Here is a 57671-nt window from a genome sequence, read left to right on the forward strand (position 1 = left end):
AGCCGTGGAAGACTACCACGTTGATAGGCCGGGTGTGGAAGTGCGGCAACGCATGTAGCTTACCGGTACTAATAGCTCGATCGACTTGATCACTCCCATTTACAATATCCATCGAACGAAGTTCGATGTTGAATAGCGCTCACGCCAGTTTGGCTTCGCCAAACGGCTGCGCGGGCGCGGCCTCCGGCCGGCATGCGGTCGCATGCTTATTGTTTATCAGCGCTCTATAAATGCGTTGAATTATCTGCACGAAAGACAACAGCTTCTCATATTTGTGTTCTTCGCCGACCTGGTGGTTATGGCGGAGCGGCTGCACCCGATCCCATTCCGAACTCGGCCGTGAAACGCTCCAGCGCCAATGGTACTTTGTCTTAAGACACGGGAGAGTAGGTCGCTGCCAGGTCTGCTAAGCACACAAATATCAATCATCTTCTCAAAACCATACAAAACAGACCATTCAACGCGGCAACCGCGAAAAATACCGAATATATGACTAAGTGAGAGTGGCTCGGAGCAGCCCGTTCGGTCTAAAATCGATAATCAATCGATTTTTAAACGACCTCACCTCATCAGGCCCATTCCTTGAAAAAAGGGGCCTGACTTCGCTCCCGGGCCGCAATGGTTCGCACTTAATAACGCGGGGTGGAGCAGCCCGGTAGCTCGTCAGGCTCATAACCTGAAGGCCGCAGGTTCAAATCCTGCCCCCGCAACCAGTCCATATTAATCAACAAAATCAGCCCCTTAAGGGGCTTTTTTGTTGCCCGGAATTCACCCCCAAAATCACCACCGTGGAAGCACACTGGAAGCACCGAGAATATGGCCACAGCGTAAAAACTGCGGGAATGCTTCGATTAACTGCGCCGGAGCTTCAATAGGCTTTTGTGTTGGATGTCCGACGGTAGGACACCTCGCTTCAAGAACGTCGTGCTCTGTGTATTCTTGGCTTTGAGGTCGCTTTTGTCCGCGTCGTCGCGCTTTTTCGGTTTTGTCACTGTTTTAATGTTTCGAGGGTTCTTCGCGGTTCTCGATTAGGCCGTGTAGTCGTTGGACGAAATATAAATTGACGCGTTCAATGGCGTCCACGACGGAGAAGTTGAAGTGTGTGTCGAGATCCTTTCCCGCGATCGCCAACGGTGCTTGTATCGAGAACAGGCCGTAATAGAAGACTATGTGCGCGTGGCTAGATGTGGGATCCAAGCCGCAGACCCGACCATAGTCGTTGAGAAGCATGTCGGTTCGGACAAGATCTTCCTGGATTAGGCGCCGCTTTCCGCCATCATAGGAGCCATTGCCTCGTTTGACATTGTACGAGCGTAGCGATCCTTCCTGCTCATCATAAACAATGATGTCAATGTGTATAGACCTCTCCCGGTCCCCATAGGGAAGATCCGTCAAAAGCAGAGGTTCGATGCGTTCGCTGGTGCGCGCACGGGTAAGTGACTCATGTGATAGCTTGAAATCATCTTCCGTCCAGACTCGTAGACGCGCGCATTCCTTAAGGCGCTCAAGAAGCGCCATCTCCAAAATGGCGCCATGCCGCTTGTAGGCCGAGCTTATGATCGAGGTCGCGCGTGAATATTTGCGGCCGGCGATTGGGTCTTCTCGAAAGCTTGCGCTTCCGAGCTTTTCAATCGTATCGTCGACAAAGGGTCGGAGGCGTTCAAGATAACCATCCGATTCGGATATCGCAGATGCAGCGGCTATGTGTGGCACCATGATTGTTCCTCCGAAGTCGCATTATCTACTAGTATATGCAAGGATTTGTCACTACTTTTACAAGTGAACCCTTAATAAATTAGAGATCCAGAATTAGTTGCCGGTGAGGACGAGACTGAATGGCTGGAAGTGAATTTAATCTTGAACCGAGCCCGCGGGTCTTGCCCATGTTGGGCGAGATCAATCTCGATCAGTGGCGCTGCATCGCGGAGTTGATCGACAATTCTGTTGATGGCTTTCTTAAGCAAAGTCGCGAGGACGCTCCGTTCGCAAATGCCCGCGTAGATGTGATTCTGCCCGCAGCCGACAAGGATGGCGCTACGGTACGTATCCAGGACAATGGAACGGGAATGACGGTAGAGCTCTTGGAGCAAGCCGTACGTGCGGGTTGGTCTGGGAACAATCCGATCGATAGTCTTGGCTTGTTTGGCATGGGGTTCAATATAGCTACGGCTCGTCTAGGCTCGGTAACGGAAGTCTGGACGACAAAAAAGGGTGACCTTGAATGGCATGGCCTTACAATTGATTTCGATGAACTCCGGCGTCAGCGTCATTTTCGTACGCCAAAATTGACGCGCCCCAAGGCCGATCCGGAACAGCATGGCACCGAGGTCACCATCAAGAAGTTGAAGGCCGAGCAGCGCAAGTGGCTGGTTAAAAACGCGAACCAAACTACCTTAAGAAAGCGTCTAGCCCAGGCGTACTCCGCCATGCTCCGTACGAATGGCGTACCCATTAACTTCGAACTCTACATCAATAACAAGCGTGTTGAGGCTCGTCGTCATTGTGTCTGGAACGAGGAGCGGGTCGTGCCGGGCGTTGGCGGAGCCACGACGAGCGCGATGATCCCCATCAATCATACGCTGCCAACGCGGTTTTACTGCACGAATTGCCTGACCTGGGTTCCTGAGGCCATAGAATCTGAGCCCTGCCCACTCTGCTCCGCCGACGGCTCCGTCGTTAAGCGGCAGCGGCGTATCAAAGGATGGCTTGGTATCCAGCGTTATCTGGATCAGTCGGAGTTCGGCATTGACTTCATTAGGAATGGCCGAAAAATTGAGATTTCAAACAAGGACTTGTTCTCTTGGAACGACGGTGGGGAGAGCGAGGAGCGCGAATATCCGATCGACGATCCACGAAACCGCGGTCGTATAGTAGGCGAGATTCATATAGACCACTGCCGAGTCAGCTATTCAAAGGACCGGTTCGACCGCGCGGATCCTACCTGGAGTGAGATGGTGCAACTCCTGAGAGGCGAGGGCCCCTTGCGACCGGAGAAAGCCAAGGAACTGGCCTTTCCTCCGAACGAATCTCCGTTGTTCGCATTGTTCAAGGCGTTTCGCCGCACAAGTCCCCATTCGAAGACGGCTGGCGCATACGCGCGTATTCTTATAGCCAAGGACAACAATCTGGCCATGGAAATGGCGAGTTATTTCCATGACGGTCATCCAGAGTATCAAGATGACACCAAATGGTGGGAATTGGTTGAAGCCGCCGATCGCGAATTGCTATACGGCCAAGCCGGTCAACCTGGAGCCACGGGCCAGCCAGTCGGACAACCCACGGTGTCGTCAGGCGGAAATGGAGGGCTCCCCCCCGGGATTATCGACAACCCGGCACCAGGCGCACCACCCGCACCACCAACGCCGGGTCCGGTCGCTCCTGCTCCCGGGCCCGCCGTGCCAGTACGTCGTGAAGTCGCGAGCTTGACGAGGAAGTATCATCATCAGTCCTCGGGACTGATGTGGAACGTAGTAGCCTATGAAGTCGCTTCGAATGACGCGTACTTGCCGGCTGGCGTTCCATGGGCGATCGTGCTTGGGGACGTCCCCACCAAGACGTACCATTACCTTTACAACCCGCAGCATCCGATTTTTCAATCAATCACGATGACGCCTCGAGATGGGATGTTGGCACATCTTGCCTTCATGACGGCCGATCAAACACGCAGTTCCAAGCACGCCCCGGATATAGCATCGATATTGAGCGAATTCCGATCCGCTTACGGGGATGAGAACGCTCTCGACTTCAAGGCCCTTCCAGCTGATGCTTCGGCCATCTTGGTGGATGTCGCGAGAGCGTTGGTTAATGCTTGCCCGGAAGAAGAACGCGCGTCTCTCTTCAACGACTTGTCGGTGCAAGAGCAGACCACCGTGATGCGAGCTCTCGCCGGAAAAAAGATTAAGCCTGCCGAGGCCACCATCGACGGCAGCTTCCTGCAGTCAGCCCCCTTCGACATCATCAAGACACTGGTGATCCGGTGCCCTGAGCTTTGCTTCGACGGCAAGATTTGGGACGAGCCGTACGGCGACCTTGACTATGGGGACACGGAAATCACGGAAGACGCAAGAAGGAGTGTGCTGTCGAAGTACGTGAGCCTGGTGAGCGATGCCATATGGCTTTCGAAACAGGACCTGAGCGACTTGGGATCTGCGTCCAAGGATGAGATCATTCGTGCGGTCATGTCCCTGCAACTCCTTAGACCCGATGTCGAGCCCACCTCATGATGCCCTTTCTCGATGATCGCCGCCTTCTTCGGGGTCCTTGGCAGGCATTTGAGAGGGATGTCGCGCGAATGCTCATCCACGCGGGCTTCGATGATGTGCGCGTGGTCGGTGGCAGCGGTGACAAGGGCGCCGATATTGTCGGGGTCAAAAACGGGGAAATTTGGGTCTTTCAGTGCAAGCACACGACCACGTCACCCGCGACCAAGTATGCGGTACAGGAGGTCGTTGACGCGGGCACTTTTTATCGCGCGAACCGGATGGTCGTCGCGACCTCAAGAGCGATCGGTGGAGGATTGCAGGCTGAAATAGATCGTTTCCGCCGCATTGGGATCAACGTCGAGCTCCTCGACCCGGCGAACCTAGCACTGATGGCGGCACGAGTCCCTGAATACGCGAAGTCGCGGCGAGAACTCAGGCCTTACCAACAGGATGCGGCCGCCTGCTTCCGAGAAGGGCTCACCGATACCGGTCGTGCTCAGGCGGTGCTGGCCACGGGAATGGGCAAAACAGTGGTGATGGCTGAGGTTGTCAGCGACCTTTACCGGGACGGGCTAATTCGTGACAACCGCGTCCTAGTGTTGGCGGACAAGCGTGAGCTAGTCCGCCAGCTACTGTTCGGGTTCTGGTATCAATTACCTAAGTGGATCCCGACGCACTTGCTTTCTGGAGATGAGATGCCGTCCTTTTATGACGGCATAACATTCGCTACGGTGCAGAGTGTCATTGGCCGAGTCGACGAACTCCCCAGCTTCGGCTTGGTCCTCGTCGACGAAGCTCATCATATTGGTTCGACGACATTCAGGCGAACGATAGAAGCGCTTGAGCCGCCGATGGTGGGTGGAGTCACGGCGACACCATGGCGCGGCGACGGCTTCGATATCGATGAAATCCTCGGCAAGCCGCTCGTCAGGCTCGGCATTTCCGATGGCCTAAAGAACAGATATCTCAGCGAGGTCGACTACCGTCTCCTGGCTGACAACATCGATTGGAAATTTGTGCAAGAAAGGTCTGTCCATAATTACTCGCTCAGCCAACTTAATAAGAAGCTGATAATGCCAACTCGGGATGAGGAAGCGGCGCGACAGATCGCCGTGGTCTTCAAAAATGAAAACCGATGCGGAGGCATCGTATTCTCACCCACTGTCGATCACGCGGAGAGCTTCGCGGGCGCGCTGCGAAGTTTCAGTCTTAGGGCTGAGGCCATTTCCTCCCGGCAAGACTCGCGGGAGCGTGATAGGCTTATGGCGATGTTTAGGCGCGGCGACATCGATTTACTGACCAGCGTGGACCTTTTCAATGAAGGAGTGGACGTGCCGGACGTTGATTTGATCGTGTTCATGCGCGCGACGCATAGTCGGCGGATTTTCGTTCAGCAACTAGGGCGCGGTCTCCGAATGAGCCCCGGAAAGGACAAGGTCATAGTATTGGACTTCGTGACCGACCTCCGTCGGATAGCGGAAGTGGTCGAACTTGAGAAGGCGACTTCTGGACCGTTGGAACGTTTGCCCCTTGGCCACCACTTAATCAACTTTAGGGATGCATCCGCTGGCAGCTTCATGTTCGAATGGCTGAAGGACCAAGCGGATCTCGTGCTGCGCGAAGGTGACGCCCAGCTTGAACTGCCGAAGTTCGATTTTCCCATCACGCCGCAACCCGGAGGCGTCGCATGAGCGTTCCGGATGCAGTGAAACGCGAGATCAAGGAAATGCTTTGGTCCGAGGCAGACCGGCTGAATTGGCCCTCTCTAGCGGCCTACGACAAGTCTCGTTATTACGGTATTTGGACCGAGATGGAGGATGTAGGGGGGCGACTGAGCCAATACATGGACCCTCGCAAGGTCCGTGTTTACATCAAGGATACGCTTCTGAAGCCATACACCCGGGAGGCGTCAGCTAATCATGACTTGGCTTTTCGTGTCTTGGGTATTGGAGCGGAAGCACGGTCTGTTGCCAGTTACATCAAGCCGCACGGACGGTTGCTGGATGACCATCGTCATATCGCCTGGAGTAAGGCAAGCGAGTGGAAAGCGACTCTGATGGCTCTCCATGAGCGAGCATTTCAACACGGCATCCCCTACGGGGCGGTCCTCACGCACCCCGGATCAAAGTTTTCACTAGAGGACGACAGACGCATGGTAGAAGCGGCTGCCTCGAAGCTAGGTATCGAAAGGGTTATTTGGCTCGACTGAGATGAGCTTAAACCTCATCTGCTGTTTGCTGGGCCCAGTTTCTTCGTTGGCGTGCTGCTCTTCAGTCACCTTGGGACCTTTTCAAGCGCATTTCCTTAGCAAATGGCTTGCGACGCCTTCGCCGACGATGCGGGCTAGTTCGACAGGTACGGCGTTCCCAAGCTGCCGCATCGTCTCCGTCCAAGAGCCATGGAAAAGGAAGTCATCTGGAAAAGTTTGCAGGCGCGCGCTCTCTCGTACGGTGAAGTAGCGGACCGATCCGTCCAGGTGAAGAAGCATGTTTTCACCACCAGGAACGCCGTGCACCCCCGCTTTCAATGTTTTTGCCGGTTCGTCGAGAGCGCTCCCTGTATGGCCGGGGTATGAACGTGCACCAGGTTGGAAACGATGGTTCAGAAGCTTCTCGCTCGCGATCGGATCGGATTCCGGATCAGGCAAACCCAAAAGCGCGTCGCGAGTAGTGCGCCAAGGCTTGATGGCGGTATCATTTTCCGCTGGCACGTTTGCTCTGATGACGGGGCGGTCCTTCCGGGCAACGCAATGTCGATCCCAATAATCGCCATAGACTTGATCCCAAAGCAGGGCCTCGCGGGAATGAGTTTGCAGGGGAAAATGCCAGCTCACGCATAGATCCTCCCGGAATCCGACGAAGAACACGCGCTCCCGCTTCTGTGGCACGCCATAATTCGCGGCGTTCAGGACCTGGGCGACCACCCTGTAGTTCAAGCCGCTTCTGCTACCGCTTGTGTGATGTTGTTCCAGGCGTGCGAGATGTTCCTCCCATTCTTCGTCGTGCCGGGCCTTGATGTCAGGATGCTCCAGCTGAAGCTTGATGTACTCGAAATAGTTGCGGAAGCTCGCCCGTGTCAGGCCCTTGACGTTCTCGAAGATGAAGGCTTGCGGGCTTGTTTCGCGCACAGCGCGAATTGCCTGCGGAAACATGTCCCGAGCGTCGTCATAGGCGCCATGCTTGCCGCCCATCGAAAACGGCTGGCACGGCGGGCCTCCGGAAACAAGACGGATCTTGCCCTCGTATGGCTTGAAATTGACCTTACAGACGTCGCCCTGGGTGACATTCCAATCATCGACGGCCGCGATCCCACGCTTCTTGTTCTCGCGGATGGTATCGCAGCAATAGGGATTCCATTCGACCACGTTCACGGGTCGGAATCCCGCATCGTGCAATCCAATCCCTAGCCCGCCGGCGCCCGCGAAGAGTTCAATCGATTTCATCATTCAAGAACGCCTGTATTTTACTTTCGAGTAAGGCTTCATCTTTTGTCTCGCATTCCCATGTTAGCAACATGTCCCAGCCAACGGCCTTAAGTGCTTCTTCATTCCTCCGATCCTGCGACTCGTTGATTTTCAACGTTAGAACCCAAAAGCCCTAACCTGGTTTAGGCAGGCGGACCTGCTTGCACGTCGAATCGGGAGGGCGATGCCAAAACATCCATGCACGAAAATCACTTTGTGTCGCACGGAAAATACAAGGTCGGTGGAACACGGCAGCTCGAGACGATGAAGTTGGTAGCTATAGCCCGTGGAATGAACGAGGCATCGAACTATTGTTTCGGGGCATGTGTCCTTCCCCCGGATGAGAGACAAACGCTTTGAGCACTTGGATGGGTAGGCGAGTCAATCTTGCCATGCGACTTCAACGTTATTTTCCGCGAGAACAAGTAAGCAAGATACACTTTATCGCCCTGCGAAATCGAGCATTGCCCTTGGATGCCGTCATGGGCGGGTCGATGGGTCCCTAGCTTGGGCCAAGGCTACTCGGACACGCTCGTCGGGATGGTTTTCCAACTCTTGGAATACCGTATTTAGGGCATCTGTTGACTCCAGCACGACCTTGCGGGACGGAATCTCTATTCCATGCACGAGGTTGTTCCTCAAGCGACGGACAACCGAGATCGTATCCACTGCGGGGGCGGAAAGGTCCAGGGACCGCGCGCCAACTAGCGGATCGATGTACCCGCGCTTGGTGGGAAGAAGATCCGCGCCAAGGATTCTAAACGTTCTTTCGAGCGTGATCCATGCCGAGAGGAAATCGCCGATCTTGTCGGGCCTTGACGTGGCTTGGAGCGATGGCTGTGGATAGATTTCCGGAGCCGTAAGGGTGGACTGCAAGGGTCCGTAATATGAATACAACTCGGGGCGCATCTCAAGAATAACATCCGCAATCTGATCGGACAGTGCCGGCCCGTTGGCGGCCGTCGCTGCGTCTGGAAGAAGGGGGCGCAATCTATCGGAACTGTTAAGGTCAGCCTTCCTGAGGAGCTCGTAGAGAATATCGACGCGGCCAACCTTGGGCTCTCTGCCGTCTGGCACGCTTCCCCTCATCCATTTGTGGAGGAAGGCGGCGAGTTCGTAGTGATTGTCGAATTTCGCGTCATGAGCTCCGCTTAGACGCCGCTCGACTGCCTTCTGGAGCCGTTCAAGCGCGATTTCTCCGGCGATCACCATGCCGTTCAACTCATCGAGTATGGCATGCTCCTCTTCGGAAGGCATGCCGCTTTCGGGCTTATAGACGAGATCATGTTCGACCTCGGCCCAAGAGTGCATCAGGACAGAGCCGACCTGGATCTCGATCGCTGCCGCAGCGTAAGATTTCTGGCCGTCTTCAAGGGCTGTCTCGGGCATGAATACCCGGTAGTGATCTGCGTGATATCCGTCAAACCTTTTGGAGTCCTTGCGGACCTTCGTCTTCTCGGGAAAGTTCTTCACTTTCATGACGTCGAAATGTTCATCGAGTATGGCTTTTACCTTGTCACGGTCTGCTGGGAAATAGAGGGCAATGCGAACACCTGCGAGATCGGGGATGTCGATGCGGATCTCATCATTGTTTTGATAGTTTTTATCTTTGTTTCGCTGATGCAACTTGGCCTGCAACTTATTGGGGCGCTTAGCCCGATGGCTGACGATGGCCCGCACACCTTGGGTCGCCAGCAACTGCTCGCAACGCCGGCTGCAAAGGGATGCCGCCGATTGATAGTAGTCATACTCGCGCGCATAACCATTTATAAAATCGGAAACAACTTTTGACAATCAACTCTCCCCTCGTCCCGACCCTAGCGGGCTATTCTCAAAAGATTCAAGAATAATATTTCAATACTCAGGCCTTTAAACGTTAGGGCCCTATGGTTAGATGCTATCCTACGCATAGGGGATGCGAGACGGCTATCCCCTTTCAGTAACAATTCACGGCAAGTAATAGGCTATCAAATTCGCGAAATCATTCATCAAAGATTACGACGGCGTTGTTACGACGAACATCGCCAAGACCATGACGGACCAGACATATGAAGAACTCTTCGTCAGCTATCGAGGCGTGATGTTCGGTCAAGGTCAGGTCTAAGTAAATTCAATCTGCCACGACAATGCATGCAAGAACTTCAGCGTAAAGGTGACGACCATTCAAGAGGTCGAGTGAGAAAAGCTCGGCATTCTCGGATTAAGGCGACGTAGCGTCCATCTCGTCCAGCCGGGCGATAGTTCTCGTCGGTAATATTCACCCTAACGCCTCCGCCAATTTCTCAGAAATCCTTGTCGCGGACTGCTTGATTGGATCGGCGGCAAGGTGCGCATAGCGGGCCGTGGTCTGAACCTGACTGTGACCGAGAAGCTTGCCGATCATCGGCAGGCCTTCACCGACGAGAAGTCCGCCTGATGCAAATGTGTGCCGCAGATCATGAATGCGCACGTCTTCCAGTTCGGCTGCCTTGCGAATGCGGCGCCACGGCTTTTGCATGTCGTTGAGATGGTGTCCGTCTATGTGACCGACGATGACATAGGGATTATCCTTCACTCGCGGCAGCTTTTCCGGAATGGCAACGGCGGCCTTGCCAAGATGAACCGTCTTTGCACCTGTCTTGCTGTCAGGAAGCCGAAGTTCATGCTCCTCCAGATAGACATAATCCCATTTCAGCTTCTGGATTTCCGAGGAACGGCAGCCAGTCAGAAGAAGAAGCCGGAAGGCGGCGACCGCATGGACGGTCAACTCACCATCCTTTTCCAGCGCCGTCATTGCTTCTCCCAACCGTTTCAGCTCCCGTGCTGACAAAAACCGCTCGCGCTTGTGTTCGGGATATCGTCTGATGTCTTGACACGGATTGGTATGGCGCTCCCGAATGCCCCATATTTCGGCAAGGCTCATCATTTTCGACAGAACACCAAGTGTCCGGTTTGCCTGATAGGAGATATGAGACTGGGAACTATGAAGCTCCGCCACATCGGCAGGCGTCACGGTTCGGGCACGCTTCTTTCCAAAAAACGGATTGATGAACAGTTCGACCGAACGCTTGTATTCGCTTTGCGTGGTGGGTTTGCAGCGAACGGCGACATGCTCCTTCATAAAGCGCGCGCCAAGTTCCACGACGGTAATAGACTGACGTTCCCTGTCACGATCAGCGGCAGGATCGCCATCGGCACCCCGGACATTGCCGAGCAGCCTCGTTGCTTCCTTGCGGGCTATCTCAGCGGTAATCGGTCCTAACATGCCAAGCATGACACGGCGCGATCTGCCATTCCTTCTATACTGCACCAGGAAGAAGCGTCTGCCGCTCGGCATGACACGAACACCGAAGCAGGGAAGTTCGCTGTCGAAGATGATATAATCCTTCTCCTTAACGCCAAGCTGTTCAATACTGCGCTTGGTAAGTTTTACCGCCATGGCATCCATCCTTATATCCAACCCGGTACCAATTATCCAGCGTCTTTCTCCGGCCTTCAGGTTTTGCTTTCGTGGAAGCATAGTGGAAGCGTCAGGAAGAAAGTCGTGGCGTGGCCAGTCGTGAAAAAGGATGGGATGACGGCAAAAGAAAATCAATAGAAAACCGAGGCTTATCGAACAGTAGAGAGCAAACAGAAACCCAATCGAATAATCGGAAAAACTGTCAAAATGTCACTCATAACCTGAAGGCCGCAGGTTCAAATCCTGCCCTCTCCTTGAACCTGCGATAAAGCACGACAAACTACGGTCCATTACGAATCCGGCAAATAAGCTTCTGCGCCAACCGCAATGATTTGTTCCTCGCTGAGTGCCTTGTGCCAGTACGAATATAGCACCTGGCGTTCGCTGGGCAGTTTTACATTTTGCCGAAGGATTCGATGAATTTCACGGAATGCCTTATGCTCGCAGCCACCCCAGAAAAATACATCATTCAGATTGTGCGGCCAGGAAACGGATCGAATAGCTTCAGGAAGAAGCATCATCGTTCCTGCGGGCGCGCCGTGGCGATAAAGCCACTGCATTTCGATTTTTGGCGGTTTCACAAGCGGCTGCATTTCTGATGGGCTGTCGACTTCTATAAAGGCAATGCCGATCGCATTTCTATCGATACTTTCGAGAATCCGCGCGATACCCGGCATCGCTGTCTCATCTCCGGCCAGGACATAAAATTTAGCAGGTGTTGGTCCGCCAGCGGCTGGGCCAACGATGCCGACAATATCACCCGTGGACGCGGTTAATGCCCATCGTGTCGCTGGTCCAGCGCTTTCATGCAATGCAAAGTCGATCGTAATTTCACCGCAGGCCGGATTAATTGCACGGATGGTATAGACGCGCGTATCCAGCTTTTGTTGTTTTGGCCACACAATATGGCCAGCTTCATCGAGAACCGGCCATTCCGGTGAGTGGGTATTCTTCGGCTGGAAAATCAATCGACAATGAAGCTGATCAACGCGATCAAAGCGAGCAAGGTCGTCTCCCTGAAAAACGATCCGACGCATGCGTGGGGTAAGCTGGGAAATAGCTTTGACTCGAAGTACGCGCAGATCTTCCAGGGGCGTGAACCCCGTTTCATCGCCGAGCCATTGAATATCGAGTTCTTCACTGGCGGCGATGAAAGATATTGGACCGACCAGCGCATGTTTCAGACGATTGAGTGCATGCTTGTTGGTGGTTTCGATGGAAAGAAGAAGCTGGCCCGGTTGGACCTTGATTTCTGCTGTGCCGAATACAGATATGACCAGATGATTGTCACCATGTGGGGTAACAGTCATATCGTGCGTCGAGATTGAGGTTAGGATCGGTTCCAGAAAATGCTGGATTTTGGGAAACTCGATGGTTGCTGCCGCTTTGAATAGGCGTTTTTGAGAGAGTTCGGTTTTCATCATTTAGTCCTGCAACGAAACCCACAATGGTCCGCCAAGAGGCGTTTTAAAAAATCGCCGGTTGATCTCGGAAAGGGTTGCGTCGGGATCAATGTCCGCACAGAGACCGGGGTGCAGCCATTTGGCAACCAGTTCAATGAAGATAATGTTGAGCGGTGGCACCGAAATGAGCCCCGTCCATATGCCGTGAACGCGACCGTTGCGAACGCTTGCAAGTTGCCCGAAGCCAGTTCGTTGTGTCAGCCGCTTCAATCCTTCGCGGCCTTTAACGTGATCGATCCCTGTTCCGATAGCGGGGCGTCCGCCGGAACTCCAACCGCCTCCCGAAGCAATATAGGCATCGAATGGTGTCGATAGCAGATACTCGAGTTGAAGTTTCTGATACCAAGGGGCGGTCACGCCGGGCAGTGCTTGTCCACCGCCAAGCGTGAGCAACTCTCCCCAGACCTGCTTTCCGGCAGCCCAGCAGCAATCATCCGTGGTTGATTGAACTTCCAGATAAGTCGTGACCGGTGTCGCATCTGCCAAACGGCGCTCGATCCGGTTCAGATGCTTATCGAACAATCCGATGTAATCTGCGGCCCTTGTCTCTGCATCCAGAATTTTACCCCACATTCGCACGTGGTCACGGAAACTCTCGATAATACTGTGCTTTGCTGGCTGTCCCTCATTGCTATTGCTAATCTGTTCGCTGAAGATCACGGCTATGCCTGCATTTTTCAGACGCTCAACCAAAAGGTCCTTCTCCCCCTGTGGCGCCATGAAAAGGTTCGCTACCACCAGATCTGGACACAGGCTGATCAACCCTTCGATTGAAATCGTATCCGGCGTCTGTTTGCCGACGATTTCAATTTTCTGACTTCCTTGCAACTGTTTGAGCAAGATATTGCTATCGATGCGATCTGTTGCGGCCCATCCGACGATCAGCGCGGCTGGATTTGGGTGCAGCAATGCCATGGTGACAATGTCACGTGCTTCCAGAAGAACGATGCGTTTCGGCTGTGCAGGTATCTGGACCTTACGACCTGTCATATCGGTAACAGTGCTTGATGCGGCGGAACTGGCAGGCGAAATGCCCGTCAAGGGACTCAGGACGAGGCCCGCGCAAAATGTTCGCCTGTCGATCTTCACCATTTATAATTCAATCCTACCAGCACCTGACGACCATTGCCGAACTGACAGTAAAAATCAGAACTGCAACTGGAATAGTAACCCTTGTCGAACAGGTTGGTGACATTGAGTGTTCCTTCCAGGCCTTTCAGGCTAGGTGTCTTTACGCCGAAATCGTAGCGCAAGGCGGCGTCAATCAACATATAGCCGTCCGCTTTCACCGTATTGGCATTGTCGGCATAACTTGATCCGACGAAGCGGACGCCGCCGCCAACCGATAGCCCTTCGAGCGCTCCGCCAAGGAAGGTATAATTGGCCCAGATCGAACCAAAATACTCCGGCACCGCCTGCGGACGCTTGTCGGTATTGGCAGCAACCGCCGTCTCTGTCACTTTCGTGTCGAGCATGGTGAGAGCTGCGATTAGTTCGAGATTGGCTGTAAGGTTGCCTCTGGCTTCGAATTCCAACCCACGGGAGCGAATTTCACCTTCCTGAACGCTGAAGCCGATCGTATCGGGAACAAGCGCATTTCTCTGTCGGATGTCGAATGCCGAAAAGGTAAACAAGGCATCAAGACCTGTGGGCTGGTATTTGAGGCCGGCTTCATATTGCTGCGCCTTGCTGGGGATGAATGGTGCGCCGCTGGCATCAACGCCAATGACCGGCTCGAACGATGTTGAATAGCTTACATAAGGCGCAAGGCCGTTCTCGAAGAGATAAAGCAGACCCCCTCTATAGCTCGTCGCTTCACTTGACTGATCCGAATAGGTTCCTGCCAGACGGTTATCGGTGTTCTGTTCGGTCCAGTCGTGACGAATGCCCAATACTGCGTGGAAGCCACCGAAGTTCAGTTGATCCTGAACATATATGCCTGTCTGCTTGAGCTTTTGGCCGCTGTCGATAATGGTGGCCAGCGGTCCGATTGGCTGACCGTAAACGGGTTTTGTAACATCCAGCGACGGTGCTAATCCAAAACGGTATTCCCAGTCACTCTTTGAATTCTGATAGTCTATACCAGCAAGAACTTTATGCTGCAGTGCACCTGTATCGAAGTCGAACTGCATCTGATTATCGAATGAAATCCCGTGGACGTCTTCAATCGAGCGCAGTGCCTGACGCGGTATCAATCCGTTTGTGTCAATAGCGCCCATCATCTGGAGAGACTGAAAATCAGTGTCGACGTGGGAATATCTCAGGTTCGACCGTACTGCCACTGTATCGTTGAAGCGATGTTCAAAACTATAGCCAATGCCATATTGCTCCCTCGTGAAAGAATCAAAATTTGGATCGCCAATATTCAGCTTGCGATCCAGATAGTGGCGATAGTCAAGGGGAGCGAGAAAACGCGGATAAAGTGAGTTGAAGTATCCGCCTTCCGGGTCTTTCTGATAATATCCCGAGATGGTCAGGCTCGTATCAGCATCGGGTTGCCATCTAAGGGAAGGGGCGATGCCAAACCGCTTTTCATCCACATCGTCGTAGCGGGTTTCGGCGCGCCGACCGATCATACTGATCCCATATTGCAGGCTGCCATCTTCGCTAAGTGCTCCTCGCGAAGTCAGCCCAGTCTGGACCCCGCTATCAGTTCCGCCCTGAATACGAACCTCATTATAAGGCTGTGCAGAGGGAAGCCTGCTGATCTGGTTGACCAGTCCACCGGGGCTGATTTGTCCATAAAGAAGGCCTGAAGGTCCCTTCAACACATCGATACGATCAAGCAAAAATGGATCAATGGATGTTTGAGCGAATGCCTGTCCGCGCGGGAGTTTCAGGCCGTCGAGATAGCTCACGTAATTGGTGGTGGTTCCGAAGCTGCCAAATCCGCGAAGAAAGATGGAATCATAGCGCGTGTTGGAATCCCCGTCAGAAAGCACACCGGCAGTATAACGCAGGGCTTCACTGACCGTTTGCGGATTTTGATCATCCAGCTGTCGCCGCGTGATTGTCGATACGGACTGGGGTGTTTGCAGCAATGCTGTATCGGTTTTGGTCGAGGATAGGCTCTTTTGAAGCAGAATAGTATCTCGTGTGTCGGCTCTGGTCTCTCCTTCCACCACGATTGTTTCAAGCTGCGTTGCCGCTTCCTGTGCAATCGCTGAACTCGCAAGGGTCAAAAGGCTGCTGGTGCCAAGAAGAATGAGACTTCGTATCCTTATAGCCATTGCGACACTTCCTGTCTTTATAACCAGTTTCTAATCGCTGTAACTAAACGGGACGAATACGTCCAGTTATAATTTATGACATTTGTACTCATATTTATTTTTGTTGCAAGCTAGCAACGGTACGGTTGCGTTTGGTTTTTGCATCGATATAAAGTCTCGAAGAAGATCGACCATTGGCAGATCCCCAACCGTCAAAGGCAGGACGATGGCCCCGCATTCAATTAAGAAGCCAGACAAAGAGGCTTTGCCGGAAACAGGTTCTACCGGGAGGCAGCAGTCTGGTCGTGGCAGATCAAAAGGTGGACGACCTTCAAGGCAGGCCCTTGAGGAGCTCAATCGCCGTATCCTTGACACTGCAACTGGATTATTTGCCTCTCAAGGATTTGCAGCAACGTCCATGGAGCAGGTCGCTTTGGCTTGTAACGCGGGCAAGGATACAATCTATCGCCGCTATCCTTCCAAAGCGGCTCTTTTCGCTGCATTGATGCAGGGTTTGCAATCGCAGGTTCTCGACGAGCTTGACGCCTTGATGGCAAGGGAAGGGACGTCGCTTGAACGCCTCCGGCTTTATGCTCGCGCACTGCTCGCAATTAATCTGCGACCGCAGATGGTCGCGCTCAATCGCGTTGCCTTGGGCGAGGCCGTGGGGTTGGGAGGCGTGCAGCCGACACCTGTGGCACAGGATCCGATTATGGCGAGGTTCGCATCATTGATCGTTGAAGCGCAGGTCGATCACCTTATTGCAAAAGGAGATCCGTTATTTATCGCCGAGCAACTTCTCTACGCGACGTCGATCAAGCCGCTAATCTCCACTATGCTTGGCGAGGGCCGTTTCTCTGATACAGCCGAGGAAGAAAGATATTTCGATCAGGCTTGGCAGTTGTTCATGCAGGGTGGGCAAGCGAACATTTGACGTAAATATGCAAGCTATAAAGCGGTATTGTGCATGCCGGTGAACGCCGTTTGAAAGGTGCGGCTGAAATAACGATGCTTCTGGATGGGTCCTTTCGAAAGCAAAATTTCAGCGCATATATTTGCTTGGCAGCACGCCCTTTTCCTCGCGAAAGATCTTGCTGAAATGGCTCAGATTGTCAAAGCCGACCGTATAGGCGGCTTCGGTGACGCTTGAACCTGCTGCAAGCAGCGTTGCCGCCGCCTCAAGCCGGATAGCACGCAAATGCGCATGGACCGATCTCCCGATCGTAAGGCGGAATCCTTCCTTCAGCCGCCTTTCGTTCAGACCGATCTCTCGTGCCAGCCGGGGGATGGTCCAGTCGTCGCTGTAGTGGTTTTTAATCAGCTCCAGCGCATTGTTTAAGCGCTGCATTTCCTCGTCGCTTAATGGTTTGAGCGGTGTTTCGGATCGATTACGCGCCATTGCATCGATGCTGATGCTGAGCGCTTCGATAGATTTGCTGTAAAGATGCAGAAGACGTGCAAGGCCTTCCTCGAAACGGCATTGTATAAGGCTGGTCGCGGCTGCGATCAATTCAGGCGGAGCCTTGAAGCCGACGAGAAAAATGTCCTGTTCCGGCAGGCTGTGCTCGGTCAGGACTGCTCCACCCAATTGTGCCAGTGAGACGCCACCCAGCTTTTCGAGTAGTGGCGGCTCGAAACGAATGTCGACCACACGCAGGCGGCGTCCTGCCTGGATGCGGTTTTCACCACGGGTGGTGCGCTTGCAGGCAAAGAGCACGGCAGTACCGGATGCGATCTCGAAAGGAGTTGCGCCATCGACCGACAATGTTCCCGCACCATCGAGAAAGACCGAGAGCGAGAAGGTTGCCGGACCTTCCGGGTGAAAAACCATGTCCTGAGTGGGCATCACATCGATCATGAAGACGGTGACATCCGTGTCGGGCTGCTCGACTGTCGTGTATGCGCGCCAGCCGAGCTGATCGATTTCGCCATCAACGACGTCACGCCAGCTTTCCGGCTGCATGGTCTGGCTTTTTGGCGTGGAAAGCGGATTTGAAGTGTCAGGCAAGGTCATGTGTTTGTTGCGCTCGCAGAATTAGTCCCGTTTCCGTCAATCGTGGTTCGGAAAACGTTAGCCCATCTGTCGAATAAGTGGAATATGGCTATCAAGTTTTAATGCGATTGTGCGGTGTGGGTCGACATGCTTGATATGCGAAAGATACTTTTGGCAAGTTCTGTATGCCTATGGGCTCTGGGAGCGAGCTACGTTCAGGCCGAGGAAAACAAGGGAATTGTCCTCGATACGATCACTGTCACGGCTTCAAAGCGTGAGCAGGCGCTTGACAAGATCGACGGGTCGGTATCGGCCGTCACCGGCGAACAGCTAGAGCAGCGCGGCATACGAACAGTCGAGGATTTGCAGAAAGTGTTTCCGGGATTGAGCATCGCCAATCGCGGCAACCGCATCTATTCCAATTTCACCGTTCGCGGCCAGTCGTCGCCGGATTATTTCAATCCAACTGTGCAAGTCTATGTTGATGGTGCACCGCAATTGCCGTCGACCTTCTCGCAACCTGTGGTGGATGTGGAGCGTGTCGAGCTTTTGCGCGGGCCGCAGGGCACGCTTTATGGTGCCAACGCCTATGGCGGCGTTATCAACATCATCACGAAGAAGAACAATCGCAACCGTTTCTATGTGCAGACGAATATTTCTGCGCAGGAACCTTCTGTCGAGATCGGCGGTACACTGGTTCTCTCCAAAGATACTCTGTTTCTCGATTATGCCGGTACATTCGAGCATTTCTCCGGCGACATGGATGACCGGGCGACGGGCGACGACAATATCAACACATCTGATAATGGTTTCGGCCGCGCCACGCTGCGCTATGCGCCGACGGGTGGTGATTTCGATGCGTCACTTAGCTTTTCGCGTGAATGGTTGCGTTCGCATGAAGAGGTCTATGCTTTCCAGCAGGATGTTGACGACCGCATTTACGACAGCAGCCTCTATGGTGAGTTGCCGACCCTGAAGCGAAAGGTCACCAATCTTTCGGGACAGTTGAATTATCGTTTCGGCGATTTCACGCTTTCCAGCATCTCCGCCTATCAGGAGAGCGACGTGATGCGCAATTTCTCGTCCGGCGCCGGTTCGCGCTATTTCTGGCCGCAGAACGACAAGCAGTTCACGCAAGAAGTGCGTCTGTCCTACGATAGCGTCATTTTCAGCGGTGTCGCGGGACTATGGTACAGTCATGACGATTTCACTGGCACCAAAAGCGGCATTGTCGGTTATTATGGCGAAGCGAAGAACAATGTCGTCAGTGACAGTGCTGCCGCATTCGGAGAACTGACGTGGCACGCGACCGACAGGCTTGACCTCACTGGCGGCCTGCGCGCAACCTATGACCGTTCGCGCATCGACGCCGAGCGCACTGATACATATGGGACTGGCTACGGTTTCGATTTCGACAACAAGGCGCATTTCACCAGCCTTCAGCCAAAGGTGGCCATCGGTTACGAAGTGGCGCCGGACGTTCGTCTCTTCGGTGTGGTGTCGCGTGGCTACAAGCCGGGCGGCTTCAACCACAGCATTTCGTCGGACATTGATGCGGCCCCTTATGAAGCCGAATCCGCTTGGAACTTTGAGGCAGGCGTGAAATCGACGCTGCTGGGTGGCGCGGTTGATGTTTCAGCCTCGCTCTATCATATCCGCTCGACAGACAAGCAGATCTATGTCGGTATGATTGGTCAGCAATTCATCCGCAACGCGGGTGAGGCTTCCAGCACCGGCATCGAAATCGAAGGCACATGGCGGGCAACCCAGCGCCTGACATTGACCGGAAACGCCGCATTCGGGCGTTCGGAATTTACCGATTTCACCGATCCCTATACAAGCATCAGCTACGACGGCAACCGCGTTCCCTATGCCCCAGACATTACCGCTCATGTTAACGTGGCCTATGTGTTGAGCGAGGATATTCTGGACGGAACGCTGACGGCCAATGGTGCGGTCAATTATGCCTCGAAAGTCTATTTTGATGAGGCGAACAGCACGGGTCAGGACGGTTTTGCTACCGTGGATGCAAGTCTCGATTTCGCAAATGCGTCTGGCTTCAAGGCGCAGCTCTATGTGCAGAATATCGCCGACAAGAGCTACAAGACTTCCGGTTATGTGAATGGTCCCTATGAATTGGGCACCCTCGGTAAGGGGCGCACTTTCGGCCTGACGCTTCGCAAGGATTTCTGAAGTCATGGCGAATGCTACAACCGCATCGCTGCCGCGCGTGCTGATCGCGGCGGGCGGCATCTATACCGCGCAAAGCCTTATCGGAGGGCTGACCTTCATGGGCATTCCCGCCATTTTGCGGGCGGAGAACGTAGCGCTCGACAGGATCGGCCTTGTTTCGCTCGCCATGCTGGTCTGGGGTGTGAAATTTCTATGGTCACCATGGACGGAGAGGCTGCGTATTCAGCCCGATGGCAGGCGACGTTCGCGCTTGATCATCATGACCGGAGAAATCGTGGTAGCGCTCTTGCTTATCGGTCTTGGACTTTCTGGAATCACCAGTTTTACAACCGTCCTGGTGCTTTTGGTTTTGATGGCCGTTGCATCGGCGACCGTTGATATTGCCTGTGACGCTTATATCATCGAACAGATAGCGGCGGGGAAGCGGGGTGCCGGAAACGTTGCGCAGGTTGGCGGTGGTTATCTCGGCCTGATTTTCGGTAGTGGTCTTTTCGTCACCGCCAGCGCCCTGTGGGGCTGGTTTGTCGCTTGTGTGTTGCTTGCTCTTATCCTGCTGGTCATGAGTTTGCCGATGGCGCTTACCCCGGAAGCCCGGTGTAAAACCGTGCCGGAAATGGAGCGACCGGGGCTGAGAAACGCACTCCGCCGGTTTGATATTCGTATCGGTCTTTGCATGGCCATTGTTTTCGAGATGGGCGGACGGCTGGCGCAATCGCTGTCGGGACCGTTTTTGATCGATGCGGGGGTACCGCTTTCGCTTTTGGGCGTGCTGAACGGTATTGGCGGGGTTGTCGCCGGTGTTGCGGGCGCGGCCATGGGCGGATTGATCGTCCATCGCAAAGGCGCAAAAGCTGCTGTGCTTGTTGTCGCGATGCTGCATATCGCAACGCTTTGCCTTGTTGCGGCAATCGTCATGGTGCATATGCGGCAACTGCCGGTTCTCGTCGGCGCTTTCATGCTCGAAGCGGCAACTATGGCCGCCGGATTCGTCGCGATTTATTCGCGGTTGATGGATATCGTTTCCGAAAAGCAGCCGGGTGTCGATTTCACTTTGTTTCAAAGCGCCAGTGCTGTGGCTGCCGCTCTTTTCGGCTATGCGGGAGCAATGCTTGCCGCGCGCGCGGGATATTCCGCCAGCTTTGGCATGGCCTTTCTGCTGGCGTTGCTAACGCCATTCATCCTCAGATTTCTGGAACGTCGATTTATGACGGGAGTTTCATCATGACCAGACCGCTCGCTCTTATTATTGGTGCGGGCGTGGCCGGGCTTTCAGCCGCATGGTGGCTTGATAAGGCTGGCTGGCGCTCACTTATTGTGGAACGTGCGCCCAGCCTGCGCGAGAATGGCTATATGCTGGGCCTTTCGGGATTAGGGTTCGAGACGGCGGGGCGCATGGGCCTGCACGATAGATTGCAGGCGTCTGCGTATACGATTGACGAGAATGTCTACAAGGACAGCAGAGGCAAGGAATTGCTGCGGCTGCGTTATCGCGATTTCATTCGCGATCTGCCTTTTCTCGCCATTCGTCGCAATGATCTCGTTCGCGCGCTGAGCGAGGTGCTGCCCGATACCGCAACAATCCGTTTCGGAGAAAGCGTTGTGGAGATTGAAAACAGTGATGAAGGCGTGATCGCGGGGCTGGCAAGCGGTGACAAAATCAAAGCCGATCTTCTGATCGGCGCGGATGGTTTCCGCTCTTCGATGCGCCAGAAAATCTTTGGGCCGGATAATGCCTGTCTTGCGCCGCTCGGCTATTATTTTGCGGTCTATGATGTCGACGCTCCGCGCAGTTTTGACAGTGATTTCCTCTCTTACGCCGAGCCGGGCCATCTGGCGGAATATTATGCGCTGCATGATGGCAGGCTTGCCGCCATGCATGTCTGGCGGGATCAAAGGACAGGACTGGAGCAGTCGGAAGATCGCTTCGGGTTGCTGGCTGAAGTGAGCCGCAAGAGCCACCCTGAAGTGCGCAATCTTTTGCAGAATGCACGTGATAGCGGCGCCTCTTTGCTGATTGACAGCCTGACCATGATCGACCTGCCGCGCTGGTCGAAGGGACGGGTGATGCTTCTGGGCGATGCGGCCCATTGCCTGACGCTGGTCTCGGGGCAGGGGGCGGGCATGGCGCTTGCATCCGCTGAAATCTTGGGGCAGGCCCTACAATCGCACAAGAATGTGGCGGAGGCCTTGGCGCTGCATGAGGCGCGATTGCGCCCGATCATTGGACGGCTTCAGGCGCGCAGCCGAAAAATGGCATCGGTTTTCATTCCTCGCAGTGCATTCGCTTTTCATATGCGTAATTTCGTCATGCGCAACATGCCGCGCGCATGGCTCGGCCGGTATTTTACGAGTTCAATCAAGTCGGAAATTGAATTGGCAAAAACAGGGTTGAACGGATAGCAGACCCGTTTTCAGCCGCTTGGCATGTGTGACATCAATGTGATAAAAGTTGACATCCATTATCAACTAATATGAAGTCAACCCGCGCGAACGTGTTGGGTGCTGATTTTGGGAATCATCGAGTCTGCTCAGACACAGCACTAAACGTCGACGGTCGCGGTGCGTTTCAGTCCAGGCTCGAAGTCGATCACAACACCGCTTCGTCGTTGGCGCACGGCAATTTCGCTGAAAATCGCATGGGCGTCACTGCCGGATTTGGCGTCAGACAGAGGGCGGGGGATGACACGCCGCAGCTGTCTGCGGCCATTCCCGCGCAGGCAGTGGTTGGCGCGGTCCTATCAAACCGGCAATTGAACTCGGGCGCAGTCGCGGCGCATAGCCGCCTCAACACTGGCATGGCGCTAAATTGCGACTGCACGACGGATAGCCAGAGCGGCAACACCCAAAACTCCGGCGCAGCATCTGCCTATGGCAATGCCGCCCTCAATGCCTTTGTCGCAGAGGGTGTGGCCGTGGCAATGGTCAGCAACACGCAGGAAAACCGCGGCCTGGTCTCTGCAACGGCCACCGGTCGCTTCGGTGCATCCATGTCCGAGGGCGTCAGCGGCTCGATGGTCTCGATCTCCGGCAACGGTATGGCTGCGGTCGCAATCGGAAATCAGGCGGTTAATACGTTGACAACCATCGGTGCCAGAGGTGCCGCACCGGTTGATATCCCTCGCTAATTTCTCGGCCCGTCACGGGTGAGCTTGCAATAGCCGTGGTGCCGTGAATGGCGCCGCGGCCTTCTGAGTTTCGAACGGAGTAGGTCGCCAAGCTAATTTTGTGAGACGGTGATCGCTGACGCCATCCAAGGCGCGATCGCTACGAGTTGTGGCATGTAATGCTTCTGGATTGTCCTCTTGCAAAGCGTGGAAAGTTGTTTGGCGAAACTTCCAAACTCTCCCCGTCGGACGACAAGATAAATGTGTCGGGAAAATCCCGCACCAGGCAATTGGAGAACCTGGATCGCTGGGGCGAGAGCGACGCATTTGCGTACGCAGACCGGCGTGAGGATCGACCATCCAATGCCCGACGCGACAAGGCTGATTATAGACTCGATCGTCTCGCAGGAGAATGCGTGCGGCACCTCCAGTCGCATACGCCGAAAATGCTGATCGACCCGCTGAGCTATCCCTGTCGTACTGCCCGAGCGGATGATCGGGAAACGCTGAGCAAAATTGCGGAACTCGATCTCGTCCCCAAACGGCGCTTCGCCGCGTGTAGCAACGACCACGAATTGCTCCGTGAAGAGCTCGAATCTTTCGAAGCCATCAACATCGTCGAAGGGATCTGCGGAAATGACGGCGTCGAGCTCGCGCTTCAACAGGCGCTGCCGAAGTGGCTCCATAAAACCCGTCGCCACCGAAATAGAGGCCACTCGGTCGCGAAGCGACTTGATAAGAATAGGGACCAGCGGGTCGGAAAGGGAGTCTATCAAGCCAAGGCGCAATTGGGGAATAATCCCGGCATCAACGCTCTGAAGAAGAGCCGGTACGCCCGCAGCCTCAGCAAGAAGGTGGTCGGCAGCGCTGACGAGCTTCTGACCAGCAAGGGTAGGTTTCAACGGCCGCGAGCCACGCTCGAAAAGCGTCACACCAAGGCGCTGCTCAAGGTTGAGAATTTGACGCGAGACTGCCGATTGCGTCATTCCAGTTTGTGTGGCGGCGGTGGTCATGCTGCCGGTTCGACAGACCGTCACGAAGATTTCGAGGGATTGGAGATCAAATCCCAGGCGGCGGATGACCGACGGATCGCTCACGGGCGCTTTCACTGTACCAAAACCTCCATATCATGATTTCAACGCATACAGTTCAGAAATATCGGTCATCGTCAACCTGTCGGCTACGTGAGGTTCTCTAGTTTCTCGAAAGGAGATAAGTGAAACAACCAATTGTTTTCGTTTTGGTTTATGAACGTGTTCATCCGCCATTGGCACCGAGAAAGACCCCAATGCGACCGCTTTTGGCGCTCCTAACCTAAGATGTCCTGAACGCATTATGTTTGCTTAGGGAACGGGTCATTGGTATTCCGTCACCATGGTTTTTGGAGGAATGACCACATGTTCAAAAGACGTTTGTTTGGCATTTTGGCAATAGGCTTGGCCTGCGCGGCTTCTCACGCCGCGCCCACCTTGGCTGAAACAACGCTCGAAAAAATTCAGCGTACAAAAAAGGTAACCGTAGGAACCGAGGCAGCCTATCCGCCTTTTGAATTCATCAAGGACGGCAAGATCGTTGGCTTTGGCAGAGACGTGCTCGACGAGATCGCCAAGCAATGGGGCGTAGAGGTCCAACAATTGGATCTGCCGTTCCAGGGAATCCTGCCCGGACTAATCGCTGGCAAGTTCGATTTCGTAGCAACGTCTGTCGGTATCAATCCAGAACGCGCTAAACGCTACGCCTACACCTTGCCGATTGCTGACAGCACCGCCTACGCAATGAAAAAAACCGGTAACGGAGAGATCAAGACGGTTGAGGATCTGAGGGGCAAGGTTGTGGCAACCCAACTCGCTTCGGCTGTCGATCCGGTCGCAAAGGCACTTGATAAACGGCTGCAGGCCGCCGGCGGCGGATTCGCCGAGCTCAAGTTATTTCCAACTTTCAATGACTCATTCCTGGCCGTTGCCAACGGTACGTCGGACGCTGCACTTGCGGGCCTGCCGGTCTTACAAAACTTGATGAACGAAAGACCCGGCATCTTCGAACTCGTGGGCAAAGCCGCTGTGGTGCCAAGCTATAATGCCTGGGTCGTGCGTCCCGAGGATCAGGATCTTCGCGATGCGATCAATACCGCGCTTCTCAAGCTTAAACAGAGCGGTAAGTTGGCAGAACTTCAGCAAAAATGGCTCGGCATGACCTATGATCTGCCTGAGAAGGACTATCTTCCCGAAGGCGCTCGCTAACGGTTCCTAACGGTCCCCGATCACCGCTCAACGGATGAGGGGGCCGTTTCCGGTTCACACGCTTGAAGCGCCTCTCTGCGTCCCGAAAACGCCAAAGCAATTCAGGCTATCAATCCACCCCGACGTCGGAGGAGACGACGATGGACTTCAGCGCTGGCGCCCTGAGCGGAGCCTTTCCCCAACTTCTGCCCGCCATGGGCATCAACTTGGCCATTGCCGTTGTCGCGATGGTCCTCGCGCTGATCGGTGGGACGGCGTTGACCATCCTACGCACACTGGGCATTGCATCGCTTAACGCAGTGATCGGCGTCATGATAAGTTTTATCCGAGGTACGCCGATCCTTGTGCAAATTTTCTTGTTCTATTACGGCTTGCCAGCTCTCGGACTTGACCTTTCGCCGATCCAGGCCGGTATCCTGGCTATTGCCTTTAACAGCTCGATATTTATCACCGAAATCATGCGTGGCGGATTGTCCGGCATGGATTCCGGTCCGGTCGAAGCGGCGATCGCTCTTGGAATCAAGGGCAAGGTTATCTGGACGAAGGTGATCCTTCCGCAGCTTTATATTCGCATCATGCCGCCGCTGGTCAACGAATTGACCACAATTGTGAAGGGGACAGCTCTGCTGTCCGTGATCACTGTGGTCGAAGTGCTTCGTACCGCGCAGCAAGTCGCGAATGCTTCGTTCAGGCCGCTCGAAACTCTGCTTTCCGCAGCCATCATCTTGTTTGCCGTAAATTTTGTCATCAGCCAGAGCGGCAGATTTCTGGAGACGCGCGTCGCAGCGCGTAGGGGTTAAGCCATGGCCTTTGATTTCAACGTCATTCTCGATAATTGGACGCTCTTTGCACGAGGCGCGTGGCTTACGATTGCCAGTGCGGCCGTAGCCGTAGCGACCGGTTTCTTGATCTCCATCCCGATTGCGCTGATGGCACTGTCCCATCGTCGGGCACTCCGCTGGATCGCTACAGCCTACGTCGAGTGGTTCCGCAACATCCCCTTTATCGTGGTCCTCTACCTGTTCTTTTACGGCTTGCCGTTCGTCAACGTCCGTTTGCCAGAGGCTATAGTCGGCACGATCGCGCTCGCCTTTTTCGCGAGCTCTTACTTCTCCGAAATCATCCGCGGTGCGATCCTTGCCGTTCCGAAAGGGCAGATGGAGGCAGCGCGGGCAATCGGCATGTCGTACTTCCAGGGCATGTGGGAGATCGTCGCCCCGCAAACCGTCCGCCTGTTTCTGCCTCCTTCGACCAACACGAGTATCTCGATGGTCAAAGAAACCTCGGTACTCAGTACTATTACCGTAGGCGAACTAACTTATCAGGGCCTTGTCGTACAGGGAGAGACCTTCGCGCCTTTCGAAGTCTTCCTGGCCACTGCTGCGATCTACTGGATAATCACCGCGATTTTCGCCCACTTCATGCACCGCACGGAAAAAGCATTTGGAGCCGCTCAAGGCGCCAATCAATCGCGAACCAGTCTAGCGGACAAATATCTGTTGATCGGCGCACGGAGGCCAGCATGAGCAAGACTCTCCTCAAGGTGTCCAATCTCGCCAAGAGCTTCGGAAAAGCCACTGCGTTGCGCGACATCAGTTTCGAAGTCACTGCCGGCGAAGTGGTGTGCATCATCGGGCCAAGCGGTTGCGGCAAGAGCACGCTTCTGCGTTGCATCAATCATCTGACATTTCCAGATAGTGGCTTTGTCGAAGTCGCAGGCAACTACATCGGCCGAGAGCTGAAGTCCGATGGTACCGTGCGCATGCAAACCCATGGCGAGATTGACCGCACGCGTCCAAGAATGGGCTTCGTCTTCCAATCGTTCAATCTGTGGCCGCATCTCAGCGTCCTTGAAAACATCGTCAAGGGACCTGTTAAAGTTCAGAAGCGCTCTCGTGAAGAAGCGGAAGAGCAAGCCCTCTCTCTGCTGCAGCGCTTCGGTTTGCGCGACAAAGCCAATATGTTTCCGTCGGAGCTCTCAGGTGGCCAGAAACAACGCGTCGCAATTGCACGCGCGCTGGCAATGGGCCCGGAACTGATGCTTTTTGACGAACCGACTTCTGCACTCGATCCTGAGATCGTCAAGGAGGTCTTGGTGTTTCTCCGGGAGTTGGCCGAGTCCGGCATGACGATGGTCATTGTGACCCACGAAATCGGATTTGCGCGTCATGTCGCAGACCGAGTGATCTTCCTAGATCGGGGTGTCGTTGCAGAAGCCGGTCCATCCAACATCGTGCTCGTCAATCCAACCAATCCGCGTCTGCGTGAATTCCTCTCGCAGATCACATCCGACCAGCCAATCCCGGACGATGGTTCTTCGTCCCTTGCGAAACCGCATGTTCACTAAAAAGGACACTGAAATGACCAAGCAGCTTACCTCAGCACCGAAGCATGGCCACACGAGCATGCTCTATTCCAAGGTGCATACGGATCTTGATTCACTGGATGCTCACATCGCCTTTCTCGGTATCCCTTACGGATCCGCATATACGATCGACGAAGTAACGAACGACCAGACGCGTGCGCCAACGGCCGTTCGGCAGGCGACTGACCGGGCAGTCCGGAACCTTGACCGCTACGACTTTGATATCGGTGGTCCGCTCTATGACGACCGTGCGATTAAGGCAGTGGATTGCGGCGATGTGGTTGGTGATCCGAAGGATCCTGCTGCTCATTCGCGCAATGCGGAAGCCGCCGTCCGAAAGATTCTGGCTGCCGGCGCGCTGCCGCTCATCATCGGTGGAGACCACGGCATCCCGATCCCGGTGCTGCGCGCCTATGAAGACCAGGGGCCGATCACACTGATCCAGATCGATGCCCATCTTGATTGGCGCGACCAGATCAATGGAGTGCATGATGGTCTCTCGAGCCCGATCCGCCGTGCCTCCGAAATGGCGCATGTGAAAGACATCTTCCAGATCGGTATCCGTGCCCAGGGCACTGCCCGCCCTGAAGAATATGAGGCTGCCAAGGCCTATGGTTCGAACATCATCACGGCTTACGAACTTCACGATGTCGGTATGGACGCCATCCTCGACCGCATTCCGGATGGGGGACGCTACTACATTACGATTGATGCCGATGGCATCGATCCGTCGGTAATGCCCGCTGTCGCTGGCCCAGCACTTGCTGGTGTGACATATGCGCAAACCCGTAAACTTCTGCACGGTCTGGTTAAAAAGGGGCGAGTCGTCGGAATGGACATCGTCGAGATAACGCCGTCCAAGGATGTCAACCAACTGACGGCGATCGCAGCAGGGCGGTTCTTTGTAAATCTGATCGGAGCTGCGGTGCGGGCCGACTATTTCGGTACAAAATCGGAACTCGAAGTAGCCCCCACGACGGCAACAAGACCCGCGCACGTAGCAGCCTGAGAAGCATCATGATTGAACAGACAGACAATCGCTCGCGTACACGGCGCGAGCGGGATTCCCTTGGCGAGCGGGAAATCCCGATCGATGCCTATTTTGGCATCCAGACGCTACGCGCCATCGAAAATTTTTCGCTTTCCGATATCGCGCTCAGCCATTTTCCAACCCTTGTTCGCTCTCTTGCTATGGTCAAGAAGGCTGCGGCCATCTCGAACCATGCTGCAGGACAACTAACCGAGTCCAAATGCACGGCAATCGTTAGGGCATGTAACGACGTCATCGAAGGACGTCTGATTGAGCCGTTCATCGTTGACGTGTTTCAGGGAGGTGCGGGAACATCGAGTAACATGAACGCAAATGAGGTTATCGCCAATCGAGCGCTTGAGCATCTTGGGCGACCAAAGGGGGAATACGAGACACTTCACCCCAACGACGATGTGAACATGTCCCAGTCCACGAACGATGTCTATCCGACAGCGATAAGACTGGCGCTCCTGCTTAGCCGCGCAGACCTTCAGGCAGCTCTCGCCACCCTAATCGCAGCTTTCGAGGCAAAAGGGCGGGAGTTTTCCAATGTGGTGAAGATTGGCCGCACGCAATTGCAAGATGCCGTTCCGATCACGCTGGGGCAGGAGTTTGAAGCTTTCGCTGCAACACTCCGGGAAGACACAGCGCGGCTCGAGGAAGTCGCTTCCTTCTTTCAGGAGGTGAACCTCGGTGGCACGGCCGTCGGCACGCGCATCAACGCGTCGAATGCCTATGCCAAACGTGCAATTGAAGAACTGTCAACGATATCGGGCCACGAGTTAAAGGCTGCAAGCAACCTTCTCGAAGCCAGCTGGGACACCGGCGCCTTCGTGACTTTCTCCGGTATCCTGCGGCGCATCGCAGTGAAGCTTTCCAAGATCTGCAATGACCTTCGATTGCTGTCCAGCGGGCCAAGAAGCGGATTGGGTGAAATACGACTACCACCGGTGCAACCTGGTTCGTCAATCATGCCCGGTAAGGTTAATCCGGTTATCCCGGAATCCGTGAACCAGGTCTGCTATCAGGTGGTCGGCAACGACTTGGCGGTCACCATGGCGGCCGAAGGAGGACAGCTGCAGCTCAACGCATTCGAGCCGCTGATCGTCTACAATCTTCTGACCTCGATGCGGCTACTCGGACGAGCAATGACCAATCTTGCCGATCGATGCGTCTGCGGTATTGAGGCCGATCTTGACCGGTGCCGCGACGGTGCGCTCGGCAGCATCTCACTTGCTACGGCACTCGTGCCGGTCGTCGGCTACACCAAGGCTGCGGATATCGCCAAGCAAGCGCTCGCCTCAAGACGAAGCGTCCTGGAAGTTGCTCTGTCGCTCGGATTGGGTGTCGACGCACTTGAGGTCCTATTAGATCCCTTGGGTATGGCAATCCCTCAAGCAATGCAAAATGAGGAGCTTAAGAATGCTCATGCCGGCTAAATCTACTGACGCTGCGGTCGTCATGCGGTCCGTCAGCAAGTGGTACGGGCATTTCCAAGTGCTCAAGGATATCGATTTCGACGTGGCGAGGGGCGAACGGGTGGTGATCTGCGGGCCGTCCGGGTCGGGTAAGTCGACCCTCATCCGTTGTCTTAACCGCCTGGAGTCCTTTCAAAGCGGGAATATCGCCGTTGACGGGATCGCGCTGACAGAAGATGCGAAATCCGTGGAGGAGGTGCGACGCGAAGTCGGAATGGTGTTCCAGCACTTTAATCTTTTCCCTCATCTGACGCTTCTTGAAAACTGTACGCTCGCACCGATGTCGGTGCGTGGAATGAGCCGGAAGGCGGCAACGGAAATCGCTATGACCTACCTTTCTCGGGTTCGAATTTCCGACCACGCCAACAAATATCCTTCCCAAATCTCGGGAGGGCAGCAACAACGTGCCGCGATTGCTCGCTCGCTTTGCATGAACCCAAAGATCATGCTCTTTGACGAGCCGACATCTGCGCTCGATCCAGAGATGGTGACGGAAGTTCTGGACACGATGGTCGGCTTGGCTCAAGACGGCATGACGATGATTTGCGTTACCCATGAAATGGGCTTTGCACGCCGCGTTGCAGACCGCGTCATTTTTATGGATCGAGGACAAATCGTCGAATGCGCTGAACCGGGTGCATTCTTCGATGATCCACAGCATGATCGAACACGGCTGTTTCTACGACAAATCCTCCACTAGGCGCGGCTTGATAAAGACGAGGCAGTCGAGCAAACGCAAAGCACCTTGGAGCGACCGATGGGCGCAGGAAATGCCGCCAGAAAAACGATCCTGCTGATGTCGACGGGGGGCACGATTGCCTCCCGCTATGACCCCGTCGCTAAGGCACTGATAAGCGTTGCTGGCGGTGATGAGCTTTTGGCGGCGATGGGGTCGCTCGCACCGGACGTCAACATCATCCATGAGGCATTCAGCAATGTTGGGAGCAATCGGATCAATCTCGAAATGCAGCTGCGGTTGGCGCGCCGCGTTGACGAACTGCTTGATAATGAGGCGATCCACGGTTGCGTCATCACGCACGGGACCGACACCCTTGAAGAGGGAGCGTTCCTGTCGCGCCTCGCTCTCATCACCCAAAAGCCGGTCATTTTCACAGGCTCACAGCGTGGTGCTGATGAACCCGACGCCGATGGGCCACGCAATCTTGCCGATGCCATCGCTGTTGCAGCATCAAACGATGCCGCCGGCCTTGGTCCGCTTGTCGTTTTCTCAGGTAAAATACTGTCGGCCCTCGATGCGACCAAAACTCACACCCTCGCTGTCGAGGCGTTTGGAGCGCGAAGTTGCGGACCGGTGGGCGAAGTCGATCGTGGCAAGGTACTGATCACACGTCGGCCATGGGGCTATCCGACAATCAAGGTCAAAACTCTAGAAACGAAGGTCGATCTCATCACTCTTACTCTGGGGTGTGATGACCGACTTTTCGAAGCAGCTGTTAATTCCGGGGCGCGAGGCATCGTCCTTCAAGGTTTCGGCAGCGGAAATGCCACGCCGGAGATCGTCTCTGCGGTTGACCGAGCAACCGGGAATGGCGTCGTTACCGTGGTTACGTCTCGCTGTTTTGACGGACGTGTGCTCCCGCTCTACGGTGACGGGGGAGGGCGAGATCTGCAGGATGCCGGGGCTATTTTCGCTGGCCGTCTGCAGGGCCCGAAAGCCCGCATCCTCTTATGCGCGGCCCTCGCCAACATCCCGATCTGCGATATTGCTGATGTCTTCGAACAATTCGGCAGATAGTTGCCTTCACCGTAGTTGGTGTTCCGCTACCACGTTGGCCAAGCTTTCCATGCGACTCTACTGTCGTCTGGAGCCCAATGCGCTCGTTTGCATCGGCTTATAGCACACGATCCATATCGACGGATTACTCTGCGACAACTCCAGGAAATTATTAGACAACCTGCGGTTAATCCGTCATGAAAATGCGGGTGCTTAAGGGGGAAAGAATTGTACGTACCGCCATGGACGATTTTCGCGGGTCTCGGGGCGCTTGATCGCCGCGAACTGTGCAATCTCATCGCAAGCTTCGAGGCCACAACGCTGTTGTCCATGTCTATGGACCGCGTTAGCGATATGTTGTCCCGCTTTCAGAAGAATGCCGAGTCGTCAGATGCCACGGCTTTCGCCCGCCGTCTGAGACTCGCCGCCGACGAACTGTTTGCGTCCGATACGTCAGACCGCGCGCTGAGGATTCGCCTCTGGGTCAGGATCGCTGAGGCCCTCGACCTCGATACCATCCTTCCGTTGTCGTCGAGAAGGGCCAACTTGGTTGGCGCGGCTGTGGCATACAAGGCATCGTCGGTGATGTCCGTGCCTGTCGCCGACGACCGCGAGAATGCGCCGCAGACGGGCATCCAGAAAGCCTTGCAGGCAGTGAAGACTCTACGCGGTCGTTCCCACCAGGATTTCGCTTCCCTGGTCGCCGAGCAGGCGCAGCTCGTCGCAAAGGCGGTGGCCGAGGCGGCAACATCCGGTGAGATTCCGGAAGAACTGGCGAGCGCACTCGGCCAGCGCGTCCGTGACCATATTCGAAGCCTGCCACCCGAACTGCGGGATGACTCCATGCGCGATGCCCTGACCGCAGGAGATCGGGCGGCATTTACCGTTCTCGCGACGGGGACCGCAGCATTCTCCATCGGCATGGGCGTGAATCTGGCCGGGTTCAGCGCCTACATCCTCGCTGCGCAGGCTTCGGCGTTTATCCCTTTCATGAGCGGACCAGCCGTCGTATCGACGCTCTTCATGCTAGCGAACCCGCTATTCAGTATCCCGGCTGTCCTCGGTATCGGGTACCTGGCAAACAACTACGTGAACGGCGGGCAGGCTGCCAAGCTCGCCGCTATCGTTTCGGTCCAGTTATCCCTTCGTGGGCTGTCGGCAGAACGGGACGGCTTGGCGGTCATACTGAACAATTTCCGAACCGCGGCCAGAGCCGACCTGGCTTCGCTGTCCACGTCGATCATGGCAGAAAACATGCTTCGCAACGCGGCCGTCGCAAAGGCGACGGGCGGGCGTTTGCCAGATGCATTCGGCGATTTGAAGACTGGAGGGCTCGCCTCAGAGCGGCAAAGCGACCTGCTTACGGGCGTACTACAGAAGAAACGTGGCGATGCGCTTGAAATGGTCGCTGTAACGGCTCTGTCGGCGGGTGACATGGTCTACAACGTGGTATCCATCGATCCGATGGTTCTCGCCGCAGCCGATTTCTCGCGCTCGGAAGACCTGGGAGACATCTTCAAGTTCGGTGTGTTTGCCGAGCGCGTCCGATCGATGAGCGATGCCGCTGCGGCGGGAGCAGGCAATAACCTACGCGGTTATGTCTCCGAACAGCTAGTGGCGGCACGCCTTTCGGAAGTCGGCCACATGGTCAGTTTTCCGGAGACCTCGAACAATGCGGGTTTTGATCTCCTCGTAGACGGTGTCCCGTTTCAGGTGAAATGTCTGCAGGGCCTCGAAGGCCTGCGAACGCATTTCGCCAAGTATCCCGACATGCCTGTGTACGCCAATGCCGAATTGGCAGAGGCCGTTATCAGCAGCGGAGAGGAATGGGCGAAACTCGTCTTCTATGTCGATGGATTTGATCGCGAGATCGCCGACCTCGTCATGACAACCTCACTCGAAGCCGCCGAAGCGTTGGGCGACCTGAACGTGCCGTTCTTCGCCATGGCGGTTTCCTCGGCGCGAAACCTCCACAGTGTCTGGCGCGGCCGCACGCCCCTGTCGGACCTGCCATTTTCCGTCGTGATGGATGCCAGCGTCAAAGGAGGACTTTCGGCCATTGGCGCGCTGTCGGGCAAGGCAATCGGCCTGATGGCTTTCGGCCCGGCTGGAGCGCTGGTCCTGAGTGGTGTCGGTGGTGTCAGCGCACTGGTCGGCGCGGGCTGGACGAGAGAGCAGGCAACGCGATTGCTGTCCTCCGACTGGTTTGCCGACCTCGACGCGTCCACCGAGCGGTTCCGTATCGCGCTTTTGGCGGTCGTACAGGCCAAGATCGCGATGCTGGCAGCGAAGAAATCTGCCGTTCCCGGCACGATTCCCGAGATCAACGACTGGATAGACGCGCGCTTCGCGGACGACATACTATCTCTCGGTGAAGTCACGTACGATATCGAGACGGCAATTCCGACGCTCAGTCAGCCAGCCAAGGCACGAGCTTGCCTGGCTGCCATGGATGCGGCCAAGGTTCACCCCCTTGCCGTTGAAGAGGAGTTAGCGAACCTTTTGAATGTGCTTGGGTCCGAGCCATCGAAAGCCGCATCCGCTGGCAGGAAGGTCTCGGACGCATGGTCCGCGTTGAAATCGAAGCTGCCCAGTGCGGGCTAATGGAGGTATTGCATGCAGGCGTTGATCGGGGCGGCAAGTTCTAGGGTTATGTTGTTGATTGCCGCTGCAGTCGCAGCGGGAACATTGTCTATCATTCCCGCGCGGGCGCAGGACGATCACTCGATCTACTACGGATCGCGTGCCGGCATGCACGTAACGACCGTCTCAAAATCCGGGATCGGTACGTCGAAAGCCGTTATCATAATCAAGCATACGCCCAAGGATGCCAAGGCGTACTGCGTTGAATACGAGCAGGACTATTCGATGGCTTGCGTCAAACGGACAATGGCATCGATAAAAGTAGGCGACAGGGTAACGGCGAACTGCAAAAAGGGGACTTGGACCGACGTTTACGGCGAGGGATATGTCTTTGAAGGCAAACCGAGGTCAACTGACCTCATGGCTGACTATGTCGTACGCAGCGTAAAATCGGGCGAGGTACTCGACGGTTCATCGGCTTCTGGCTACCCGACCGCACTGAGCGTCTTCCAGGAACTTTGCCCTGGTGTCGCTGAATGATACGTCCCCTTTCCGTCGTCACAATGCTTGCATGCTTAGGCTTGACGGCTCCGGTAAGCTCCCATGCCGCCGACGTTAAGTTCGAAGGGATTACGAACGGGCAGTTCGGTCCAGAGGCACGCTTCAGGCTCGAGGGCGAAATCCTCGAGGCCGACAGTGCTCGTGTGAAGCAAGCATTGGCGGAAGCCAACATCTCAGTTCAACAAAACCCTTGGCAACGGATTGTCATTTCCCTGAATAGTCCGGGCGGCGATTACCACGAGGGATTAAACTGTCAATCGGAGCGGAATATTCACCCCCTTTACTTATCCAATATTGACCCCCCAATTACGGATTAGCACTTGGACTGCCCGACGCTGGCCGGGGTTGCAAAGGGTAGGCCAAGTGCGGGTGATTAGCTCTTTCGGCTTTAGATCCCATGAGGAGTGAACAGCGGCCGTCGCTCTGGCAGAGTGAGGTTGCATCAAAACACTCGCTCAGGAGGAGCAATTTATGGAACCCGCATCCATTCATCCGACCGCTGTCCGCACTGATCTTGGCGCAATTTTTGTGTCATTGGAACTAAGCCGATCGACTTGGTTGATCACTTCGTTGTCGCCGGGCAGTGGCGAGAAGATGTCGAAGCATGTAGTGACCGGTGGCAATGTGGCAGAGCTGCTGGATCGATTTGAGCAGCTACAGCACAAAGCGCGGTTGAGAACAGGAACGTTGTTCCCTATCGTAACAATCCAAGAGGCAGGATTGGACGGCTTCTGGATACACCGGGTGCTGGAGGCCAATGGTATCGAGAGTCACGTCGTAGACGCAGCTTCGATCGCGACGTCTCGTCGACGTCGGCGTGCCAAGACCGACAAGATTGATGGAGAGGCTCTGACGCGCACATTGCTTGCGTTCAAGCGCGGCGAGCCACGCGTATGTGCGATGGTTAAAGCGCCAGATCCGAAGGACGAAGATCGGCGTCGGATTTGCCGGGAACGCAAAGTTTTGATTGCTGAGCGGGTCAGGCATGTCAATCGCGTTAAGGGGCTACTCTTTGCTCAAGGCGTCAGCGGCTATCAACCGCTCCGTAAAGATCGCCGTCGGCGGCTGGAGGAGCTCCAGACCGGAGATGGGCGTGAGTTACCGAAACACCTGAAGGCTCAAATTAATCGCGAACTCGACCGTCTCGACTTGCTGCTGGAACAGATTGCTGCAGTGGAGAGCGAGCGGAATTCTCTCCTGTCAACGTATGAGCAGCCAGCGGTTGAGGCAACTTCGCCCGCGGCGATGCTGCTGTCCCTGAAGGGGATTGGCGCTGAGTTTGCCGCCGTCCTTTGGACCGAAGCCCTGTCCCGGCGTTTTGATAATAGGCGGCAGATTGCCGCCTATGCCGGTTTGACACCAACCCCATGGATGAGCGGGACCATCGATCACGAACAGGGTGTCTCAAAAGCAGGAAACCCTCGGCTGCGCACCACGATGATTCAATTGTCTTGGTTGTGGCTACGCAATCAGCCAGCATCAGCGCTCAGCCGTTGGTTTGTGGATCGGGTTCAGTCGAATGGTGGACGCTTAAAGAAAGCCGCGATAGTTGCCCTGGCGCGCAAACTCCTTATCGCGCTGTGGAAGTTTGTCACTGCGGGTGTTGTCATCGAGGGGGCTGTCATGAAGACTGCGTGACGACCAAAAAATTACCGAATACACAAATCTTCCAGGACTGATCACTCCTGGCGGATCCAGGTGAGCGAACCGCCTCAAAGTCGGGCTTCAAATGCCGCGCTTTAGATTGGTCCCGTTCTCCTGAGCCTTGCCGCTACGCAAGCGGGATGATGGTGCTGCCGGACAAAACGGCGACCGTATGTGAGTTTGAACCGGTGACGGAAACGTGCCGCGTCAAGCAAGATGGCTCAGACCATGGGTTCGATACAAAATCGAAGGGGACAAGCTATGGAACAATGATTGATCTTGACGACGAAATCCTCATGTGAGCTTTGAGAGCGGTTTTTAAAGCGCCATGAATCGTTGCCTGTCTCTACGATTTCGCAATGGTGCGTTAGGCGATCTAGAAGTGCGGTTGTCATTTTGGCATCACCAAAGACGGTGGGCCATTCGCCGAACGCCAGATTGGTCGTAACGATAATTGAGGTTCGCTCGTAGAGCTTGCTTATAAGGTGGAACAGTGACTGATGCGGCAAACAAACGAGAACAGCAGGGCCCCACGAAGTTCCAGATCGCGTCCGTCACCTCGTCAAGCGCCAGTCCTGTAACTTGGATCGACCGGGCATAGTTTCGCCACTGGCTCTGCTTGCCGGTATCCTCGAAGAGGACACTGGTCAGACCCGGTGGTCGCGAAGAGGGGATCGCGGTTCGTCTGCGCTCAAACGTCGCACTGATCGCGGCATCAAGCTCGTCATCCGGAATGCTGACGACCTGGGGAATTGCCCAGAGGTCGAAGTAGTCCTTCATCCGCCCGTTGATTATGCCGAGCGCCACGATCGCTTGAAGTTTCTCGGCAATTACGACCGCTGGAGGGTAGCTGCGAATGCGTGGGGATTCCATGCCGAGGAGGGAAGGGTAGGAGGTCATCTCGGCTCCCGCAAGAGCATCGCCGAACCCGATGTCGATGGTAACCGGTATTCGTGTACGCTCCAGAAGAGCCACCGTGCGAAGCCGCACACCGTTGTATTCCATCTCCTCGCGGATGACCTCCGCCTGTTAGTCCGTCGACATCGAAGACGAGCCCGTCATCGTATTGAACTGCCATGATGCCTGCGAAGATCGATTTCAGGGTCTCTCCGTCCGCCTGACCGTATCCAAGGAAATCAACGTCGCGGGTTTCGCGGTTGTCTCCGTCCAGCCAGAGCGTGACGAGCATTCCGCCCTTGAGTATGAAGCGATCGGCCTTGTCGGATGCTGACAGCCGAAAGAGCAGTCGCTCGAGGGCATATCGGACCATGACAATTTCGAAAACCCGCCCTTCACGACGGGCAAGGTTGCTGAGCTGCTGCTTTATGGAAGCCGCCCTGTTTCTGATTTCCCTAGCCATTCGAGGTCAGAGCCTCCAGATAGGGTTTCATTTTCCTCCAAGCGCCGTTCACCATGGCGGTCTCGGTTATTGCCGCCGGACTCGCCTTTCGCTGCTGGAGTGTCGCCCGAAGTGCCTCTATCGCGACCGATCGGTCGACTACCTTGCTTCTGAAGACGTCTGCAATCGTCTTGGTCACCGAGAATATGGGGTCCGATACACCGGAAATCCGGTGATGTTCGATGCCGTTGGTCATATAGGTGTCTCGGAATTCAATGATCCTGATAAGTGAATCGGCAGGAGCGACAGCCCAGTCCCTTTGACTTACAGCCACCCATATCTCGCGGGGGATCTGGTCTGTCAGTCCATGAAACGCCAATGCCGATACCAGTGCAACCACACCTCTGGGCGCAAGCTTGGCGGCTTCCGCCAAGGCCTGGGACGAGTCCATGTCACCAAGTACATGCTGATACAGGCCCCGGGATATCCGGACCAGTTCCCCGGATTCCACGGCTCTCGATATCGTCGACGGGGTTATTCCAGCAGCGCGCAATTCGTATGCGCGGGCAATGGGGTGTGAGGCAAGGAAGGTGAGCAGACGCTCCTGCTGAGATGTCTCCGGGGCCATTGTTGGTACATATCCTGGGTAAAATTTCATTTTGTACCAAGGATATGTACCAGATTCTCCTGATTCATAGAGCGTGGCCGCACTAGAGTACTCTCAAAATTTTCCGTTCCTTCCCTGATCCAGCAGGTAACCTCTTCCAGCGTCAGCGCGAGCCAGGGGGAGCGCAGGCCGCATTCCCAGACGGTGCCCACCCGCCAGCCGGATGAGTTCAAGGCATTGCGAACTTCCTGGTCCCGGGCGATGTTGCGTGCGAACTTTGCGGCCCAGAACTCGGGATTCGATGCTGGTGTGGTGCACCAGTGGCAGCCCTCGTGGCGGTGCCAGAAGCAGCCGTGGACAAACACGGCTGCCCGTCTCGACTTGAACACAAGGTCAGGCCGACCGGTTACATCCGGATCGTGGAGACGAAATCGAAGGCCGGCCGCGTGAAGATGACGTCGAAGTGTCAGCTCCGGCTTGGTATTCTTGCCGCGGATGCCAGACTGTTGATTGCCGCTGAGAAGTGACCCGGTTTTTCCACCGAGAATTGACCCGCCTTTTAATTAATGTTCGGGTTTTTATTCACGGTCAAGTTTCGTGTATTCCTTTGCTCGTTTTGGTTCCTGAGCGGAACTGTTTTTGAACCTGAAGCTGTCATTTCCAGTTTCCAGGATGTGGCAGTGATGGGTGAGCCTGTCGAGCAATGCAGTCGTCATTTTGGCATCACCAAACACGCTTGCCCATTCACTGAAGCTAAGATTGGTTGTGATTATGACGCTCGTGCGCTCGTAAAGTTTGCTGAGCAGATGGAATAAAAGAGCGCAACCTGATGCACTGAATGGCAGATATCCGAGCGCATCAAGAATGACGAGATCGGAATAAATGAGCCGGTTGGCGATCTGTCCCGATTTGCCTTGGGCTTTTTCCTGCTCAAGTGCATTCACAAGTTCAACCGTTGAGAAGAACCGGACACGTTTGTGGTGGTATTCAATCGCCTGGACACCAATAGCGGTGGCGATATGAGTTTTACCCGTTCCGGGTCCACCAACCAGAACAATGTTGTTTGCATCATTGAGAAAGTCTTAGCGATGCAGCTGCTGGACCAATGCCTCGTTTATCTCACTGCTTGCGAAGTCAAAGCCGTTCAGATCACGGTAGGCTGGAAAGCGTGCAGTTTTGAGCTGGTAAGCAACTGATCTGACTTCACGCTCCGCCGTTTCCGCCTTAAGCAGCTGTGACAGAACTGGAATAGCTGCCTCGAAAGCTGGCGACCCTTGTTCGGTGAGCTCACCAACTGCTTGTGCCATGCCATGCATCTTCAATTGCCGTAACATGATTACGATTGCACCACTCGCTGGATTATGACGCATGACGAGCCTCCGTCTTTCTCAAGGTGTCGTAGCGTTCGACATTGGCCTTGGGTTCATTGTTAAGGGTCAGTGCCTGCGGCGCATTAATCGGGGGTGGAATGAGAGATTTGCCGTCGACCAAACGGTGAAGCAAATTGAGGATATGGGTTTTTGTCGGCACTCCAGACTTCAGCGCCATGTCGACCGCCAAGAGAACAGCCTGTTCGTCATGTTGTAAGACGAGGGAAAGGATATCGACCATTTCCTTATCGCCGCCCGGCTTCTTCAACAGATGAAGCTGGAGTGTGCGAAACGCTTCAGGCAGCTCCGTGAAAGGAGCGCCATTGCGCAATGCGCCGGGCTTTCGCTGAATGACCGACAAATAGTGCCGCCAATCATAGACGGTTTGACCTGGTGCTTCGTGAGAGCGATTGAAGATGCGTGAATGCTCGCAAATGATCTGCCCTTCAGCAGCGATCACGACACGATCAGGATAGACACGCAGGCTTACAGGGCGATTGGCAAAGGATGCCGGGACACTATAACGCGTACGATCAAAGTGAACGAGGCAGGTCGGTGATACGCGCTTGGTATATTCGACAAAGCCATCAAAAGATCGGGAAACGGGCATAAGGGTCTGGACTTCTTAAGCCCAAAGATCGGCTATGCTGCCGCGCATTTTACCATGCGTTGTGGTTGCCCAGAAAAACTTGCAACGCTCTTCCAACCAGTCGTTCAGTTCATCCAGCGAAGCAAATCGTGGAACGGGTTGAAAGAACCGATGCCGAGAATCCTGAACATTCTTCTCAATCTGTCCCTTCTCCCAACCCGATGCTGGGTTGCAGAAGTCTGGTTCAAACAGATAGTGGCTGGCCATCGCTTGAAAGCGGATATTGACGTCACGCTCTTTGCCTCGCCCGACCTTATCGATGGCTGTACGCATATTGTCATAAATGCCGCGTCGTGGAACACCACCAAGCACTTGGAATGCATGGTTGTGAGCGTCAAACAACATCTCGTGGGACTGTGTGAGATAGGCGCGAACGATAAAGGCCCTGGAATAACTAAGCTTGGTACGGGCGACCTGAAGCTTTGTCCGCTCATTGCCGATAATTGCCCAGTCTTCCGACCAGTCAAATTGAAATGCTTCTCCAGCATCAAAGCTCAAAGGGACAAACGTGCCCCGGCCTGATGTCTGGTTGTGCATATGAAGATCGGCCTTCCACTCGCGGGCAAAGGTGGCAACGCGACTGTATGATCCCTCATAGCCCAGAGCGACAAGGTCAGCGTGCATCTGCTTCACCGCGCGCTTTTGTTTGCGCGGTTTATGATCTTCAGACTTTAACCATGCGGTCAATCGGTCAGAAAATAGGTCGAGTTTGCTTGGCCTGTCCGGAACCTGAAACTTTGGCTCGACGCCATTGAGACGCAAGTACTTGCGAATGGTGTTCCGCGATAAGCCCGTTCGTCGGGCAATCTCGCGGATCGATAGTTCGTCCCGGTAATGCCAGCGTCGGATAACGCTCAATAATGCCATGTCGATCACTCCATAGCCCTCGCTGAAAAACAAACGAGGGAAGGTTCAAACATGGGTCAATTCTAAATGGAAATATCACCCCAAACCGGGTCACTTCTCAGCGGCAATCAACAAGGCGACAGACTACATTCGACCATTCGTCGGTATTGTGTTCCGAAACGATCACCCAGCTCGGTGCGTCGTTAAGGCCTATCGCCCGCTTCACCTTTGCCGGAATTTCAATCCTGACCGTATCGCCCGATGGTGGTGTATGGGTGATCGGGAGCAGGACGACGTAGCGAGGACGCACGGCGTTGTCGCTGGCTGCGACAAGACGGGCCGGGCGATCCTTGCCTTGAACCTGACCGCGCGCCGCTTCATGTGTCCAGAGGTAGTCATAACGCACGACAAGGCCGGGCTTTGGTTCAGGCAATGATATCACGGCGGCTCCTACTTCAGGAGATCATCGAGATGATTATGTTCCGGGTCCATCTCTGCGCGTTCGACGGCGGCATCCCCGTAATCCACCGATGAGGTCAAAAGCGCCGGGAGAGAGTGCAATTATTTGGAAATCGCTACTCGGCTGATTCTCAAGAGGTTTCTCCGCATTTCGATGGATTGGGATAATATTCCTGCGTTTCTTGCCGCTTGACTCTTTTGTTAAGCTGGAACAAAAACAGAACATATGCAAATATGCAAACTGATCTCAGCCTGCTAACACGACCTTGAAGGGAGCCGTGACGGATGACTGCTGCCCTTGAAAGCGTTCTCATAGATCTGCGTGAGCGTATCGCGTTGTTGGAAACCGGTCATGTGCGGAAAGCCGGTTGCCTGGCGTTTGGCGTGCCAGAGATCGACGCTGTCCTACCCGGTGGCGGACTTGCATATGGTGCGCTGCATGAGTTTGCCGGTGGTGGCGCGGGTACGGTCGATGGCGCAGCCGCGGCCCTTTGTGTTGCTGGTATCGCGGCGCGAACAAAGGGACCCATTGTTTGGTGTCTGACGCGGCCTGACCTTTTCTTTCCTGCGCTTGCCCAGGTTGGCCTGCATTCTGATCGGGTGATCTTTGTTGAGTCCGACAAAGAAGAAGATGTTTTGGCCAATATGGAGGAGGGGCTGTCGTTTGGCGGTCTTGGCGCGGTCGTCGGTGAAGTCGTTCGGTTGCCGATGGTGGCATCGCGGCGGCTGCAGCTTGCGGCCGAGAAGTCAGGAACAATGGCTTTGGCGGTCCGTCGATGGCGGCGGCAAACGGAAGCTGGTGATTTCGGGCAACCGACTGCGTCGACAACAAGGTGGCGGGTGAGCGTGATGCCATCGGATGATTTGCCAGTTCCGGGTGTAGGACGGCCGCGATGGCTCCTGGAACTGATGCGCGTGAAAGCGGGTGAATGTGCTGAGTTTCTCGTGAGGGCGTCTGATGACAAGGGTTGTCTCGATATATCTACCCAATCTGCCGACAGATCGCATTCGTCGGGCCAATCCGTCCATTCCGCCTGAACAGGCTATCGCTGTGATAGCGAAGAGTGGTTCGAAACGATGGGTGTCTGCCGCAGATGCTGCTGCAAAAAAAGTGGGCGTGCATGTCGGGATGCCGGCTGCGAAAGCGCAGGCACTGTTTGGTGGTCTGATGATGGTTGATTCAAATCCCGGTTTCGATGCGGCGGCACTTGAGCGGATCACCCTCTGGGCGTTGACTCAGTATTCTCCGATAGTCGCTGTGGATGGTGCCGATGGCATCGTTATGGATACGGAAGGTGCTGACCATCTGCAGGGTGGTGAATTGCCCATGGTCACAAAGATCGCCAACCAGTTTCGTGCGAAACAGCTAACCGCAAGGGTGTCCGTTGCCGATACCTGGGGAGCTGCACATGCTTGCGCCCGTGCCATTCATCGCGAGACCGTTATCGTACCGATTGGCGAAACGGTGCGCGCCGTCGAACAATTGCCGATTTCGCAGCTGCGTCTGCCAGAGAAGATAATCGGTGATTTGCGCACGCTTGGTTTCCGAACCATAGGTGAATTGGCGAATACCCCTCGCGCACCACTGACACTGCGCTTCGGTCCGGAAATCGGCCGTCGGCTTGACCAGATGTTCGGCCGCCTTTCCGAACCGATTGAGCCCATTCGTACAGCGGACCTGATTGAAGTGAGCCGATCGTTTCCAGAGCCGATCGGTGCTGCTGAGACCATCAATAAATATGTTGGCCGTTTGGTCATCCAGCTTATTGACGGGCTTCAGAAACAGGGCCTTGGTGTGCGTCGGGCGGACCTGATTGTCGACAAGGTCGACGGCACCCGTCAGGCCATTCGGGCAGGCACTGTCAAACCGGCTCGTGATGTAGCATGGCTGACAAAGCTGTTTCGTGATCGGACAGAAAAGATCGAACCCGGTTTCGGAATTGAGAAGCTGACGTTGGTCGCTGTGATGTCTGAGCCGCTTGAGGAGGTGCAGTCCTCGTCTTCCTTTGTAGAGGAAGATGTCACTGACGTTTCGCCGCTGATAGACATCTATGGAAACCGCGGCCACAGAGTTTTTCGTGTTGCCCCGGTTGCCTCGGACGTTCCCGAACGATCTGTCGGGCGGATCAATGCCGCCGCTGAGCCGGTCGGGGTATCGTGGGTTCATCACTGGCGCAGGCCAGTGAGATTGCTCGTTCGACCGGAGGTGATCGAGGTCATTGCGCTCATGCCTGACCATCCGCCTGTTTCCATCACTTGGCGCGGCAAGCGTCGTAAGGTGAAACGGGCCGATGGACCGGAACGGATATTTGGCGAATGGTGGCAACGCGATAGCGAAATGGACGCTGTGCGGGATTACTTTGTTGTCGAGGATGACAGAGGCGAGCGCCTATGGGTGTTTCGGTCCGGTGATGGCGTCGATCCCGAAACCGGAAGCCACCGTTGGTTCATGCACGGGATATTCGCATGAGATATGCCGAGCTTCAGGTCACAACGCATTTTTCCTTCCTGCGCGGCGCATCATCGGCGCAGGAACTGTTCGATACCGCCAAAATCCTGGGCATCGATGCCATTGGTGTTGTTGATCGCAACAGTCTGGCGGGGATTGTCCGGGCGCTGGAAGCGTCGCGCGCTACCGGCTTGCGGCTGGTCGTCGGCTGTCGGCTCGACCTTGCTGACGGCATGTCCATACTCGTCTATCCGACAAGTCGAGCAGCATATTCCCGGCTCACCCGGCTAATCACGCTTGGCAAGTCCAGAGGCGGCAAGAATAACTGCATCCTTTCCTGGGACGATGTCATTGCCTATTCCGATGAAATGATCGGCATTCTCGTGCCCGATCTTGCGGACGATATCTGCGCGGTGCGCCTGCGGAAGATGGCAGAGGTCTTTGGTGATCGCGCATATGTTTCATTGTGTTTGCGGCGACGTCCCAATGACCAGATGCGGCTGCATGAAATCTCAAATCTCGCGGTGCGTTTCAGGGTGAAGACTGTTGTCACGAATGATGTGCTGTTCCACGAACCGGGCCGGCGACAGTTGCAGGATATCGTCACTTGCATCCGCAATAACACAACCATTGACGATGTGGGCTTCGAGCGTGAGAGACATGCCGATCGATATTTGAAACCGCCGGAGGAGATGGAGCGACTGTTTCCGCGCTATCGCGACGCCTTGGCACGAACAATGGAGATCGTTAGCAGATGCAAGTTCTCGCTTGAGGAACTGACCTACCAATATCCCGAGGAAGCGATTGTGCCGGGCAAGGACGCCCAGGCGTCGCTTGAACATTACGTGTGGCAATGCGTGCCCGAACGATATCCGGAAGGCCTACCGCCCGAGGTGCTGAAAACGGTACGACACGAGCTCAACCTCATCCGCATCATGAAATACGCCCCTTATTTTCTGACGGTATTTTCCATCGTGCGGTTTGCACGAAGCCAAGGCATCCTGTGTCAGGGCCGTGGATCGGCCGCGAACAGTGCGGTCTGCTACATTCTCGGCGTCACCTCGATTGACCCATCGACCAATGACCTGTTGTTCGAGCGCTTCGTCAGCCAGGAGCGCGACGAGCCTCCGGATATTGATGTTGATTTCGAGCACGAGCGGCGCGAGGAGGTCATCCAATGGATCTACAAGACCTATACGCGAGAAAAGGCAGCGCTATGCGCTACCGTCACCCGATACAGGGCAAAAGGCGCCATCCGCGATGTCGGTAAAGCACTTGGTCTCCCGGAGGACGTGATCAAGGCATTGTCATCGGGCATGTGGTCATGGTCGGAAGAAGTCAGTGACCGCAACGTGCGTGAGCTCAATCTCAATCCCAATGATCGCCGCCTGGTCCTGACGTTGAAACTTGCACAGCAACTGATAGGTGCTCCGCGTCATCTTGGTCAGCATCCCGGAGGCTTTGTCCTGACCCATGACCGGCTCGACGATTTGGTGCCCATTGAGCCTGCCACGATGAAAGATCGCCAGATCATCGAGTGGGACAAGGATGATGTCGAAGCTCTGAAGTTTATGAAGGTCGATATTTTGGCTCTCGGTATGCTGACCTGCATGGCAAAGGCGTTCGATCTCATCCGCGAACACAAGGATCTTGATCTCGATTTGTCAAAGATCGAGCAAGAGGATGCTGCTACCTACGCCATGATCCGGAAAGCTGACACGCTGGGCACCTTCCAAATTGAATCCCGTGCTCAAATGGCGATGCTGCCGCGCCTCAAACCCCGGACCTTCTACGATCTTGTAGTACAGGTAGCGATTGTCCGGCCGGGACCGATCCAGGGCGACATGGTGCATCCCTATCTGCGCAGACGTGAGGGAAAGGAGCCAGTCGAATATCCGACGCCCGAACTGGAGGCTGTTCTTGGGAAGACCCTGGGTGTGCCGCTGTTTCAGGAAAGCGCCATGCGGGTGGCGATGGTCTGCGCTGGCTTTACCGGCGGCGAGGCCGATCAGCTGAGAAAAAGCATGGCGACGTTTAAATTCACAGGTGGTGTCAGCAAGTTCAAGGACAAGCTGGTGGCGGGAATGGTGAAGAACGGTTACACGCCGGAATTCGCGGAAAAAACATTTAGTCAATTGGAAGGCTTCGGCTCTTACGGTTTTCCAGAAAGCCATGCCGCTTCTTTTGCACTGATCGCCTATGCATCGAGCTTTATCAAATGCCATTATCCCGAAGCCTTCTGTGCCGCATTGCTCAATTCGCAGCCCATGGGTTTTTATGCCCCCGCCCAGATCGTTGGCGATGCGCGCGCTCACACTGTTGAGATCCGGCCGGTCTGCGTGAACAGGTCTCGTTGGGATTGCACGCTTGAGCGCATTGGCATCACCGATCGCCATGCGGTGCGCCTCGGCTTCCGTCAAGTGAAAGGGTTGGCAAGCGCTGATGCAGCACGCATTGTTTCGGCCAGGATGGATACGTTTTTCGTCTCCATCGACGATATGTGGCGCAGATCAGGTGTTCCGACCGAAGCTCTGGTCCAGCTTGCGAAGGCCGATGCTTATCGTCCATCATTGGAATTGGAACGGCGCGATGCGCTCTGGGCCATCAAAGCACTACGCGATGAACCTCTGCCGCTGTTTGCAGCCGCAGCTGAGCGCCAAATGGTGGCGATTGCTGAACAGAAGGAGCCGGAAGTTGCTCTCAGGCAAATGACCGAAGGCCACAATGTCATCGAGGACTATGGCCATACCGGCCTGACACTGCGGCAGCATCCGGTGGCCTTCCTGCGCAAGGATCTTCAGGACAGGAATATCATCACCTGCAGCGATGCTATGACGGCGCGCGATGGCAGATGGGTCTTTACCGCCGGCCTGGTCCTTGTTCGCCAAAAGCCGGGTTCTGCGAAAGGTGTCATGTTTATCACCATAGAGGACGAGACAGGTCCCGCAAATATCGTTGTCTGGCCGAAGCTGTTCGAGAAGCGTCGCCGTATTGTGCTGGGCTCATCGTTGATGGCCATCCACGGTAAGATACAGCGCGAAGGGGAGGTGGTGCATCTGGTTGCGCAACAGCTTTTTGATCTCACCAGCGATCTGTCAGGTCTTGCAGACCGCGATACAAGTTTCAGGCTACCGACGGGCAGGGGTGATGAGTTTGCTCACGGTGGCGGTCCAGATTCACGCGAGCGGGAAAAGCCAGTCGTCAACGCCCGCGACATGTTTGTCAGGGATCTTCATTTGGATACGATTAAAGTGAAGAGTCGGAATTTTCAGTGACTTCAGCATGCAACAAGCACGGCCATGAGTCCGACTCGCCCGGGTTTCATGTTAGCGCGATGCAGCAACCTGATCGTGCTGAAGCGCAATCGCCGCCGCCCGGCGCGGGGATGGTCTCCTTGTTCAGCTCGAAGGCAATCCGCTTGGCCGATTTTCCTGCGGCATAGTCGCGGAAGATCCGGCGGATCACATCAGCCTTAAACTCGTTGATGGTCCGGTCCCCAGGGACCGGCTCACCGTTTCCGCCTCCCGACTTGCCCAATTCCACCTTGCCACGCTGTCCGCGGCGCGTCTTGTCGGCCAGGTCCTTGAGAAATAAGGCGTTCATCGTACCCTTGAGGCCAACATGCAGATGTGTGACCTCGCCCTCCGAGAGGGTGACGATCTTTACATCTGAATACGCCATGCGCTTGAACAGACCGGCGATATCCTCCTGATCGCGTGAAAGGCGGTCCATGGCTTCGGCCAAGACATAGCGGAAACGGCCACGGGTCGCGTCGGAAATCAGGGCCTGGATACCGGGACGGAGGAGAGAGGCGCCGGAGATCGCGTGATCGGTGTATTCCTCAACGACCTGCCAGCCCTGTTTTTCGGCATGAACGCGGCAGACGCGGGTCCGGATCGTTGAGCCGAAGCGTACCCCTTTGCTTTGGGCGGTTGCCAGAATTCATCGTTGCGCCGTTCGAAGCCAATTGCAAGTAGATCGGCTTCAAGATTGGCGTGAACCGAAGTATAAGCAACTGTAATCAGTGGTGAGTATTCGGCGATATCAGGCGCGCTGACGTCGGTGCAGGCGAAATCTGGCGTAGGGAAGCGCGTCATAGAAGACGGAAAACACTGACGTTGCTCTGGCCTGCAGAGACCGTCGTGAACTCGCCCTGTCATCCTGTCCTCACTTGTCGGCAATACAAATCTGGACTATATATCCAGACATAGCACGGAGGATAGCCATGGGCAATGCCGCACAGAAAAGAGCGACGCAGAACTATCGCACGCGCCTGACGCAGCGAGGCCTCACACGCTTCGAGATCATGGTGCTTGAATCCGACCGCGAACTGATCCGCACGCTTGCGCGTCGCCTGGCTGAGGAAGGCCCGGACGCGGAACGCGTCCGTTTGGCTGTCAAGACAGCTGTCGACGGCAAGCCGCAAAAGCCAGGAAATATCCTGACCGCTCTGCGGCGCTCGCCGCTGGTCGGCGAAGAACTCGACCTTTCCCGCCCCCGTGAAGAGGGGCGCAAGGTCGATCTGTGACGCGCTATCTTCTCGACACCAACATCATCAGCAACATCGTAAAGCCAAAGCCGTCGGAGTCGCTGCTGGCCTGGATGGGCGAGCAGCGCGACGAGAATCTGTTTATTGCCTCGCTGACAATCGCCGAAATCCGGCGCGGCATTCTGGAAAAGCCGCGCGGCAAGAAGCGTGACAGCCTCGACGCCTGGTTCGCGGGGCCAGAGGGGCCGCAGGCACTGTTTGCCGGTCGTATCCTGTCCTTCGACGATAAGGCCGGTCTGCTCTGGGCGCGACTCATGGCGGAGGGCAAAATGGCTGGCCGCCCCCGCAGTGGCCTCGACATGATCATTGCGGCGGTCGCAGGCGCAAATGACTGCGTTGTCGTAACGGACAACGAAAAAGACTTCATGGGGCTCCAGATCATAAATCCGCTGCGCGGCAATTTGGAGAGGGGAGAATAAAATGACGGCTGACGCACCATTGCGAAATCGTAGAGACAGGCAATGATTCATGGCGCTTTAAAAACCGCTCTCAAAGCTGAAGCCGAAAGAGCTAATCACCCGCACTTGGCCTACCCTTTGCAACCCCGGCCAGCGTCGGGCAGGCCAAGTGCCAATCTGTAATCGGGGGGTCAATATTGGATAGGTAAAGGCGGTGAATATTCCGCTCCGATTGACACATCTGGTTCACCAGATCAGGGTCGGCGTCGAGTTCGACCAGAGCCTGCTGGAAGAGTTCGATCTGCATATCGAGATCCATGCCGGGCGGACCGCTGAGGCAGATCAGGCTGCCATGGATCGCGACATCGGCATACTGCCCTTCGTTCCGGGCTTGTCCCTTGGTCCCCGGAAGTCGACCGAGTTCTTGGTGACGAAGGTCCAGTCGCCGTCCAGGATGATCGGCGTCAACTCCCAGTCTTTTACCCGGCGAGCCCTAGCCAAACGATATGGCTGGTTTCGCCGTGGTCTTTGTCGATTGCGATCTTCGCAAGCGCTGGGCTGAGACATTCGTCGATTAGAAACTTCATCCCGCCTTCCTACGGCGAGGTACGCGGCGGTCGGTGACGATGGTCGAGCCTTCCGGAAAATCTCCGGATACGCGGGGCCGACCACGGAGCGGGTTTGCTTCCGCGTAGATCGCGGCAAGGCGAACCTTCTCGGCGTCGAGGCTGGGCCAGGCGTCAAGGATGCGCTCGATCGGGCGACCGGCCGCGACTGTCGCTGAGACATCGTAGACAGGAACACGAGTGCCACGAATGACCGGCGTACCGCCGAGAGTATCGTTGGAGGTCCAAACGATTTCGCGCGCTGCTGCCAGATCGTCCAGCCGCTCGCTCGTACTCTTCACGAAGGGCAACAGATCGATGGTTAGGAACTCGTCGCGCAGCAATGCCGCCCAGGCGAGCGCACGGGAGCGCGTAAGCCGAGGGCCGGCGGTCTTAATGGTGAACAGGCACCCGCGTTGCCCACCCCTACAGGGTGCCAGCGCTGCGCTGGCCTGTCTCTCGGGACGCCATCAGGCCGCGATGGTCGCGGCTTCAAACCGCCAACGAGAGAAACCATGTCTCAATCCTCAAACAGTTCGATGTCCATCAGAAGATTGCAAACTGCATCGTGCACTCGAAACCGCAGGTGAATTCCAGCTACCCTAGATCACCGACAAGGCCGGTGGCTTCGGCAAGCCCATAAACGTCGCCAGCAAGAATGCGTACAACGGCGTCAACATCAACTCGTTGTGGGTCGCGGCCCTCGCCCACGAGTTTCCCTTCAACATCTGGGGCACATATCGTCAGTGGCACGCTCAGGGTCATAGCGTTCGCAAAGGCGAAAAGGCTTCACTGATCGTCTTCTACAAGACAATCGAAATTGGTGAAGCTGAGAAGGATGCTGATGAACCACATCAGCGCACGATTGCGAGAGCGAGCTGGGTATTCAATGCTGCGCAAGTCGAAGGGTATGACCTAATTACCTTCGATCTTCCCGATCGGGCAAAGTTTGACCCCATCGTTCGAGCCGAGGCCTTCGTGGCTGCAAGTGGAGCACGTATAGACGAGACCGGCCATGAGGCTTGTTTCATTCCAAGTGCCGATAAAGACGGGGTTTGGCCCGTCGGTCTAGACTGGCGCCAAGATGTCTTTCGGCATGGAATCTTCCATTCCGATTGACAAAATAACGGTAGAGCTGCCGGGCGGGCTTCTCGCGATATAACCGGGCGAGGTGCCATGGGTCGTGTCCCGCCACAGCTCCTGGCAATGTTGCTCCAGCCAGTCATTCAATGCCATCAGATTTGGAAAGTCTGGCATCTGTTGCCACAAGCGTGGTCGGGCATCCTGGACGTTCTTCTCGACCTGACCCTATTCCCAGCCGGCCGCTGGATTGCAGAACTCAGGTGCAAAGACGTAATGGTTCGTTATCGCGAGGAAGCGCATGTTGACCTGTCGCTCCTTGCCGCGGCCTACACGATCGACCGCTGTCTTCATGTTATCGTAAATCCCACGACCAGGCACGCCGCCGATCACGGCGTAGTCCTCACTCCAATCGAACTGGAAGGCCTTACCAGGTCGGAAAGACAGCGGAACGAATACGCCACGGCCCGTCGTCTGCTGCTCACGTAGCCGATCGGCTCGCCACTTGCGGGCGAAGGCGGCCACCCGATTGTACCAGCCCGTAAAACCGAGAGTCACCAGCTCGGCATGAAGCTGCTTCAAGGTCCGGCGCTGCTTGCGCGACTTTCCGGCCTCTGTCTTCAGCCAGGCCGCCAGTTTGTCGGGAAAAGGGATCAAGCTTGCTTGATCGTTCCGGTACCGTGAACGTCGGCTCGATTGTACCTGGGTTGAAATAGTTTGCGATCGTGTTGCGCGACAGCCCGGTGGGTCGGCTGATCGCACGGATCGACTGCTTCTCTCGCAGCGCCCTCCGACGGATGATGTTTGAAAGTCCCATGTGGATCACTCCGTTGCCCCCGTTGCTCTCCGCGTTGGGGGAAGGTTCACATGGCTCAGTTCTCAATGGAAATTATCTGCCTAACCAGCTCAGTTCTGCGTGGAAACCAACAAGCTTCTGACTACCTCGCTAAACGCGACATCTATCACTATAGTAGGCAATATAACTACTATATGGGTGTTGACATGGAAGAAGCCGTTTCAGCAGCAGATGCCAATCGCAAATTCTCTCTCATTCTGCGCGGGGTGCGGGACGGGAACAGCTATGTCGTGACCAGCCACGGTCGTCCCGTTGCGCGCATCGTTCCTGCCGACAAACGCGAAAGCGTTGTGTCCGGTGCGCGGGCGGCGCTGCTATCGCGCCTCGAACGCCAGCCTGTTGTCAGCGCCGGGCGCTGGACACGCGACGAGCTTTACGAGGACGAGCGGTGAAAATCGCGCTCGACTCCAATATCCTTGCCTTTGCTGAGGGCGTCAACGATGCCGCAAAGCGGGATATTGCCCTCGAATTGATGCGTGGCCTGCCCCAAGAGGCGGTCGTAATCCCGGTTCAGGTACTTGGGGAACTGTTCAACGTTCTTACGCGCAAGGCCGGGAGGTCGCGGGCAGAGGCTCGTGAGGCGCTTCTGGCTTGGCAGGATAGCTTTTCGGTGATCGAGACCGCGCCAGAGATGATGCAGGCCGCCGGCGATCTTGCCACTGATCATCAGTTCAGCATCTGGAATGCGGTCGTTCTCTCCGTCGCTTCGCAATCCGGGTGCCGGTTGCTTCTGTCTGAAGACCTGCAAGATGGTTTCACATGGGGCGGGGTAACGGTCGCGAATCCCTTTGTCTCTCCGCGCCATGCGCTGCTGGAATCGCTGCTGGGAGGGGAAGCCGAATGCACTCTATAGCCGCACGGCGTTATTGATCGTTTGGCGCAGCGGAAAGCCCATCGTTTCATACCTGTTTCCATCGCACGAAGAGGGAGCGGTATGGAGGAAGATGGCAGGAAGGGACCGGGCAGAGGGCGGCCCGCGAATGACAACCACTCGTCCGGTGCACAGAACGCCGAGGGCGAGAACGATGGCTTTGCGAGGCTGGATGCAGTGGTGCTGGCCATCGCCCGGCTGAGCTGCGCCTAGCCGACAACCTTCCGACTGTTCTGCAGGCGATCGTCGCCCTCGATGCCTGGAGCGAGCTTTCCGTCCTTCAGCACGTCCTTTGGCTCTGGCGCCTCCTGGCTGCCTCGATCCCGCGCCAGGTCGGCATCACCACCGGCGTGCTTCTGCTGGCGATCAATCTCGGCCTGAAGACCATCCCCGTCGATCGGCGCCGCAGTCGCGATCGGGAGAAGCGGCTGCTGGCCATCGCCTATGGTTTTTGGCGGCCGCCGAGATCGACATGAAGGAATACGACCAGCTAACGCTTGCGCGCACTCTGTTCGAGCGAAAAATTTAGGGGCGGCGAACGGCGTCAAAACTGCCGGAGCTGTCGAGCTCGTCATGGCCAAGCCGCTCGTGTCTGCCGAGATGGTGGTCAAGACACTGGGCGTCACGCCGCAGGCAGCGCAGCGGATCGTTCTGGAGCTCGGTCTGCGCGAGATGACGGGGAGGGGGAGGTTTCGGGTGTCAGGTGTCATCTAGGGAGCGTTCGGCTGGCGGCGACGAACTTCGATCGCTCATGATGCTGCCGGTGACATCACCCGCGAACGCGTCCTTACCGATCAGCCGTTCGGCCAATCGATAGGAACCAGCGTCTCGTCATTCCACCAATCATGCCTCAGGTGCCGCATAAATTCCTTGTCGTCTTCGAACCTTGCGTGGTCAGTGACGATGATCTGAATACCGCCTTCCATGTCGGCCGCCACTTTGAACAGCCAACGGTAGATGCGCTTCACCTCTTGCCAGTCCTCTTTGTCTCTCGCACCCGCGACCGACGGGAAGTAAACCTGTGATGGCTGATCAAGAACGATAAACGAGGGTAGCATAAACCTGCTGGCTTTGCTTTTAACCGCCGTCTTCATCTTTCCCGCTAACCGCGGGCAAAGTGATCCGAGATCGGCAGAAGTTGTTACTTCCGCTATGTTCAAGCGATAGTAAAATATATCGGATGGCAATCAAACTATGGCGTCCGCAGGCAGTAAAGGCAGCTTCCCGGAACTTTACGACGAGAACAGACTGTCTTCTAACGCCCTTATCGGACCCTTGATCGGTCCAGAAGTTGCCGCTATTGAAGCCAGAGTCAGCGCAATCCGCTGGATATGGTACGCAGGAGGGGGCGATTGGGCCAGGCGGTGGCGGACGTGCCATGAAAGTTGCCTTTTGTCACACGGACGTGGGGTTAGATGGCGATTTTGTTGGCTTATCCTCCGCCCTTCACCCAACGTCTTATGGGTAACAAGGACGCCGCGATCAGCGAGCCTGTCTTTAGCAATGCCAAAGCTGATCAGGAAGCGGAAATACAGCCACTCTGCGTCTGCGGTCATCCCGGCACAAAAAGAATAGCGATGATAAAGAGAGGCGCGAGAGACCACCACGTCCTCTCTCAGGTTGGCGCCAGAGTTAACGTTACAGTGCCCGTTGAAGGCCTCCAATTCTTGCCCCAATAGTTTTGTCTGGCAATCTTGTGCGATTGACCTTGGTGGAACTTTTGCGGCATCAAAAGCTCCCAGCGAACCAGCTCGATAGCGCATATCCCTAGTCCGTCATCCCTTGCGTCAAGGCTTTGGCTGTCGCGTTTGTGAGGATACTAAGAAGGACCCCGCCGATCCGTTCCTTCCTTCAAAGGAGTTGTTAAGTGGTCAACCCCCAGACAATCGAACAATGGCGGAAAGCACCGCGCCTCAACGCGTTTGCATCCTTCTTCAATAATACGGCAAGCGGTATAACCGGCGCCCCTGATCTGATGGAACCTGCTCCAGACAAAAGCCTCCTTCAGCACGATATAGAGAGCCTGGTGTTCTGGGACAGTCATCGCAAGCTTTGGGGGCATTTCGACAGCCATTACTTCGCAAGCATACCGTTCCGGCTCGAAGAGGAATGTCGTCTCGGGTCGGCAATCCTTGCCTACGGCCTCGCAGTTTGGGCACGTAAAGGGCGAGCTGCGACAGTTTATACTCTGGGCGCTGGCGAAGGCACGTTCGTGCGGACGCTGGGGAAACTCGGTGATGGCCGCCTCAAGACCCTCTGCTGTAGCCCGACAGCCGGCAATCGCGAAAGATTCTACGCAAAGCGTGGAAGTAACAATGCTCACTTCTACTACGGCCCATTCTTCGAGCTGACGAAGGAATGCTACCGGAGAAATGCCGATCTTCAAGCCTTCCGGGAAGGGTTCGATGTCTTGCTCGAAGACACGACGTTTCAGATGTATGGACCGGACCGCGACAACCAGCTGGCATTCGTGGTACCGAGGATTCGGCAAGACGGCGTGTTCATTCAGATCCAGAAACTCTCGCACGCTGACCGCGAGCAATATGATCGTCGCGAGCGCCAAAAGGATGAGGGGTTCAAGGCTCGCTTTTTCACCAAGGCACTGATCGCGTCAAAAAAAAGCGAAATCCTGAAAACCATGGCCAATTGCGAGGTTGGACTTGAGGAGACTATCGCGGCGCTGAGACAGAGATTTCGTTACGCGGTTATCACTTGGAACAGCGGCAATTTCTATACGATTGTTTCCTCCAACTCGGAGCGGTCGTTGAAGGATCTTGTCATCGCGATGATCAAGCCGGCAATCCCTGCCGAATTCTGCTATGAGAAGTTGCCTGTCACCTTGCTCAACGATGGCGTAGCAGTGCCTGACAGGGATTGGTCATGGCGATGCGCAAAATCGATCGCCGAGGAAATTCCCAAGCGTCCGCTATTCTCACCAAGATATTCGTCTCGATGATAGTTCGATCGCGCGGCTCGTTCCTTGCAAGCATGTTCTTCTTCAGTGTTGGCCGCAACGCCTTCTTTGTAACCACTGCCTGGATTATGCTGGTGACGACGAACAGCGTTCGCTCGATTGCCCTTCTCCTGATCACCGGCACAATGACTGAATTCGTGGTAAGTGGTCCATCCGGTATAATCGCCGACCGATGGAACAGACAAGCGGTTTGTGTCGCTGCCGACTTGGCGAGAGTTCTGCTGGTTGTCGTGCTGGGGATATCACTGGCAGGAGGCGTCAGCTCAAGCGCGCTCTATATAGGAATGATTGCATATTCTGCTGCTGATCGTCTCTATATGACGGCGATCCAGTCGATCGTGCCATCAATCAGCCCGCCTGGCCAGCTCGTATCCTTCAATGCCTGGTCCTATGTGTGCATGCAGGCGGGCAATTTCGTTGGTGCGTTCGCCGCCGGTGGCCTCCTCGACCTGATTTCCGGTCGCCATGTATTCTGGTTGATCGCCGCTTGCTTCCTCGTCTCTACACTCTTGATGCAGGACTTGCGGAGAATGGTACGAACAGCCTCGGAAGGGCCCGGCACGGAAGCCCTGGCGCAGCCTGCATATACGACCGAGAGCACGGCGCGGATCTGGAGAATGACTGCGCTCAGAAATCTCGCGATCATCTATGCTCAAGTCTACACGACCGGAATGCTCATCAACATCTTGCTCTCAGGCTACGTTTTACGGGAAATGAAGGGTACGTCAATCGAGTTCGGAAATCTCGAAGCCGCGTGGGCAGTCGGATCTGTTGTCGCTGGCACTCTTCTCACGACCGCTTATTTTCGCGCTCCGGTAAAAGGAGCAATTCAGTATGCGCTGTTTGCGTCAGCCCTCGGTATGTCCGCTTTCTACGCAGTTCCGTCGTTCTTTCCCGCGCTGGCCCAAATTGCCACGCTCGGTGCGGTCTACAATATCTCCAGAATCCTGATCGACGTCGAAATTCAGCGGGCCGTCACCGCCTCCTATCTCGGGCGGGTCAAAGGCGTGATCCAGTGCAGCTGCCTGGGATTTGGCCTGATAGTTTACGGAATCGTCGCAGCTTTTGGCGATTCCATCCTACCTTCAGTGATCTTCGCACATTACGGTGCGTTCATGCTGATAACAGCACTTCTCCTGTTTATGCACGGGTTATTCCGACTGCGGTTAGCCTCTCGCAAAGCGTGCTCTGACAGATGAGGACCGAAATTCAGCAGGTCGCACCAAATCTTTGTTCCAAGTCCGATGTGCTAAATACCCTTTCGTACCTGATGCCTGAAATCACACCATTCTGGACGCTGCCACTGACCGAGTATGCCCGGTTCGTCTATGATATACCCAATTATGGGGATACTGGTCGCGATCGTATGCAGGCCATGTCACTTCTTCAGGATTGCGTCGAGCAGGTAGCCGTAACAGCAGGCTTTGATCCGCAACAGGCTCTGTCTGCACGGCAGCAGCTCAGCAATGCGCCCGTGATCCAGACGGGGCCACATTGTCTCCTCGCAATCGAACCAGACGCTTTTTACACACATTTGTTCGGACTGATGGGGCTCAAAGCACATGGACGTCACTGGCATATTTCATATGCAGTTTCGACTGTAAAATTCGTCGAGAAAGCCAAGAAGGGTCCGGGATGGCTGCACCTGGAACAGGAACCGGTAAATATCTTCGGTCTCTCGCGAAGCAGGATGGTGCCCTACAGTGTTTGCGCACCGGGCGGGCCATACAGGTTTGCATTTACTGGACGCCGGGGACAGGCGCCTGCGAATGCATCCGCAGAGCGATTGAAGAGCTTGCTGCCCAGCAAAGCGTTTTTGTCCGGAGCAGAGGCTTTGAAGGCGGCGAACCAGGCCATCTGGGATCGGTGGTTTCCGTCGAATATCAACTTCCTTCAGATCGATGACATGGATATAGC

46 protein-coding genes, 1 tRNA gene, 2 rRNA genes and 10 pseudogenes (1 of these 59 running past the window's edge) are annotated in these 57671 nt (G+C 55.4%); 36 read left to right on the top strand and 23 right to left on the bottom strand.

From position 1 onward, the window contains the following. The 3 genes from ABWV94_RS22635 to ABWV94_RS22645 form a co-directional block, all read left to right on the top strand. A 23S ribosomal RNA gene (locus tag ABWV94_RS22635) occupies positions 1-93 on the top strand; the annotation flags it as partial. A gap of 195 nt (positions 94-288) precedes the next feature. Then, positions 289-403 (top strand): 5S ribosomal RNA (rrf, locus tag ABWV94_RS22640). Positions 404-636: 233 nt separating this feature from the next. Beyond that, positions 637-713 (top strand) — tRNA-Met (locus tag ABWV94_RS22645). 283 nt (positions 714-996) lie between these two features. Here ABWV94_RS22645 and ABWV94_RS22650 read toward each other — a convergent pair. Beyond that, complete coding sequence (locus ABWV94_RS22650; RefSeq protein ID WP_353415448.1) at positions 997-1716, bottom strand: hypothetical protein; 720 nt, start codon at positions 1714-1716, stop codon at positions 997-999. Between the two features lie 119 nt (positions 1717-1835). Here ABWV94_RS22650 and ABWV94_RS22655 point away from each other — a divergent pair, with 119 nt between their 5' ends. From ABWV94_RS22655 to ABWV94_RS22665, 3 genes are read left to right on the top strand one after another with little or no spacing between them, the layout of a single operon-like run. Then, positions 1836-4223 (top strand): ATP-binding protein, encoded by a 2388-nt coding sequence (locus ABWV94_RS22655; protein WP_353415449.1) that lies wholly within the window; start codon positions 1836-1838, stop codon positions 4221-4223. Next, complete coding sequence (locus tag ABWV94_RS22660; protein ID WP_353415495.1) at positions 4223-5893, top strand: DEAD/DEAH box helicase family protein; 1671 nt, start codon at positions 4223-4225, stop codon at positions 5891-5893. The genes ABWV94_RS22655 and ABWV94_RS22660 overlap by 1 nt, the downstream gene beginning before the upstream one ends. Further along, positions 5890-6411, top strand: a complete 522-nt coding sequence (locus tag ABWV94_RS22665) for a hypothetical protein (RefSeq protein ID WP_353415450.1) — start codon at positions 5890-5892, stop codon at positions 6409-6411. Before ABWV94_RS22660 ends, ABWV94_RS22665 begins: the two co-directional genes overlap by 4 nt. 81 nt (positions 6412-6492) lie before the next feature. Here ABWV94_RS22665 and ABWV94_RS22670 read toward each other — a convergent pair whose 3' ends face one another. From ABWV94_RS22670 to ABWV94_RS22700, 7 genes and pseudogenes are all read right to left on the bottom strand, one after another. Further along, a complete protein-coding gene (locus tag ABWV94_RS22670; RefSeq protein ID WP_353415451.1) occupies positions 6493-7647 on the bottom strand; it encodes a DNA cytosine methyltransferase in 1155 nt (384 codons plus the stop codon). Positions 7648-7782: 135 nt separating this feature from the next. Further along, positions 7783-8025, bottom strand: a pseudogene (locus tag ABWV94_RS22675) (hypothetical protein); the annotation flags it as partial. A gap of 120 nt (positions 8026-8145) precedes the next feature. Continuing rightward, complete coding sequence (locus ABWV94_RS22680) at positions 8146-9459, bottom strand: GTP pyrophosphokinase (RefSeq protein ID WP_353415452.1); 1314 nt, start codon at positions 9457-9459, stop codon at positions 8146-8148. A 463-nt stretch (positions 9460-9922) separates the two neighbouring features. After that, the gene (locus tag ABWV94_RS22685) at positions 9923-11083 is read right to left on the bottom strand and encodes a tyrosine-type recombinase/integrase (RefSeq protein ID WP_353415453.1); all 1161 of its coding nucleotides are present in this window, start codon (positions 11081-11083) and stop codon (positions 9923-9925) included. A gap of 311 nt (positions 11084-11394) precedes the next feature. Beyond that, positions 11395-12525 carry a siderophore-interacting protein gene (locus tag ABWV94_RS22690; RefSeq protein ID WP_353415454.1) on the bottom strand — a complete coding sequence of 377 codons (1131 nt, stop codon included), beginning with the start codon at positions 12523-12525 and terminating at the stop codon, positions 11395-11397. 3 nt (positions 12526-12528) lie between these two features. Next, the gene (locus tag ABWV94_RS22695) at positions 12529-13659 is read right to left on the bottom strand and encodes an ABC transporter substrate-binding protein (protein ID WP_353415455.1); all 1131 of its coding nucleotides are present in this window, start codon (positions 13657-13659) and stop codon (positions 12529-12531) included. After that, positions 13653-15797, bottom strand: coding sequence for a TonB-dependent siderophore receptor (locus ABWV94_RS22700; protein WP_353415457.1), 2145 nt, complete (start codon positions 15795-15797; stop codon positions 13653-13655). The genes ABWV94_RS22695 and ABWV94_RS22700 overlap by 7 nt, the downstream gene beginning before the upstream one ends. Before the next feature lie 205 nt (positions 15798-16002). Between ABWV94_RS22700 and ABWV94_RS22705 the strand changes: the two genes are divergently transcribed. Then, on the top strand, positions 16003-16710 hold the full coding sequence (locus ABWV94_RS22705) for a TetR/AcrR family transcriptional regulator (RefSeq protein ID WP_353415458.1): 708 nt from the start codon (positions 16003-16005) through the stop codon (positions 16708-16710). 108 nt (positions 16711-16818) lie between these two features. Here the strand turns inward: ABWV94_RS22705 and ABWV94_RS22710 are convergent, their stop codons facing one another. Continuing rightward, positions 16819-17790, bottom strand: a complete 972-nt coding sequence (locus ABWV94_RS22710) for a helix-turn-helix transcriptional regulator (RefSeq protein ID WP_353415459.1) — start codon at positions 17788-17790, stop codon at positions 16819-16821. Between the two features lie 126 nt (positions 17791-17916). Between ABWV94_RS22710 and ABWV94_RS22715 the strand changes: the two genes are divergently transcribed. The 4 genes from ABWV94_RS22715 to ABWV94_RS22730 all read left to right on the top strand — a co-directional run bounded on the left by ABWV94_RS22715 (position 17917) and on the right by ABWV94_RS22730 (position 23087). Continuing rightward, positions 17917-19962, top strand: a complete 2046-nt coding sequence (locus ABWV94_RS22715; RefSeq protein WP_353415460.1) for a TonB-dependent receptor — start codon at positions 17917-17919, stop codon at positions 19960-19962. 4 nt (positions 19963-19966) lie between these two features. After that, positions 19967-21187: an MFS transporter gene (locus tag ABWV94_RS22720; RefSeq protein WP_353415461.1), complete on the top strand. Its 1221-nt coding sequence runs from the start codon at positions 19967-19969 to the stop codon at positions 21185-21187. Next, positions 21184-22362 carry an FAD-dependent monooxygenase gene (locus tag ABWV94_RS22725; protein WP_353415462.1) on the top strand — a complete coding sequence of 393 codons (1179 nt, stop codon included), beginning with the start codon at positions 21184-21186 and terminating at the stop codon, positions 22360-22362. The genes ABWV94_RS22720 and ABWV94_RS22725 overlap by 4 nt, the downstream gene beginning before the upstream one ends. Positions 22363-22433: 71 nt before the next feature. Beyond that, positions 22434-23087, top strand: coding sequence for a hypothetical protein (locus tag ABWV94_RS22730; protein WP_353415463.1), 654 nt, complete (start codon positions 22434-22436; stop codon positions 23085-23087). A gap of 92 nt (positions 23088-23179) precedes the next feature. Here the strand turns inward: ABWV94_RS22730 and ABWV94_RS22735 are convergent, their stop codons facing one another. After that, entirely contained in the window at positions 23180-24163 is a 984-nt protein-coding gene (locus ABWV94_RS22735) for a LysR family transcriptional regulator (RefSeq protein ID WP_353415464.1), read from the bottom strand. A gap of 300 nt (positions 24164-24463) precedes the next feature. Here ABWV94_RS22735 and ABWV94_RS22740 point away from each other — a divergent pair, with 300 nt between their 5' ends. From ABWV94_RS22740 to ABWV94_RS22790, 11 genes are all read left to right on the top strand, one after another. After that, on the top strand, positions 24464-25306 hold the full coding sequence (locus tag ABWV94_RS22740) for a transporter substrate-binding domain-containing protein (protein ID WP_353415496.1): 843 nt from the start codon (positions 24464-24466) through the stop codon (positions 25304-25306). A gap of 140 nt (positions 25307-25446) precedes the next feature. Next, the gene (locus ABWV94_RS22745) at positions 25447-26106 is read left to right on the top strand and encodes an amino acid ABC transporter permease (protein WP_353415465.1); all 660 of its coding nucleotides are present in this window, start codon (positions 25447-25449) and stop codon (positions 26104-26106) included. Positions 26107-26109: 3 nt separating this feature from the next. Continuing rightward, complete coding sequence (locus ABWV94_RS22750; protein WP_353415466.1) at positions 26110-26832, top strand: amino acid ABC transporter permease; 723 nt, start codon at positions 26110-26112, stop codon at positions 26830-26832. Further along, entirely contained in the window at positions 26829-27653 is an 825-nt protein-coding gene (locus tag ABWV94_RS22755; RefSeq protein ID WP_353415467.1) for an amino acid ABC transporter ATP-binding protein, read from the top strand. Before ABWV94_RS22750 ends, ABWV94_RS22755 begins: the two co-directional genes overlap by 4 nt. Positions 27654-27666: 13 nt before the next feature. After that, entirely contained in the window at positions 27667-28680 is a 1014-nt protein-coding gene (locus ABWV94_RS22760) for an agmatinase (protein WP_353415468.1), read from the top strand. 8 nt (positions 28681-28688) lie between these two features. After that, positions 28689-30140: an aspartate ammonia-lyase gene (locus ABWV94_RS22765; protein WP_353415469.1), complete on the top strand. Its 1452-nt coding sequence runs from the start codon at positions 28689-28691 to the stop codon at positions 30138-30140. Next, entirely contained in the window at positions 30124-30879 is a 756-nt protein-coding gene (locus ABWV94_RS22770; protein ID WP_353415470.1) for an amino acid ABC transporter ATP-binding protein, read from the top strand. The genes ABWV94_RS22765 and ABWV94_RS22770 overlap by 17 nt, the downstream gene beginning before the upstream one ends. Positions 30880-30936: 57 nt before the next feature. Next, complete coding sequence (locus ABWV94_RS22775; protein ID WP_353415471.1) at positions 30937-31935, top strand: asparaginase; 999 nt, start codon at positions 30937-30939, stop codon at positions 31933-31935. 207 nt (positions 31936-32142) lie between these two features. Then, on the top strand, positions 32143-34518 hold the full coding sequence (locus tag ABWV94_RS22780; RefSeq protein ID WP_353415472.1) for a hypothetical protein: 2376 nt from the start codon (positions 32143-32145) through the stop codon (positions 34516-34518). Between the two features lie 12 nt (positions 34519-34530). Next, positions 34531-35037, top strand: a complete 507-nt coding sequence (locus ABWV94_RS22785; RefSeq protein ID WP_353415473.1) for a hypothetical protein — start codon at positions 34531-34533, stop codon at positions 35035-35037. 492 nt (positions 35038-35529) lie between these two features. Continuing rightward, positions 35530-36696, top strand: a complete 1167-nt coding sequence (locus tag ABWV94_RS22790) for an IS110 family RNA-guided transposase (RefSeq protein WP_353415474.1) — start codon at positions 35530-35532, stop codon at positions 36694-36696. Positions 36697-36923: 227 nt separating this feature from the next. Here ABWV94_RS22790 and ABWV94_RS22795 read toward each other — a convergent pair. The 8 genes and pseudogenes from ABWV94_RS22795 to ABWV94_RS22825 form a co-directional block, all read right to left on the bottom strand. Then, positions 36924-37202 (bottom strand): annotated as a pseudogene (locus tag ABWV94_RS22795) (ATP-binding protein); the annotation flags it as partial. Beyond that, the gene (locus ABWV94_RS23370; RefSeq protein ID WP_502905213.1) at positions 37105-37707 is read right to left on the bottom strand and encodes a nucleotidyl transferase AbiEii/AbiGii toxin family protein; all 603 of its coding nucleotides are present in this window, start codon (positions 37705-37707) and stop codon (positions 37105-37107) included. The gene ABWV94_RS23370 and the pseudogene ABWV94_RS22795, both read right to left, overlap by 98 nt. Positions 37708-37741: 34 nt before the next feature. Beyond that, positions 37742-38062, bottom strand: a pseudogene (locus tag ABWV94_RS23375) (nucleotidyl transferase AbiEii/AbiGii toxin family protein); the annotation flags it as partial. After that, positions 38055-38669, bottom strand: a complete 615-nt coding sequence (locus ABWV94_RS22805) for a type IV toxin-antitoxin system AbiEi family antitoxin domain-containing protein (RefSeq protein WP_353415475.1) — start codon at positions 38667-38669, stop codon at positions 38055-38057. The gene ABWV94_RS22805 and the pseudogene ABWV94_RS23375, both read right to left, overlap by 8 nt. Positions 38670-38695: 26 nt before the next feature. Then, the gene (locus ABWV94_RS22810) at positions 38696-39196 is read right to left on the bottom strand and encodes a very short patch repair endonuclease (RefSeq protein WP_353415497.1); all 501 of its coding nucleotides are present in this window, start codon (positions 39194-39196) and stop codon (positions 38696-38698) included. A 30-nt stretch (positions 39197-39226) separates the two neighbouring features. Next, a pseudogene (gene istB / locus ABWV94_RS22815) lies at positions 39227-40018 on the bottom strand (IS21-like element helper ATPase IstB). Next, positions 40008-41534 (bottom strand): annotated as a pseudogene (gene istA, locus ABWV94_RS22820) (IS21 family transposase). Before istA ends, istB begins: the two co-directional pseudogenes overlap by 11 nt. 97 nt (positions 41535-41631) lie before the next feature. Next, positions 41632-41955: a hypothetical protein gene (locus tag ABWV94_RS22825; protein WP_353415476.1), complete on the bottom strand. Its 324-nt coding sequence runs from the start codon at positions 41953-41955 to the stop codon at positions 41632-41634. A gap of 302 nt (positions 41956-42257) precedes the next feature. Here ABWV94_RS22825 and ABWV94_RS22830 point away from each other — a divergent pair, with 302 nt between their 5' ends. From ABWV94_RS22830 to ABWV94_RS22840, 3 genes are read left to right on the top strand one after another with little or no spacing between them, the layout of a single operon-like run. Continuing rightward, positions 42258-43010, top strand: coding sequence for an ImuA family protein (locus ABWV94_RS22830; RefSeq protein ID WP_353415477.1), 753 nt, complete (start codon positions 42258-42260; stop codon positions 43008-43010). Continuing rightward, on the top strand, positions 42931-44442 hold the full coding sequence (locus tag ABWV94_RS22835; protein WP_353415478.1) for a Y-family DNA polymerase: 1512 nt from the start codon (positions 42931-42933) through the stop codon (positions 44440-44442). Before ABWV94_RS22830 ends, ABWV94_RS22835 begins: the two co-directional genes overlap by 80 nt. Then, positions 44439-47696: an error-prone DNA polymerase gene (locus ABWV94_RS22840; protein WP_353415479.1), complete on the top strand. Its 3258-nt coding sequence runs from the start codon at positions 44439-44441 to the stop codon at positions 47694-47696. The genes ABWV94_RS22835 and ABWV94_RS22840 overlap by 4 nt, the downstream gene beginning before the upstream one ends. Before the next feature lie 88 nt (positions 47697-47784). Here ABWV94_RS22840 and ABWV94_RS22845 read toward each other — a convergent pair. Beyond that, positions 47785-48309: pseudogene (locus ABWV94_RS22845) on the bottom strand (recombinase family protein); the annotation flags it as partial. 337 nt (positions 48310-48646) lie between these two features. Here ABWV94_RS22845 and ABWV94_RS22850 point away from each other — a divergent pair. The 4 genes and pseudogenes from ABWV94_RS22850 to ABWV94_RS22865 all read left to right on the top strand — a co-directional run bounded on the left by ABWV94_RS22850 (position 48647) and on the right by ABWV94_RS22865 (position 49930). Further along, on the top strand, positions 48647-48949 hold the full coding sequence (locus ABWV94_RS22850; RefSeq protein WP_353415480.1) for a hypothetical protein: 303 nt from the start codon (positions 48647-48649) through the stop codon (positions 48947-48949). After that, positions 48946-49389 carry a type II toxin-antitoxin system VapC family toxin gene (locus ABWV94_RS22855; protein WP_353415481.1) on the top strand — a complete coding sequence of 148 codons (444 nt, stop codon included), beginning with the start codon at positions 48946-48948 and terminating at the stop codon, positions 49387-49389. Before ABWV94_RS22850 ends, ABWV94_RS22855 begins: the two co-directional genes overlap by 4 nt. A 5-nt stretch (positions 49390-49394) precedes the next feature. Further along, a pseudogene (locus ABWV94_RS22860) lies at positions 49395-49469 on the top strand (ATP-binding protein); the annotation flags it as partial. 113 nt (positions 49470-49582) lie between these two features. Further along, positions 49583-49930, top strand: coding sequence for a hypothetical protein (locus ABWV94_RS22865; protein ID WP_353415482.1), 348 nt, complete (start codon positions 49583-49585; stop codon positions 49928-49930). 21 nt (positions 49931-49951) lie between these two features. On the opposite strand, the pseudogene ABWV94_RS22870 reads toward ABWV94_RS22865, so the two are convergent. Next, positions 49952-50380, bottom strand: a pseudogene (locus tag ABWV94_RS22870) (DUF433 domain-containing protein); the annotation flags it as partial. Between the two features lie 199 nt (positions 50381-50579). Here ABWV94_RS22870 and ABWV94_RS22875 point away from each other — a divergent pair. Beyond that, positions 50580-51092, top strand: a complete 513-nt coding sequence (locus tag ABWV94_RS22875) for an ArdC-like ssDNA-binding domain-containing protein (RefSeq protein ID WP_113497681.1) — start codon at positions 50580-50582, stop codon at positions 51090-51092. A 33-nt stretch (positions 51093-51125) separates the two neighbouring features. Here the strand turns inward: ABWV94_RS22875 and ABWV94_RS22880 are convergent. Then, positions 51126-51870, bottom strand: a pseudogene (locus ABWV94_RS22880) (IS21 family transposase); the annotation flags it as partial. Between the two features lie 185 nt (positions 51871-52055). On the opposite strand from ABWV94_RS22880, the gene ABWV94_RS22885 reads away from it, so the two are divergent. The 3 genes and pseudogenes from ABWV94_RS22885 to ABWV94_RS22895 all read left to right on the top strand — a co-directional run. After that, entirely contained in the window at positions 52056-52301 is a 246-nt protein-coding gene (locus tag ABWV94_RS22885) for a type II toxin-antitoxin system Phd/YefM family antitoxin (RefSeq protein ID WP_353415498.1), read from the top strand. Next, entirely contained in the window at positions 52298-52762 is a 465-nt protein-coding gene (locus tag ABWV94_RS22890; protein ID WP_353415483.1) for a PIN domain-containing protein, read from the top strand. Before ABWV94_RS22885 ends, ABWV94_RS22890 begins: the two co-directional genes overlap by 4 nt. Positions 52763-52983: 221 nt before the next feature. After that, positions 52984-53494, top strand: a pseudogene (locus ABWV94_RS22895) (DUF1612 domain-containing protein); the annotation flags it as partial. A gap of 80 nt (positions 53495-53574) precedes the next feature. Here the strand turns inward: ABWV94_RS22895 and ABWV94_RS22900 are convergent. After that, positions 53575-53838 carry a DUF3732 domain-containing protein gene (locus tag ABWV94_RS22900; protein WP_353415484.1) on the bottom strand — a complete coding sequence of 88 codons (264 nt, stop codon included), beginning with the start codon at positions 53836-53838 and terminating at the stop codon, positions 53575-53577. Between the two features lie 174 nt (positions 53839-54012). After that, positions 54013-54543, bottom strand: a complete 531-nt coding sequence (locus ABWV94_RS22905; protein WP_353415485.1) for a hypothetical protein — start codon at positions 54541-54543, stop codon at positions 54013-54015. A gap of 104 nt (positions 54544-54647) precedes the next feature. On the opposite strand from ABWV94_RS22905, the gene ABWV94_RS22910 reads away from it, so the two are divergent. The 3 genes in view from ABWV94_RS22910 to ABWV94_RS22920 are tightly spaced (each overlapping or abutting the next) and all read left to right on the top strand, a layout consistent with a single transcriptional unit that may run on beyond the window. After that, a complete protein-coding gene (locus tag ABWV94_RS22910; RefSeq protein ID WP_353415486.1) occupies positions 54648-55736 on the top strand; it encodes a class I SAM-dependent methyltransferase in 1089 nt (362 codons plus the stop codon). After that, positions 55661-56953: an MFS transporter gene (locus ABWV94_RS22915; protein WP_353415487.1), complete on the top strand. Its 1293-nt coding sequence runs from the start codon at positions 55661-55663 to the stop codon at positions 56951-56953. Before ABWV94_RS22910 ends, ABWV94_RS22915 begins: the two co-directional genes overlap by 76 nt. Further along, positions 56950-57671: the 5' portion of a hypothetical protein gene (locus ABWV94_RS22920; RefSeq protein ID WP_353415488.1), read on the top strand. The gene runs 688 nt beyond the window's last position; the window shows 722 of its 1410 coding nt (coding positions 1-722); the start codon lies at positions 56950-56952; its stop codon lies off the right edge, out of view. Before ABWV94_RS22915 ends, ABWV94_RS22920 begins: the two co-directional genes overlap by 4 nt.

This window comes from Brucella sp. NBRC 12953, assembly GCF_040369775.1.
Lineage (GTDB): Bacteria > Pseudomonadota > Alphaproteobacteria > Rhizobiales > Rhizobiaceae > Brucella > Brucella pseudogrignonensis.

Excerpts from the sequence above, each read along its gene's own strand:
- ABWV94_RS22650 (WP_353415448.1), bottom strand. The coding sequence starts at position 1,716 with ATGGTGCCACACATAGCCGCTGCATCTGCGATATCCGAATCGGATGGT.
- ABWV94_RS22850 (WP_353415480.1), top strand. The coding sequence starts at position 48,647 with ATGGGCAATGCCGCACAGAAAAGAGCGACGCAGAACTATCGCACGCGC.
- ABWV94_RS22755 (WP_353415467.1), top strand. The coding sequence starts at position 26,829 with ATGAGCAAGACTCTCCTCAAGGTGTCCAATCTCGCCAAGAGCTTCGGA.
- ABWV94_RS22665 (WP_353415450.1), top strand. The coding sequence starts at position 5,890 with ATGAGCGTTCCGGATGCAGTGAAACGCGAGATCAAGGAAATGCTTTGG.
- ABWV94_RS22725 (WP_353415462.1), top strand. The coding sequence starts at position 21,184 with ATGACCAGACCGCTCGCTCTTATTATTGGTGCGGGCGTGGCCGGGCTT.
- ABWV94_RS22705 (WP_353415458.1), top strand. The coding sequence starts at position 16,003 with ATGGCCCCGCATTCAATTAAGAAGCCAGACAAAGAGGCTTTGCCGGAA.
- ABWV94_RS22695 (WP_353415455.1), bottom strand. The coding sequence starts at position 13,659 with ATGGTGAAGATCGACAGGCGAACATTTTGCGCGGGCCTCGTCCTGAGT.
- ABWV94_RS22760 (WP_353415468.1), top strand. The coding sequence starts at position 27,667 with ATGACCAAGCAGCTTACCTCAGCACCGAAGCATGGCCACACGAGCATG.
- ABWV94_RS22805 (WP_353415475.1), bottom strand. The coding sequence starts at position 38,669 with ATGGCCCCGGAGACATCTCAGCAGGAGCGTCTGCTCACCTTCCTTGCC.
- ABWV94_RS22830 (WP_353415477.1), top strand. The coding sequence starts at position 42,258 with ATGACTGCTGCCCTTGAAAGCGTTCTCATAGATCTGCGTGAGCGTATC.
- ABWV94_RS22790 (WP_353415474.1), top strand. The coding sequence starts at position 35,530 with ATGGAACCCGCATCCATTCATCCGACCGCTGTCCGCACTGATCTTGGC.
- ABWV94_RS22715 (WP_353415460.1), top strand. The coding sequence starts at position 17,917 with ATGCTTGATATGCGAAAGATACTTTTGGCAAGTTCTGTATGCCTATGG.
- ABWV94_RS22690 (WP_353415454.1), bottom strand. The coding sequence starts at position 12,525 with ATGAAAACCGAACTCTCTCAAAAACGCCTATTCAAAGCGGCAGCAACC.
- ABWV94_RS22740 (WP_353415496.1), top strand. The coding sequence starts at position 24,464 with ATGTTCAAAAGACGTTTGTTTGGCATTTTGGCAATAGGCTTGGCCTGC.
- ABWV94_RS22885 (WP_353415498.1), top strand. The coding sequence starts at position 52,056 with ATGGAAGAAGCCGTTTCAGCAGCAGATGCCAATCGCAAATTCTCTCTC.
- ABWV94_RS22905 (WP_353415485.1), bottom strand. The coding sequence starts at position 54,543 with ATGCGCTATCGAGCTGGTTCGCTGGGAGCTTTTGATGCCGCAAAAGTT.
- ABWV94_RS22685 (WP_353415453.1), bottom strand. The coding sequence starts at position 11,083 with ATGGCGGTAAAACTTACCAAGCGCAGTATTGAACAGCTTGGCGTTAAG.
- ABWV94_RS22720 (WP_353415461.1), top strand. The coding sequence starts at position 19,967 with ATGGCGAATGCTACAACCGCATCGCTGCCGCGCGTGCTGATCGCGGCG.
- ABWV94_RS22670 (WP_353415451.1), bottom strand. The coding sequence starts at position 7,647 with ATGATGAAATCGATTGAACTCTTCGCGGGCGCCGGCGGGCTAGGGATT.
- ABWV94_RS22840 (WP_353415479.1), top strand. The coding sequence starts at position 44,439 with ATGAGATATGCCGAGCTTCAGGTCACAACGCATTTTTCCTTCCTGCGC.
- ABWV94_RS22745 (WP_353415465.1), top strand. The coding sequence starts at position 25,447 with ATGGACTTCAGCGCTGGCGCCCTGAGCGGAGCCTTTCCCCAACTTCTG.
- ABWV94_RS23370 (WP_502905213.1), bottom strand. The coding sequence starts at position 37,707 with ATGGAATACAACGGTGTGCGGCTTCGCACGGTGGCTCTTCTGGAGCGT.
- ABWV94_RS22785 (WP_353415473.1), top strand. The coding sequence starts at position 34,531 with ATGCAGGCGTTGATCGGGGCGGCAAGTTCTAGGGTTATGTTGTTGATT.
- ABWV94_RS22900 (WP_353415484.1), bottom strand. The coding sequence starts at position 53,838 with ATGCTACCCTCGTTTATCGTTCTTGATCAGCCATCACAGGTTTACTTC.
- ABWV94_RS22655 (WP_353415449.1), top strand. The coding sequence starts at position 1,836 with ATGGCTGGAAGTGAATTTAATCTTGAACCGAGCCCGCGGGTCTTGCCC.
- ABWV94_RS22775 (WP_353415471.1), top strand. The coding sequence starts at position 30,937 with ATGGGCGCAGGAAATGCCGCCAGAAAAACGATCCTGCTGATGTCGACG.
- ABWV94_RS22765 (WP_353415469.1), top strand. The coding sequence starts at position 28,689 with ATGATTGAACAGACAGACAATCGCTCGCGTACACGGCGCGAGCGGGAT.
- ABWV94_RS22710 (WP_353415459.1), bottom strand. The coding sequence starts at position 17,790 with ATGACCTTGCCTGACACTTCAAATCCGCTTTCCACGCCAAAAAGCCAG.
- ABWV94_RS22730 (WP_353415463.1), top strand. The coding sequence starts at position 22,434 with ATGAAGTCAACCCGCGCGAACGTGTTGGGTGCTGATTTTGGGAATCAT.
- ABWV94_RS22750 (WP_353415466.1), top strand. The coding sequence starts at position 26,110 with ATGGCCTTTGATTTCAACGTCATTCTCGATAATTGGACGCTCTTTGCA.
- ABWV94_RS22770 (WP_353415470.1), top strand. The coding sequence starts at position 30,124 with ATGCTCATGCCGGCTAAATCTACTGACGCTGCGGTCGTCATGCGGTCC.
- ABWV94_RS22835 (WP_353415478.1), top strand. The coding sequence starts at position 42,931 with ATGACAAGGGTTGTCTCGATATATCTACCCAATCTGCCGACAGATCGC.
- ABWV94_RS22660 (WP_353415495.1), top strand. The coding sequence starts at position 4,223 with ATGCCCTTTCTCGATGATCGCCGCCTTCTTCGGGGTCCTTGGCAGGCA.
- ABWV94_RS22915 (WP_353415487.1), top strand. The coding sequence starts at position 55,661 with ATGGCGATGCGCAAAATCGATCGCCGAGGAAATTCCCAAGCGTCCGCT.
- ABWV94_RS22700 (WP_353415457.1), bottom strand. The coding sequence starts at position 15,797 with ATGGCTATAAGGATACGAAGTCTCATTCTTCTTGGCACCAGCAGCCTT.